51 protein-coding genes, 1 pseudogene and 2 riboswitches (1 of these 54 only partly in view) are annotated in these 57,671 nt (G+C 37.1%); of the genes and pseudogenes, 34 read left to right on the plus strand and 18 right to left on the minus strand.

Features of this window, described 5'->3' with window-relative positions:
• Positions 1-69: 69 nt before the first annotated feature.
• The 6 genes from BM012_RS19365 to BM012_RS19390 all read left to right on the plus strand — a co-directional run bounded on the left by BM012_RS19365 (position 70) and on the right by BM012_RS19390 (position 8,708).
• Positions 70-1,338, plus strand: coding sequence for a GntP family permease (locus BM012_RS19365; protein WP_061804881.1), 1,269 nt, complete (start codon positions 70-72; stop codon positions 1,336-1,338).
• Positions 1,339-1,380: 42 nt separating this feature from the next.
• A complete protein-coding gene (locus BM012_RS19370; RefSeq protein ID WP_061804880.1) occupies positions 1,381-2,538 on the plus strand; it encodes a glycerate kinase in 1,158 nt (385 codons plus the stop codon).
• Between the two features lie 287 nt (positions 2,539-2,825).
• Positions 2,826-4,037, plus strand: coding sequence for a sensor histidine kinase (locus tag BM012_RS19375; RefSeq protein WP_061804879.1), 1,212 nt, complete (start codon positions 2,826-2,828; stop codon positions 4,035-4,037).
• Positions 4,034-4,669 (plus strand): response regulator transcription factor, encoded by a 636-nt coding sequence (locus tag BM012_RS19380; protein ID WP_061804878.1) that lies wholly within the window; start codon positions 4,034-4,036, stop codon positions 4,667-4,669. The genes BM012_RS19375 and BM012_RS19380 overlap by 4 nt, the downstream gene beginning before the upstream one ends.
• Before the next feature lie 139 nt (positions 4,670-4,808).
• Complete coding sequence (locus tag BM012_RS19385) at positions 4,809-7,001, plus strand: MMPL family transporter (protein WP_061804877.1); 2,193 nt, start codon at positions 4,809-4,811, stop codon at positions 6,999-7,001.
• 450 nt (positions 7,002-7,451) lie between these two features.
• On the plus strand, positions 7,452-8,708 hold the full coding sequence (locus tag BM012_RS19390; protein ID WP_061804876.1) for a DUF445 domain-containing protein: 1,257 nt from the start codon (positions 7,452-7,454) through the stop codon (positions 8,706-8,708).
• Positions 8,709-8,752: 44 nt separating this feature from the next.
• On the opposite strand, the gene BM012_RS19395 is transcribed toward BM012_RS19390, so the two are convergent.
• Both BM012_RS19395 and BM012_RS26930 read right to left on the minus strand, forming a co-directional pair.
• Complete coding sequence (locus tag BM012_RS19395) at positions 8,753-9,847, minus strand: TDT family transporter (protein WP_061804875.1); 1,095 nt, start codon at positions 9,845-9,847, stop codon at positions 8,753-8,755.
• Between the two features lie 75 nt (positions 9,848-9,922).
• Positions 9,923-10,024 (minus strand): annotated as a pseudogene (locus BM012_RS26930) (NAD(P)H-dependent oxidoreductase); the annotation flags it as partial.
• A 162-nt stretch (positions 10,025-10,186) separates the two neighbouring features.
• On the opposite strand from BM012_RS26930, the gene BM012_RS19400 reads away from it, so the two are divergent.
• The 4 genes from BM012_RS19400 to BM012_RS19415 all read left to right on the plus strand — a co-directional run bounded on the left by BM012_RS19400 (position 10,187) and on the right by BM012_RS19415 (position 13,999).
• The gene (locus tag BM012_RS19400; RefSeq protein WP_061804874.1) at positions 10,187-10,564 is read left to right on the plus strand and encodes a winged helix-turn-helix transcriptional regulator; all 378 of its coding nucleotides are present in this window, start codon (positions 10,187-10,189) and stop codon (positions 10,562-10,564) included.
• A 440-nt stretch (positions 10,565-11,004) separates the two neighbouring features.
• On the plus strand, positions 11,005-12,036 hold the full coding sequence (locus BM012_RS19405) for a FecCD family ABC transporter permease (protein ID WP_061804873.1): 1,032 nt from the start codon (positions 11,005-11,007) through the stop codon (positions 12,034-12,036).
• Entirely contained in the window at positions 12,037-13,056 is a 1,020-nt protein-coding gene (locus BM012_RS19410; protein ID WP_061804872.1) for a FecCD family ABC transporter permease, read from the plus strand.
• A gap of 25 nt (positions 13,057-13,081) precedes the next feature.
• Complete coding sequence (locus BM012_RS19415; protein WP_061804871.1) at positions 13,082-13,999, plus strand: ABC transporter substrate-binding protein; 918 nt, start codon at positions 13,082-13,084, stop codon at positions 13,997-13,999.
• A gap of 211 nt (positions 14,000-14,210) precedes the next feature.
• Here the strand turns inward: BM012_RS19415 and BM012_RS19420 are convergent, their stop codons facing one another.
• Positions 14,211-15,221 carry a YdcF family protein gene (locus BM012_RS19420; RefSeq protein ID WP_061804870.1) on the minus strand — a complete coding sequence of 337 codons (1,011 nt, stop codon included), beginning with the start codon at positions 15,219-15,221 and terminating at the stop codon, positions 14,211-14,213.
• A gap of 280 nt (positions 15,222-15,501) precedes the next feature.
• Complete coding sequence (locus tag BM012_RS19425) at positions 15,502-16,425, minus strand: iron-hydroxamate ABC transporter substrate-binding protein (protein WP_061804869.1); 924 nt, start codon at positions 16,423-16,425, stop codon at positions 15,502-15,504.
• Between the two features lie 411 nt (positions 16,426-16,836).
• On the opposite strand from BM012_RS19425, the gene BM012_RS19430 reads away from it, so the two are divergent.
• From BM012_RS19430 to mmuM, 3 genes are all read left to right on the plus strand, one after another.
• Positions 16,837-18,444, plus strand: a complete 1,608-nt coding sequence (locus tag BM012_RS19430) for a diguanylate cyclase (RefSeq protein ID WP_061804868.1) — start codon at positions 16,837-16,839, stop codon at positions 18,442-18,444.
• 145 nt (positions 18,445-18,589) lie between these two features.
• A riboswitch (SAM riboswitch) is annotated at positions 18,590-18,695 on the plus strand.
• Between the two features lie 88 nt (positions 18,696-18,783).
• A complete protein-coding gene (gene mmuP / locus BM012_RS19435; RefSeq protein ID WP_061804867.1) occupies positions 18,784-20,202 on the plus strand; it encodes an S-methylmethionine permease in 1,419 nt (472 codons plus the stop codon).
• The gene (gene mmuM, locus BM012_RS19440; RefSeq protein ID WP_061804866.1) at positions 20,174-21,121 is read left to right on the plus strand and encodes a homocysteine S-methyltransferase; all 948 of its coding nucleotides are present in this window, start codon (positions 20,174-20,176) and stop codon (positions 21,119-21,121) included. The genes mmuP and mmuM overlap by 29 nt, the downstream gene beginning before the upstream one ends.
• Positions 21,122-21,158: 37 nt before the next feature.
• Here mmuM and BM012_RS26535 read toward each other — a convergent pair whose 3' ends face one another.
• Positions 21,159-21,323 (minus strand): hypothetical protein, encoded by a 165-nt coding sequence (locus BM012_RS26535; protein WP_161939315.1) that lies wholly within the window; start codon positions 21,321-21,323, stop codon positions 21,159-21,161.
• A 136-nt stretch (positions 21,324-21,459) separates the two neighbouring features.
• Between BM012_RS26535 and BM012_RS19445 the strand changes: the two genes are divergently transcribed.
• Both BM012_RS19445 and BM012_RS19450 read left to right on the plus strand, forming a co-directional pair.
• On the plus strand, positions 21,460-21,879 hold the full coding sequence (locus tag BM012_RS19445) for a hypothetical protein (RefSeq protein ID WP_061804865.1): 420 nt from the start codon (positions 21,460-21,462) through the stop codon (positions 21,877-21,879).
• Between the two features lie 97 nt (positions 21,880-21,976).
• The gene (locus BM012_RS19450; RefSeq protein WP_061804864.1) at positions 21,977-22,594 is read left to right on the plus strand and encodes a YitT family protein; all 618 of its coding nucleotides are present in this window, start codon (positions 21,977-21,979) and stop codon (positions 22,592-22,594) included.
• Between the two features lie 38 nt (positions 22,595-22,632).
• Here BM012_RS19450 and BM012_RS19455 read toward each other — a convergent pair whose 3' ends face one another.
• Both BM012_RS19455 and BM012_RS19460 read right to left on the minus strand, forming a co-directional pair.
• A complete protein-coding gene (locus BM012_RS19455) occupies positions 22,633-23,805 on the minus strand; it encodes a M20 family metallopeptidase (RefSeq protein ID WP_061804863.1) in 1,173 nt (390 codons plus the stop codon).
• A 51-nt stretch (positions 23,806-23,856) separates the two neighbouring features.
• Positions 23,857-24,702: a MurR/RpiR family transcriptional regulator gene (locus tag BM012_RS19460; protein ID WP_061804862.1), complete on the minus strand. Its 846-nt coding sequence runs from the start codon at positions 24,700-24,702 to the stop codon at positions 23,857-23,859.
• Positions 24,703-24,848: 146 nt separating this feature from the next.
• Here BM012_RS19460 and gnd point away from each other — a divergent pair, with 146 nt between their 5' ends.
• The 6 genes from gnd (at position 24,849) to thiC (ending at position 34,073) form a co-directional block, all read left to right on the plus strand.
• Positions 24,849-25,745 carry a phosphogluconate dehydrogenase (NAD(+)-dependent, decarboxylating) gene (gene gnd, locus BM012_RS19465; RefSeq protein WP_061804861.1) on the plus strand — a complete coding sequence of 299 codons (897 nt, stop codon included), beginning with the start codon at positions 24,849-24,851 and terminating at the stop codon, positions 25,743-25,745.
• Between the two features lie 36 nt (positions 25,746-25,781).
• Positions 25,782-27,320: a gluconokinase gene (gene gntK, locus BM012_RS19470; protein ID WP_061804860.1), complete on the plus strand. Its 1,539-nt coding sequence runs from the start codon at positions 25,782-25,784 to the stop codon at positions 27,318-27,320.
• 145 nt (positions 27,321-27,465) lie between these two features.
• Complete coding sequence (locus BM012_RS19475; protein ID WP_061804859.1) at positions 27,466-28,659, plus strand: class I SAM-dependent rRNA methyltransferase; 1,194 nt, start codon at positions 27,466-27,468, stop codon at positions 28,657-28,659.
• An 848-nt stretch (positions 28,660-29,507) separates the two neighbouring features.
• Positions 29,508-31,052 carry a bifunctional ADP-dependent NAD(P)H-hydrate dehydratase/NAD(P)H-hydrate epimerase gene (locus tag BM012_RS19480; protein ID WP_061804858.1) on the plus strand — a complete coding sequence of 515 codons (1,545 nt, stop codon included), beginning with the start codon at positions 29,508-29,510 and terminating at the stop codon, positions 31,050-31,052.
• Between the two features lie 52 nt (positions 31,053-31,104).
• Positions 31,105-31,974 (plus strand): fructosamine kinase family protein, encoded by an 870-nt coding sequence (locus BM012_RS19485; RefSeq protein ID WP_061804857.1) that lies wholly within the window; start codon positions 31,105-31,107, stop codon positions 31,972-31,974.
• A 72-nt stretch (positions 31,975-32,046) separates the two neighbouring features.
• Positions 32,047-32,159: riboswitch (TPP riboswitch) on the plus strand.
• Positions 32,160-32,303: 144 nt separating this feature from the next.
• Positions 32,304-34,073, plus strand: coding sequence for a phosphomethylpyrimidine synthase ThiC (thiC, locus tag BM012_RS19490; RefSeq protein ID WP_061804856.1), 1,770 nt, complete (start codon positions 32,304-32,306; stop codon positions 34,071-34,073).
• 45 nt (positions 34,074-34,118) lie between these two features.
• Here the strand turns inward: thiC and BM012_RS19495 are convergent, their stop codons facing one another.
• Complete coding sequence (locus BM012_RS19495) at positions 34,119-35,327, minus strand: choline dehydrogenase (RefSeq protein ID WP_061804855.1); 1,209 nt, start codon at positions 35,325-35,327, stop codon at positions 34,119-34,121.
• Between the two features lie 30 nt (positions 35,328-35,357).
• A complete protein-coding gene (gene betB, locus BM012_RS19500; RefSeq protein ID WP_061804935.1) occupies positions 35,358-36,815 on the minus strand; it encodes a betaine-aldehyde dehydrogenase in 1,458 nt (485 codons plus the stop codon).
• Between the two features lie 399 nt (positions 36,816-37,214).
• Between betB and cudC the strand changes: the two genes are divergently transcribed.
• The 6 genes from cudC (at position 37,215) to qoxD (ending at position 42,752) form a co-directional block, all read left to right on the plus strand.
• Positions 37,215-37,778 (plus strand): choline uptake/conversion transcriptional regulator CudC, encoded by a 564-nt coding sequence (gene cudC / locus BM012_RS19505; protein ID WP_061804854.1) that lies wholly within the window; start codon positions 37,215-37,217, stop codon positions 37,776-37,778.
• A 36-nt stretch (positions 37,779-37,814) separates the two neighbouring features.
• Positions 37,815-38,489, plus strand: a complete 675-nt coding sequence (pgmB, locus tag BM012_RS19510; protein ID WP_061804853.1) for a beta-phosphoglucomutase — start codon at positions 37,815-37,817, stop codon at positions 38,487-38,489.
• Between the two features lie 338 nt (positions 38,490-38,827).
• The gene (gene qoxA / locus BM012_RS19515) at positions 38,828-39,763 is read left to right on the plus strand and encodes a cytochrome aa3 quinol oxidase subunit II (protein WP_061804852.1); all 936 of its coding nucleotides are present in this window, start codon (positions 38,828-38,830) and stop codon (positions 39,761-39,763) included.
• Between the two features lie 92 nt (positions 39,764-39,855).
• Positions 39,856-41,808, plus strand: coding sequence for a cytochrome aa3 quinol oxidase subunit I (qoxB, locus tag BM012_RS19520; RefSeq protein ID WP_040060393.1), 1,953 nt, complete (start codon positions 39,856-39,858; stop codon positions 41,806-41,808).
• A gap of 3 nt (positions 41,809-41,811) precedes the next feature.
• Positions 41,812-42,432, plus strand: coding sequence for a cytochrome aa3 quinol oxidase subunit III (gene qoxC / locus BM012_RS19525; RefSeq protein WP_061804851.1), 621 nt, complete (start codon positions 41,812-41,814; stop codon positions 42,430-42,432).
• 2 nt (positions 42,433-42,434) lie between these two features.
• Positions 42,435-42,752: a cytochrome aa3 quinol oxidase subunit IV gene (gene qoxD, locus BM012_RS19530; protein ID WP_019394734.1), complete on the plus strand. Its 318-nt coding sequence runs from the start codon at positions 42,435-42,437 to the stop codon at positions 42,750-42,752.
• Between the two features lie 78 nt (positions 42,753-42,830).
• On the opposite strand, the gene pdxK is transcribed toward qoxD, so the two are convergent.
• The 3 genes from pdxK to BM012_RS19545 form a co-directional block, all read right to left on the minus strand.
• Positions 42,831-43,646 carry a pyridoxine/pyridoxal/pyridoxamine kinase gene (gene pdxK / locus BM012_RS19535; RefSeq protein WP_407719646.1) on the minus strand — a complete coding sequence of 272 codons (816 nt, stop codon included), beginning with the start codon at positions 43,644-43,646 and terminating at the stop codon, positions 42,831-42,833.
• Positions 43,647-43,798: 152 nt separating this feature from the next.
• A complete protein-coding gene (gene ald / locus BM012_RS19540) occupies positions 43,799-44,932 on the minus strand; it encodes an alanine dehydrogenase (RefSeq protein WP_061804850.1) in 1,134 nt (377 codons plus the stop codon).
• A gap of 167 nt (positions 44,933-45,099) precedes the next feature.
• Positions 45,100-46,347 (minus strand): PucR family transcriptional regulator, encoded by a 1,248-nt coding sequence (locus BM012_RS19545; protein ID WP_061804849.1) that lies wholly within the window; start codon positions 46,345-46,347, stop codon positions 45,100-45,102.
• 378 nt (positions 46,348-46,725) lie between these two features.
• Here BM012_RS19545 and gndA point away from each other — a divergent pair, with 378 nt between their 5' ends.
• Positions 46,726-48,141, plus strand: coding sequence for an NADP-dependent phosphogluconate dehydrogenase (gene gndA, locus BM012_RS19550; RefSeq protein WP_019394738.1), 1,416 nt, complete (start codon positions 46,726-46,728; stop codon positions 48,139-48,141).
• Between the two features lie 34 nt (positions 48,142-48,175).
• On the opposite strand, the gene BM012_RS19555 is transcribed toward gndA, so the two are convergent.
• A complete protein-coding gene (locus BM012_RS19555) occupies positions 48,176-48,820 on the minus strand; it encodes a cyclase family protein (RefSeq protein WP_061804848.1) in 645 nt (214 codons plus the stop codon).
• Between the two features lie 32 nt (positions 48,821-48,852).
• Positions 48,853-50,349, minus strand: a complete 1,497-nt coding sequence (gene zwf, locus BM012_RS19560) for a glucose-6-phosphate dehydrogenase (RefSeq protein ID WP_061804847.1) — start codon at positions 50,347-50,349, stop codon at positions 48,853-48,855.
• A gap of 276 nt (positions 50,350-50,625) precedes the next feature.
• Between zwf and BM012_RS19565 the strand changes: the two genes are divergently transcribed.
• The 3 genes from BM012_RS19565 (at position 50,626) to BM012_RS19575 (ending at position 52,094) form a co-directional block, all read left to right on the plus strand.
• Complete coding sequence (locus BM012_RS19565) at positions 50,626-51,300, plus strand: uracil-DNA glycosylase (protein WP_061804846.1); 675 nt, start codon at positions 50,626-50,628, stop codon at positions 51,298-51,300.
• A 74-nt stretch (positions 51,301-51,374) separates the two neighbouring features.
• Positions 51,375-51,677 carry a YwdI family protein gene (locus BM012_RS19570; protein WP_061804845.1) on the plus strand — a complete coding sequence of 101 codons (303 nt, stop codon included), beginning with the start codon at positions 51,375-51,377 and terminating at the stop codon, positions 51,675-51,677.
• 45 nt (positions 51,678-51,722) lie between these two features.
• Positions 51,723-52,094 (plus strand): DUF423 domain-containing protein, encoded by a 372-nt coding sequence (locus tag BM012_RS19575; RefSeq protein WP_061804844.1) that lies wholly within the window; start codon positions 51,723-51,725, stop codon positions 52,092-52,094.
• A gap of 31 nt (positions 52,095-52,125) precedes the next feature.
• On the opposite strand, the gene gerQ is transcribed toward BM012_RS19575, so the two are convergent.
• Both gerQ and hemQ read right to left on the minus strand, forming a co-directional pair.
• The gene (gerQ, locus tag BM012_RS19580) at positions 52,126-52,704 is read right to left on the minus strand and encodes a spore coat protein GerQ (RefSeq protein ID WP_061804843.1); all 579 of its coding nucleotides are present in this window, start codon (positions 52,702-52,704) and stop codon (positions 52,126-52,128) included.
• Positions 52,705-52,931: 227 nt separating this feature from the next.
• The gene (gene hemQ, locus BM012_RS19585; RefSeq protein WP_061804842.1) at positions 52,932-53,678 is read right to left on the minus strand and encodes a hydrogen peroxide-dependent heme synthase; all 747 of its coding nucleotides are present in this window, start codon (positions 53,676-53,678) and stop codon (positions 52,932-52,934) included.
• Positions 53,679-54,008: 330 nt separating this feature from the next.
• Between hemQ and pta the strand changes: the two genes are divergently transcribed.
• Positions 54,009-54,980 carry a phosphate acetyltransferase gene (gene pta / locus BM012_RS19590; protein ID WP_061804841.1) on the plus strand — a complete coding sequence of 324 codons (972 nt, stop codon included), beginning with the start codon at positions 54,009-54,011 and terminating at the stop codon, positions 54,978-54,980.
• Positions 54,981-55,020: 40 nt separating this feature from the next.
• Here pta and BM012_RS19595 read toward each other — a convergent pair whose 3' ends face one another.
• Together BM012_RS19595 and BM012_RS19600 are read right to left on the minus strand one after the other, a co-directional pair.
• Complete coding sequence (locus BM012_RS19595) at positions 55,021-55,851, minus strand: octanoyl-[GcvH]:protein N-octanoyltransferase (RefSeq protein WP_061804840.1); 831 nt, start codon at positions 55,849-55,851, stop codon at positions 55,021-55,023.
• A gap of 138 nt (positions 55,852-55,989) precedes the next feature.
• On the minus strand, positions 55,990-56,730 hold the full coding sequence (locus BM012_RS19600; RefSeq protein ID WP_061804839.1) for an RsfA family transcriptional regulator: 741 nt from the start codon (positions 56,728-56,730) through the stop codon (positions 55,990-55,992).
• A gap of 243 nt (positions 56,731-56,973) precedes the next feature.
• On the opposite strand from BM012_RS19600, the gene BM012_RS19605 reads away from it, so the two are divergent.
• A complete protein-coding gene (locus BM012_RS19605; protein ID WP_019394749.1) occupies positions 56,974-57,198 on the plus strand; it encodes a YuzB family protein in 225 nt (74 codons plus the stop codon).
• Positions 57,199-57,361: 163 nt separating this feature from the next.
• A protein-coding gene (locus BM012_RS19610; RefSeq protein ID WP_061804838.1) for an HD domain-containing protein crosses the window boundary here: on the plus strand, positions 57,362-57,671 show its beginning. 1,007 nt of this gene lie beyond the right edge of the window; 310 of the gene's 1,317 nt are visible here — the first part of the coding sequence; its start codon is at positions 57,362-57,364; the stop codon falls past the right edge of the window.

Here is a 57,671-nt window from a genome sequence, read left to right on the forward strand (position 1 = left end):
ATGATACTCATTTAGTAAACGCTTACAATGTAAATAACATCCGTTAGAAAGAAGGGGAAGGGAGTTTTAATGGATATGACAGTAAGCGTATGGGGAGCAATTAGTGCCTTAATTATTGCAATTGTTTTAATCTTAAAGAGAGTACCTCCAGCATATGGAATGGTAGCTGGTGCATTAATTGGCGGACTAATTGGTGGAGTAAATATTACAAATACAGTTACATTGATGATGGAAGGAGCACAAGATATTATCTCAGCAGTGCTGAGGATTATGGCAGCAGGGGTTTTAGCAGGAGTGTTAATTGAATCAGGTGCTGCATCTTCGATTGCTAAAACCATTGTTAAAAAGCTAGGTGAAAAACGGGCACTGCTTGCTTTAGCATTAGCAACAACCATTTTGACAGCTGTTGGGGTTTTTGTTGATGTAGCAGTTATTACCGTTTCTCCCATTGCTCTAGCCATTGCAAAAAGAGCAAATTTATCGAAAACAGCAATCTTGCTCGCAATGATTGGAGGCGGGAAGGCAGGAAACATTATGTCACCAAACCCAAACGCGATTGCAGCTGCAGATGCCTTCAAGGTGCCTCTTACATCTGTTATGGTAGCAGGCGTTATTCCAGCTGTTTTTGGTCTAGTTATAACTTACATTTTAGCTAAAAAGTTGGCAAATAAAGGATCATTTGTTGAAAGTAAAGAAATTGAAATGAAAGACAACGCAAAAGCTCCGATCTTTATCACAGCTTTAGTTGCACCAATTGTTACGATTATTTTGTTAGCACTTCGCCCACTTTTTGGGATTAATATTGATCCAATGATTGCTTTACCAATTGGAGGGATTGTGGGCGCAATTGCGATGAGAAAATCTAAATATATTAATGCATATGCTATCTCTGGCTTAAATAAAATGTCAGGCGTAGCTATCATGCTATTAGGAACAGGAACATTAGCAGGTATTATTGCAAATTCAGAGTTGAAAGATGTTGTAACACAAGCTTTAAGTGCTTCAGGACTGCCTCCTTATTTACTAGCACCAGCCTCTGGGATTTTCATGTCAGCAGCAACTGCTTCCACAACAGCAGGAACAGCTGTAGCAAGTACTGTTTTTAGTAGCACAATTCTTGGATTGGGTGTATCGGCACTAGCAGGAGCAGCTATGGTGCATGCAGGAGCGACTGTTCTTGACCACTTGCCACATGGAAGTTTCTTTCACTCTACAGCGGGAAGTGTCAATATGAATATGAAAGAAAGGCTAAAGCTAATGCCTTATGAATCTCTAATTGGTCTCACGCTTGCCATTGTTTCTACCCTTATCTTTGGCGTGTTTAAATTGTTTGGATAGTTACGTATTGCGAAAAATAGATATGAAAAGGAGATGAATAAAATGAAAATTATCATTGCTCCTGACTCTTTTAAGGAAAGTTTATCTGCATTAGAGGCTGCTAATGCAATTGAAAAAGGATTTAGGGAAATATTTCCACAAGCTTCTTATGTAAAGCTTCCAATGGCTGACGGTGGGGAAGGAACAGTGCAATCGTTAGTTGATGCAACAGGGGGAACAATTGAGAAAAGAACGGTGACAGGTCCTTTAGGAGAGGAAGTAGAAGCTTTCTTTGGTTTAACAGGAGATAGAGAGACAGCCATCATTGAAATGGCGGCTGCATCTGGTCTACATCTTGTTCCAAATGAAAGACGAAACCCACTTATTACTTCAACAAGAGGAACAGGAGAATTAATAGAAGCTGCCTTTGATTTAGGTGTCAAACACATTATTATTGGCATTGGTGGAAGTGCAACAAATGACGGTGGAGCAGGTATGCTGCAAGCCTTAGGTGCTAAGCTATTAGATCAAGAAGGAAAAGAAATTGGTCTTGGCGGTGGGGCACTTTCAAAGCTTTCGACAATAGATCTAAAACACTTAGATGCACGAATTAAAGATGTTCAGATTGAAGTAGCGTGTGATGTAGATAGTCCTTTAACAGGAAAGAGAGGAGCATCGGCTGTCTTTGGTCCTCAAAAAGGTGCTACTCCTGAAATGATTGATATTCTGGACAATAACCTTGCGCATTTTGCCGATATTGCCGAAGAAATGTTGGGAATACCATTTCGAGAAGTTAAAGGAAGTGGGGCAGCAGGAGGAATTGGGGGGAGTTTGTTTGCTTTCCTGAACGCACAATTAAAAAGAGGGATTGATATTGTTTTAGATGCCGTAGACTTTGAAGAGCATGCAAAGAATGCAGACCTTATTATTACAGGAGAAGGAAGAATTGATAGTCAAACGATTTATGGCAAAACGCCGATTGGAGTAGCAAAAGCTGCTAAAAAATATGGGGTTCCTGTCATCGGATTCGCGGGTTCGCTCTCTGAAGATAGTGAGGTTGTGCATGAACATGGGATCGGTGCATTATTTACAATTGTTCCATGTGTAACATCCCTTTCTGATGCCATTGAAAATGCAGAAGGATATATGAAGAGAGCAGCGAGAAATGTTGCCGCTTCAATTAATATTATGAACTCTTTAACAATAAAAACCGTTGATTAAAGCCAAACAATGAACTTGTTTGGCTTCTTTATATAAGTTTACCTTTTTGTAGGGTGAGATGAACTAATCAGTTACAAACAGATATAGCCTCCATTCCTTTTTATGACTCTTAAAAAGGATTTTGAGGAATCTTAAGCAGAAGTACAATACTTTAACGTATTCTAAGTTTTTTAGTGAAGGATAGAACTTTAAGTGCTAGTTTGTGTACAGTATGATTAAGAAAAGGTTCATTTAAAATAAAGTAAGCAAATGGTAAGAATTATAGAGGAAAGAAAAAGGTGTAAATATTGAAAAAGGGAAATCAAGAATCAAAAATCCCCTATGAGTGGGATCAATTACCAGAGGCTAGAACCCCTGTTTTTATTTGGATCATATTAACTCACATAGCGACAATTACTCTTCAGACTGTAAGTGAACCATTACTATTAAATAGCTTAATATTTACAGTTTTAATTATCATTCATTTCTTGTTATATTCTTTTATTGGAAAAGTGAAATGGATGAAACCATGGATATATATTGTTATTCAAGGGGGAATCATTTTACTTTGCGGTTTTACAATGCCTCATGGATTTCCAGCTACCTTTGTTGGTTTGTATACTCTTTTGATAGGACAGAGTGTAGGGCTTTATTATCGAGCAAGCAAAGTATTCATGGTTTCGATATTTTCTATTTTATCCATGTCTTTCATGACCGTCTTGTTGGAACAGAGCCATGCCTTATTTACATATTTAATTATTATGATTCCTATGACTGTTAGTGTTGTTGGATATTCTGTTATGCTTTTTAGACAAGTTTATGCAAAAAGAGAACTTGAAGCATCTCTAAGAGAATTAGAAATGGCTCACGAAGAAGTGGAACAGCTTACAATTGCAAATGAACGTCAGCGCATGGCCCGGGATCTTCATGACACATTAGCGCAAGGATTAGCAGGACTTATTATGCAGCTCGAGGCAATCAATGCTCACCTTAATAGCGGTAATATTAAGCGAGGTCAAGAAGTTGTTCACCAAGCAATGGGACGAGTAAGAGAGGCTTTGGCAGATGCAAGAAGTGCAATTGATGACCTTCGTTCACATGGTAGTGAAAAAAGAAATTTAACAGAAAGCATCTGTGATGAAGTCAATCGCTTTAGAGAAGCAACAGGCGTTCCTTGTGAGCTTCAAATACCATCTATTCTTTCTCTTCCAACTCTTTTGACAGAGCACTGTCATCATATAGTTAGTGAGTCATTGATAAATATTGCTCGTCACGCGAGAGCAGAGTGTGTTTCAGTGAAAGTGGAAAAAGGAGCAGACAATATTCTATACTTAGAAATAAGAGATGATGGTACAGGATTTATGCAAGAGGAAATCAATAACAAAACAGGTCACTATGGTTTACTTGGTATGAGAGAGAGAGTTCGCATATTGAAAGGGGAGCTTATCATTCAAAGTCAACCACAAAAAGGAACTGTTATTAAAATAGAGATACCGATAGGAACAGGAGAATTACGGTGAAACATAAAATATTAATTGTTGATGATCACTTTGTTGTAAGAGAAGGATTGAAACTCATCCTTGAAACAAATGAAGAGTATGAAGTGATTGGTGAAGCTGAAGACGGAAGCAAAGCTCTTGAACTTGTGGATGAAGTGAATCCAGATGTAATCTTGATGGATTTAAACATGCCAAAGGTGAGTGGACTAGAAGCTATTCGAGAGCTAAATAAGCGACAATCAACAGTCCCTATTATCATTTTAACTACCTATAATGAAGATGAGTTAATGATGCAAGGATTATCATTAGGTGCGAAGGGTTACTTGCTTAAGGATACAACGCGTGAAAATCTGTTTCGAACAATTGAGTCTGCTTTAGGAGGAGAGACGCTACTACAACCAGAGATTACAACAAGAATATTCTCTTCTAACCATACTCCGTCTTTTTCTGAGCAGTCTATCTTAACACAAAGAGAGCTAGACGTTCTCAAACGTGTAGCTGATGGTAAAACAAGTAAAGCAATTGCTTTATATCTTAATATTTCAGAACGAACAGTAAAGTCCTATCTTACAAATATCTATACAAAACTCGATGTTACTTCAAGGTCACAAGCTGTAGCTGTTGCGATTGAGAAAGGTCTTCTTCATCGTTAAATAAGAAATTTGCCCAAACGTACATAGGGGGATGCCCTTATGTACGTTTTTTGTTTTCTCATTCTACATTAGGATAAGAAAGTATGAGGAAAAAGGTTGTAAAAAGAGATTAGTTTCTAAAGGATGAAAGGAGATTTACATGGCAAATTATCTTTATAAGCTTGGTGATTGGACTTACCGAAAGCGTAAGAGAGTTGTTGTAGGATGGCTCGCTATTTTAATAGTGATTGCCCTAGCAGTAGTGAGTTTAGGAATGAAGTTTAATGACGATATGTCTATTCCAGGTACACCTTCTGAAGAAGCGATGAATGTTTTAAATAAAGAGTTCTCTCAAAGTGGAGAAAAAGGTGGTCAGGTAAGACTCATTTTTAAAGCAAAAGATGGTGAAACATTAGCTTCACCCTCAACAAAAAGAATTATTGAATCTACTCTTAAACAGGCTACGAAGGACTCAGCCGTAAAAGAGATAGCAAGACCTTATCAAACTGGTACAATTAGTGAAAATGAAAAAATTGGCTATGCTGATATTACGTATAAAGTAGAAGCTAATAAAGTAACAGAGAATTCGAAAGAGAAGGTTAAAGAAATTGCAGAAACAGCTCGTGACAAAGGTCTTCAAACAGAATTAGCTGGTTCTGTTGCTTTTTCAGAGATTGAAGTAGGAGGAGCTTCTGAAGGTATTGGAATTATGATTGCATATGGTGTTTTAGCCTTCACGTTTGCTTCATTTCTTGCAGCAGGCTTACCGATCATTACCTCTATAGTTGGGCTTGGTGCTGGAATTTTAACAGTCCTCTTTACAACAAATTTTATGAATGTACAGTCAGTTAGCTTATCTTTAGCTGTTATGATTGGATTGGCTGTTGGAATTGATTATGCCTTATTCATTATGTCAAGGCACCGACAGTATTTAGCGGAAGGATTTAGTATTAGAGAATCCATTGCTCGTGCTACAGCTACAGCAGGAAGTGCAGTCGTTTTTGCAGGAGTGACCGTTATTATTGCTCTGTGTGGCTTATCGATTGTAGGAGTGCCGTTTTTAACAACGATGGGAATAGCAGCGGCTATCACTGTATTTGCTGTTTTGCTTATTGCTATTACACTTGTTCCAGCAGTAATTAGTATAGCAGGAAACCGGATTAGTCCCGCTCGGAGAAATCGACTATTCTCGAAATGGAACAATGGGGATAAACAGAATAAAGAAGCGAATAGATGGGGGAGATTTATTGCTAGATTCCCTATCCAGATTGCTCTAGTATGTGTTGTTCTTACAGGGATTATAAGTTACCCTGCTCTTCATATGGAACTTGGTCTCCCTGATAATGGAATGAAATCTGAAGATACAACAGAGCGACGCGGCTATGATTTAATGGCAGAAGGTTTTGGCGCAGGCGTGAACGGTCCGCTTGTCGTAATTATGGATGCTTCTAAAAGTAATCAGGCCAACCAAGCTTTTAGTGAAGGTATAAAAGAACTTGGGGAGTTAAAAAATATTGCAACCATTACTCCGCCAATGCCAAATAAATCTGGTGACTATGCATTACTTAATATAACACCGAAAACAGGACCAAATGACACTAAAACAAAAGATTTAGTACATGCTTTACGTGATAAATCAGATGAGCTGAAAAAGCAGCATAACCTAGAATTGATGGTAACTGGAAGTACAGCGGTAAACATTGATATTTCTGAGAAATTAACAGAAGCACTGCCACAGTTCGCAGGTGTCATCGTTGCCTTTGCACTTCTCTTACTTGTTCTAGTATTCCGTTCTATTATTGTTCCATTGAAAGCTGTTTTAGGGTTTATTATGACTCTTACCGCAACACTAGGGTTTGCTGTGTTTGTTTTACAAGATGGCCATTTTGCTGGATTATTTGGTGTTCCTGAAGCAGGTCCATTATTGAACTTTATGCCTGTTTTAGTAACAGGAATTCTATTTGGCTTGGCTATGGATTATGAAGTTTTTCTGGTGAGCCGTATAAGAGAAGAGTTTATGCATACAGGAAATGCTAGAAAATCTGTTCTTTCAGGATTAAAACATAGTGGACCAGTTGTTACAGCAGCAGGTCTAATTATGATTGCTGTCTTCGCAAGCTTCATCTTCTCAGGGGAAACGACTATTAAATCAATGGGACTTGCAATGGCTTTTGGTGTCTTGTTTGACGCTTTTGTTATAAGAATGACACTTATCCCAGCCCTTATGATTCTCTTGAAAAAAGCTTCTTGGTATTTCCCTAAGTGGCTTGATCGTATTATTCCGAATGTAGACGTTGAAGGTGAATCATTGAACACAACAAAAGTGAAGAGTAGAGAAAGATTTTCAAAATAAGACCTCTCAATTAATCTTTTATCAGTGATATGTTATAATTTGGTATATGCAATATCACTTCTTTTAAAGGATGTGAGATAGGTGAACTTTTTAGCAACTAAAGATCCAATTGGACGTTACTCGAAAGCAGATCTATATTTTTACAAAGTACTAGACGTGCTGAGTTTCCGAAAATCTATCTATACAAAATTAAAAATAAAGTCTATTGAAACGTATTTGGAAGCTAGATACAATAGCTATTAGTAGAGGACCTTTTGAGTTTAAGGGTCCTCTTTTTTTATTCTTAAGTATGGTAAGAAGTGGCTAATGGTAACGTTCTTTGATAAAATAAACGAGCAAGCTGTCACTTTTCTACATTTTAAAGTGTGGCTTTTTCATAGTATATTGGTTCTTATATTGAGAATAATCATGATAGAAAGCGATAAAAAACTATATTTGAGGGAAGTTATAATGGCAAAAAAACAACAAAAATCCAGATACTTTGCAGGTATTTCACTAGGAATTATGGGTGTAGGGTTTCTGGCAACCCTTCCTTTTCAAGATTCTATTATTGGCAAACTTCTACAAGGAGGATTTGAAGCGGGTCTTGTTGGGGGACTTGCGGACTGGTTTGCTGTCACAGCTCTTTTCCGTCATCCGCTTGGTATTCCTATCCCGCATACTGCACTTCTTCCTAAAAACCGTGATAAGATGGTGCGTGGAGCCATTGCAATGGTTGAGAACAATTGGCTGACGAAAGAGAGTATTAAAGGGAAGATTGGACAGATCACGTTTACAGACAAGCTTTTTCCACTCCTAGAGCGAGAATTGGCATCAGAAGGTGTTTATAAAGCAACTCAATCAGGACTTAAACATGCTATTGATAAAGTGGATCTAGACCAAGTTTCTATTTTCATTGAAAAAGAGTTAAAAAAATACATCTCATCTGTAGATGTTACTGTTTTTGTAAAATCTCTAACAGATCAAGTTGTAAAAAGAAATCTAGATGAAAAAGCAATAGACTATATTTTAGCTGAAGTAGAAAAATGGATTTCTAAAGAAGATACAAGACATAAAATTGGCGTTATGGCCAAACAATTTCTTGATAACACAGAATCAGACGGATTCTTAAAAATGGCAATGAGCTCTTTTAGTAGTTTTATCAATGAGGATAAGCTCGGAAAAATCCTTCAGCCTTTTCTTCTTGAAAAAATCGTTCTCCTCCAAGATAAGGATAATCCTTACCGTGGACTTATTTTAAATCGTATTCGCCAGGAAATTAACGGTGTTTCAGATCGGGAAGAGCTTATGGTTGAAATTAATCAATGGAAAGATAAAACAGTTCAAAATATTGAAGCTTCGGATAAAATAAAAGCTGTTCTAGAGCGATATAAGGATAAACTTCATAAAATGCTAGAGGATCGAGCGTTTGTTGAAAAACATGTGCTCTCAGCTGTAAGAGAACTTATTGAGAAAACGAAGAATGATGAAGAAAAAGTAAACGCAATTGAAAAATGGATTCACGGACAGGCTGCCTCTTTTATTGAAAATAATCATTCTAAAATTGGTAGCCTTGTGAAAGAAAATCTTGAGAAATTAGACAATGAGACGCTCATCCATATGGTAGAAACAAATGTTGGTAAAGATCTACAGTGGATTCGCGTAAATGGAGCTCTCTGTGGGTTTTTAATTGGTCTTGTTTTATCCATATTTAAGCTTGTTATATAAACAAAAATCCTGCGGTTTTTTATGGACCGCAGGATTTTTGTTTTTTATAAAGGTTGGTCACTACGTTGTATCTGTCTTGTTTTGGGATGTGCAATAGAGCTAAAAAAGAGCATGAAAAGTTCAGCAAGACATAAGGACAGAATAACCCAAATGCCCGTTAATAATGTAGTATGATGAACAATTGCTTGAAGTTTTGACGAAGGCTCAATATAAGAAGTGAAAGTATAAAACATAGCAAACGTAAACAATCGGCTCCATTGTGATACATCGTACGTTAGAATACCTTCTCGAATTCCATATAATTTAATGCGCTCATACATGCGATAAATTTCAATTCCTTCAACAAGAAAAAACATGAGACAAGCAAGTGCCCAAATGAATAAAATCATTTCGTGATTGATGGCTTGAGATGTTATACAGGCAAGCCCTGTAATAGATAAAGCTCCGTGCAGAATACAATTAGTATTATTCCAGTGTGTAGCAACTCTTCCAGTAGAGGATCGGCTGACATAGCGTTTAGCTATAAAAAAGAGGCTAATACAGTAAAGTAGAATTCCTGTTGTGACTAAGCAAACATTGAGTATTTGCGGTAGATCATTCCAGACGGTATTTAATAATAATACAATTGATTGGGTACTCACTGTTGTAAGAAGTAAAATTCCGTGAGCTTTTTTCAGGAGTTGAGCGCTTTGGACGATTATGAGTGTTTTTATGCAAATGAGAATATACATAGTCCACAAACCAACATTGAAAAGGGAAAGTATCTTCGCAATGAAAAGCAAATCAGTAAAATGTTTTGCAAGCAAAATTCCAGAAATTGAAGTGCCAGCAATCCACGTTCCCATTCCAAATCGATTTAAAGGATCATTATAATGGTTTTCAATAAATTTATGATGAAAAAGCGAAGTTAAAATAGAAATGAAAAAAGAAATCCAAAGAGAGAAAATAATGATACTAAGAACTTTTCCATAGCCTAATGTAAAAAATTTAGAACCAAAATAGTTTGATAGGGCTCCTTCTGTAATAATTCCTAATGCCATAACAATTGCCATTGTTGATGTTTTAATATAAACTTCTTTCATCATTATAAAAGAAGTCATAAGAGCAGAAAGAATGATTAGTAAAATAAAATATAGCATAGATCCTCACCATCATTTGAAATATGTGTAAGCTTTACTGTTTTTATTGTAACATGGTATGAATGAAAATGAAGGAGTAGGAGAAAATCGCCCTGTTTCTAGAATAAAATTAAAGTCATTTTCTGAAATTTTTTTTGTTTTATCAAACTCTTTACTCGCATGCCTATATTGATAAGCATTTTAAGATTTCTTCTTTATTAAAGGTTGGTTTTTTAACCATAATGATCCTTTCCTTTTTTGTTTTGTAGGTAGAGTATAGTACACATAAACAATAAATATAAGTACGCGCATTTTTGTGATATAGTATCAAAAAAGGTCCTGTAGAAAGAAGGGATTTGTATGAATGAAAAGGAATCAAACTTAGCCTTTCTTGGAAGATATTCATGTCCTGTTGAAGCAACAGTTGATGTTATTGGTGGGAAATGGAAGAGTGTCATCGTTTATCACTTACTTGATGGAACGAAACGATTTAATGAATTAAAAAGACTCAACAAAGGAATTACACAACGAATGCTTACACTTCAACTTCGGGAACTAGAAGCTTCAGGGATTGTCCACAGAGAGATTTATCGCCAAATTCCTCCTAAAGTGGAATATTCCTTAACCGAGTTTGGAAGATCTCTAGAACCGCTTATTTTATTTATGAGAAATTGGGGATTAGAGAATATGGAAAAAGTATTAGAAAACAGAGAGAAACATGAAACAAACCAATCTTAAAGGAGGTAAAACTTGTTTCAAAAATGGCAGCTGCAGAGGGTATTCATTTGGAAAACAAGTTTATTTACACGTGGAACGTTTCAACAATTTCTCCTCTTTTTACAAAGAGATATCAAGAGAAGGTGCTCTTATATATTTTTCTCCTCTTTCTGATTACTTTTATTAATGTCTAATTGAGGGGATTATCATAAAAAGGATAGGAAATGAACCTCAGATGTATATTAGGATTTTTCTCTTGTGAAGCTTGCCGCTCAACATTAGTGTTCTTGTTCTGTTTTATCTACTCTAAGCCTAATCAATATTGATTAGGCTTTTTGTTTGCTATTAAGAAAGGATTGTCATTCATATTTTCACTCGCTATAATAGGGATATTATGAAAATGATTATCAATTGAGAAAAGGGGTTCTTATAAGAAAGGGTTCTACTAGAGGAGTGAGCGTATGGGAAATAGTCTTTCAAATAAATTTATTAGGAAGAGAACAAGTTCTGTCATCTTCCTCTCTTTTTTACTAGCTCTTATCATTCTCTGCCTTTGTGTATTTGTAGGGATTACTTTTGGAGCGAAGAATCTAGATTTTCAAACTGTATGGAAGGCAACTTTTCATTATAATAATCAAATTACTGCTCAGCAAATCATTCATGAGCTACGCCTTCCAAGGGTTATTGGAGCTGCTGTTGTTGGAGCTGCTTTTGCTGTAGCAGGGGCACTTATTCAAGGCATTACACGCAATCCTTTAGGTGATACGGGAGTATTGGGGATTAATGGAGGATCTATGCTTATTGTTGCTCTATGTTTTGCTTTTTTACCAAATCTCTCTTACCCTACTCTCATGGTGTTTTCCTTTATTGGAGCTATATTGAGTACACTTTTAATCTTTGCTATTAGTGTAGCCTCTCGGGGTGGGTTTACCCCAATGAAGCTTACAGTAGCAGGCGCAGTTATAGCAGCTCTGCTACATTCTTTAACAACTGGAGTTGCTATCTATTATGATTTGAGTCAAGATCTAGCATTTTGGTATGCAGGTGGAGTATCAGGAGTAAAATGGCCTCATTTATCCATATTAGTTCCTATTATCCTCGTCGTTATTGGAATTAGTACTTGCTTAGGTAAATCTCTTTCTCTTATTGCAATGGGGGATGATATGGCTGCTAACCTTGGGGTTAAAACATTAAGAGTTAAGGTTATAGGAATCATTCTCGCGGTTATCTTAGCAGGAGTTTCAGTATCAGTTGCTGGTTCAATTGGGTTTATTGGCCTCGTAATTCCCCACATTGCAAGGAAAATTGTTGGAACAAATTATTATGCTATTATTCCAATGTCAGCTTTATTAGGAGCTATCCTATTAGTTATCGCTGATTTGGGGGCCCGCACTGTTGACCCTCCACGAGAACTTGCTATTGGTATTATGGTAGCCTTTGTTGGTGTTCCATTTTTCCTTTATATTGCCCGTAAAATAGGGAGGGAATTATAGGTGAGAACTTTATGGAACAACAAGGGTATAAGAAGAACGTATACTGTAACAATTCTTTTCATCATTTTAAGCTTAGTCTCGATTCTTATTAGTCTAGATACAGGTACAATTCCACTATCTCCTTTAGAGGTGATTAATACATTTTTAGGGAAAGGTGATTTTTACAGTGAGACGGTGCTTTTTGATTATCGCTTACCTCGTATACTAATCACAATTTTAGCTGGGATTGGATTAGGAATCTCAGGAGCTATTCTACAAGGATTATCTCGTAACCCTTTAGCAGACCCCGGAATTATTGGACTTAATACAGGTTCAGCTTTTGGATTGATGATTTTCATTACATATTTTCACTCATTAAATGAACATGCCTCTCTTTATATCCCCCTTTTCACTTTTATTGGGGGGGTATTAGCAGCCCTTGTCATTATTCTATTAACATACAATAAGCGGCAAGGCATTATCCCAATTAGACTGATTCTAGTTGGAATAGCTGTTTCAGCAGGGTTTAGCGCTGCTACTCTTTTCTTATCCTTACGTCTAGATGAAGAAACATATACGTTTGCTTCTAGATGGTTAGTTGGAAATGTGTGGGCTAGAGATTGGGTTCATGTAATTACTCTTTTGCCTTGGATTCTTGTATTAGTTCCGCTCTCATGGTTTCAATCAAGAACTTTAGATGCTCTTTCTTTAGGAGACCAAGTTGCTTCAAGTCTAGGAGCGTCCGTTCAAAAGAATCGTTTATTGCTATTAGCTATAGCTGTTGGTTTATCAAGCGCTAGCGTAGCTATGGCAGGTGGAATTGGTTTCATTGGTCTAGTAGCACCTCATCTTGCTAGGAGACTTGTAGGGCCATTATATCGTCATTTCTTACCTCTTTCAGCTCTTATTGGTCTACTGATTTTAGTTGTAGCTGATACGATTGGGAGAAATATATTTGAGCCTAATTCTATTCCAGCAGGAGTTGTTGTTGCTGCTGTTGGAGCCCCTTATTTTCTTTACTTATTAATGAAAACAAAATAAATATATAACAAAAAAGGAGTACAAGATGAAAAAATATTTAATCACTATGCTAAGCATTGTTATGATGATAAGTATTCTTACTGGATGTGGTCAAAACAATTCAAGTGAAAATCATAAAAAATCAGAAGATACAAAGAGTGGTGATGAAGAGAAAATTGCCTCACTTTCTATTCATTTAACAAATGACCTTCTTGCTCTAGGCATAACACCAGCTGGATCAGTTGTTGGTGGAGCATTAAAAGATTTTCTGCCGCATGTTAAAGAAGACTTGAAAAATACAGAAAAGTTAGGTTCTGTCAAAGATCCAAATATGGAAGCTTTACTTGCTCTAAAACCAGATGCTATTTATCTTGACAAGGAATACTCAGGAAGTGATGTAAATCAGTTCGAAAAAATTGCAGAAACTCATGTATTTGATTTGGATAAAGGAACGTGGAGAGATCATTTAAAAGAAATTGCTAAGATCGTGGATCGTGAAAAAGAAGCAAACCAGTTCATTAAGGATTATGAAGAAGAAGCGAAAGAAGTTAAGAGTTTAATCCAAAAAGAGCTTGGTGAACATAACAGCACAATGGCTATAAGGGTGACAGCAAAAGAACTTCGCGTTTTCACAACAAAACGTCCAATGGGCCCTATCTTATTTGAAGATTTAGGATTAACTCCTGCTTCAAAAGTAAAAGAGCTTGATCAAACACAACCATATGAAGTGATCTCCCAAGAAGTACTACCAGACTTTGACGCTGATGCTATTTTTGTTGTTGTAAACGAAGATGATCAATCACAAACAGCGTTCAAAGAACTTGAAAAGTCACCGATTTGGAAAGGATTAAAAGCTGTGAAAAATGAACATGTTTACGTTGTACCAGAACAGCCTTGGCTTGACTATTCTGCACTAGGTAATAAGCTTGCTTTAGATGATGCGAAGGAACTTTTTAATAAGTAAAACTGTAGGTTTAAACTTACAGCTTTAAGAAGCTACACTGATGAACAGAAGAGTAGCAATAGAAAAGCTAGATGAGCATCCTTTCATCTAGCTTTTTTCTATATTTAGTCGGCATTACGTCAATTTTCTTGATTAATTGATCTTTGTATTCGAAATGGAAGTCAATGGTCTGTTAATCTCCATTGAAAACATTCTTCTCTTCTCTTCTCGTTTATTGATAGAGTAAGAAAGCCGCTGCTAATAATGCTAGGGGAATAAACAAAAGGAGATGTACCCTCTTATACATAAATAAAATAGCAATAAACTCTCGGATAAAAGCATTTGGAACAAAGTAAGAAGCAGTTTTTGAACCAATTCCATCTATAGAAAGCCCAGCCCGTTTAGCATAGAGTCCAGCTCGAAATAGATGAAAGCGATTTGTAACAAAGATGGCTTTATAATCCTGTTTTTCTTTCTCCATTATTTCTTTTGAAAATCTCATATTTTGATCTGTATCAACTGCTTTGTCTTCAATTAGAATGTCACCAGAAGGTATTCCCGCATTTCTTAGATAACGAGCCATTGCCTCTCCTTCAGGAATCGATTCATTTGGTCCTTGTCCACCTGTTACAACAAATTTAGCGCGTTTTTCTTTCCTTTTCATCTGTTTATAGTAGAAAGAAATCCCTTTATCAAGTCGGCTTGCAAGTAACGGGGGGACTTTTTCACCGATAATTCCACTTCCTAGTACGATAATAAAGTCTTTATTCAGATGTGGTTGATGTAGGAAATAAAGATAAGTAGAGACCAAATAGCAGAAAAACCAAAACCCATAAAATATAGCGATAACTAAAATTATAGAAATAATTGAAGGAAAAAGATATTGCGAGAAAATTGGGTAAGAGACAATAAATAAAATAATAGCCAATCCTAATGCAAGGGAAAAAAGGTTTGTGGGCTTTCTTCCTTCTTTTCTAATAAGTTCACGACCGTTACGGATTAGATAAATAGCAATAAATACAATGATAAAAGGGAGAAGAAAGATAAACAAAATAGCAAATAAAACTAAAACCCATTTAAGTGGTTCAAGGTACTCCACTTTTAAAACAACCACTGTAATACTCATCATAAGAAGCAGCATGCTTATCGTGAGTAGAAATCCGTTTAAGATTCGTCTCTTATCCGTTAGGTAACTAACTAAGAATAAAAGAAAGCTAACAGTGGTTAAAGACGCTAATGTCAAGGGCAGTACCTCCTCTGATGTTATATATAAAATATTATCTTTTGATCATGTAAAAGCCTATATATAATGCTCTAATTTGAGGGGAAAGACATATACCTTTATTCTTGCTAAACATTTCAGCATAACTCATAATTACGCTAAAAATAAAAAAATTAAGATACGAAAAGGAAGAATTAATGGCATCCATACCTCTCTGATAGTTATTAACTAAAAGTCATTTACCATAAATAAAAATCCCCTGTCTCTTTATTTAGAAAGAGACAGGGGGTTAATTTTATGTTTATTTTCCTAAGAAAGACTTTTTGAAGAAATCTAGCTGATAATCCAATGTAATTGGATCACTAAAATATGCTTCTTTTGCATCCATTTCAAATACATGCCCATTCTTTACTGCTGGAATGTTTTTGTATGTTTCCGTTTGTTGGAATGAGTTATCGGCTTCTGAACTCTTACTAAAGATAATATAGTCACCCGCATATTGTGGAAGAACTTCAGCTGAAACTGAACGGTACCCTTCCTTCAATGCATCTTGTTTCACTTTTTCAGGCATCTTTAGCCCCATTCCTTGATAAAGGACCTCTGTACCACGTGCCCAATTATCACCAAAAACATAAAGCTCTTTATTTGCTGATTCAATTACAGAAACGGTTGCATCTTCACCGATTTTTGCTTTCACATCTTTACCTGCTTGCTGTGCTCTGTTCTTGAAGTCATCCACCCATTTTTGGGCTTCGTCTTCTTTTCCAACAAGTTTTCCAATCTCAATCTGTTGTTCCAAGTAATCAAGTTTACCCCATGTATATGTAACAGTAGGAGCAATATCTTTTAGTTTATCGATATTTTTTGTAGTAGATAAACCAACAATAAGATCAGGGTTAAGTTCAATAATTTTTTCTAAATCATCTTCAGAAACGACCTCTGCATCTTTTAAATACTTATTATAGCGAGGATTATCTTTAGCCCAGCTATCCACTCCAACAATGTTAACATCAAGGCTAGCTAGGTTACCTGCAAAACTAGAAAGAACCACAACGCGTTTCGGGTTTTTCGGTACTTTTACAGATCCGCTTTCTGACTGGTATGTAACCATTTCTTCTTTATTATCGCTTGAAGTTGAATTCTTATCTTTATCAGTGTTTCCGCTGCTGCATGCACTTATTAGTAACACAAAAACAAGGGAAAGTGGAACTAACCATTTTTTCATATTAATTTCTCCTTTAAAAGAATATAGAGGTTAGTTTATGAACGATTATCGTAATTATCCGCCTATGTACACAAAAACAATTAAACGATAATGATTATCATTACTAACTATATTTTTAATATAATGTCGATTTATGTAGTTGTCAATCTATATTTAAATCGTTTACAGCATACGCTTTGACTGTTTTTGAAATTAACACTAAAACAGGAGAAACAAAGAGTGTATTCATACGATTACAAGAGGAAATATGAAGCTACTTTCAATTTTTTTAATTTCAGTAAAAGGAAGGTTATTTGGGGAAAATACTATACTAATGGAAAATATTTTATAATAACAGCAAGAAATCTCTTTATGTAAAGATAGAGAGTTTTCTTCTTTCTATATCAATTTCTTTCAACAAGGAGATCAGAAATGGAAAAATATAAGCAGCACTTTTTGAAAAATATACGGAAACAGCTAAAAGATTGGGAAGTTGTTTCTTTCATTTCTCATGAAGAGCTTTACAGATTTCTTCATTCTATGGCAGAAACAGCTGCAACAATAGGTGGGGAGGAAATCGGAACAAAGGCAACAGAGCTAATGAATGGGCTAGAAGATATAGATAAAGAAGAGTGGAGACTGGAGAGTGTAGAGCGCTATATATTTGATGTAATCCAGCTTTGCTACGTATATGATCATCAAGAAGTACTCGGCTTTCCGAAAAGGATTAATGAACAACAAAAAGAGAGTGCTGTCATCTTATTAATTGATGATGACACATCTTTTTTAATGTATATGAAAGAAAAATTAGAAGAGGAAGCTGATTGGTATGTCATTGTAGTAGCAAATCCTCAAAAAGCTGCCTCTGCTCTTTACGATATGAAACCAGATTGCGTGATTATTGATATTCATATGAAGGAGAAAAATGGACTTGAGTTGCTTGAGTTTCTAAATGGAAAGCTTAAACAACAATTCATTCCAACTGTGATAGTAAGTGTTGATGGGGGAAAAGAAACACGCATTAATAGTTACCAAAAAGGTGCAGATGACTTTATTCAGAAACCGTTTGATATAACAGAGTTTATTGTTCGTATTCAAAGGCAATTAGACAGAAAAAAGCAAATTCATGATCTGTTACTTCTTGATGAGTTGACACATGTATATAATCGCAAATATTTAAATCAAGCTTATGAACATCTGCAAAATGAAAGGAATCGTTCTAGAGAACCATACTGTTTAGCTGTTTTAGATATTGATCATTTCAAGAAAATTAATGATACACATGGTCATCTTGTCGGAGATGAAATCTTAAAAGCGTTTGCTCGCTTTTTAAAAGAGGAAACACGTATGAATGACATTGTGGTTCGGTTTGGGGGAGAAGAATTCATCATTCTTTTTCCGAAAACAAATATTCAGGAAGGGTATGAGGTGATTGATCGCTTACGGGGGAAATTTAAAGAGTTATCATTTGAAGGAAAAAGGACATTTTTCTGCACATTTTCCTCAGGGATTGTAGAGGTAAACAATGTAAATACACTCGAATACTGGTTACAACTAGCAGATAATGCTCTTTATGAGGTAAAGAAAAAAGGTCGTAATCGGGTACAGAAGGCAGAGTCCTTATATAGTTTTTGGCCTCAAAAAACATTGAAAGTAGCAGTAGTTGATGATGATCCAATTATTAGAACTATTATCAAAGGTATTTTAACAAAGCTTCCTCACCAGCAGACGGTTCTTGAAGTTAAAACATTTAAAGATGGAAAAGACTTTATGAATTCTAAATGGCATATAACAGAGGAGGATCCGTGTCTTGTAATTTTAGATGGAATTATGCCAAACGTAGATGGATTAGAAGTGCTAAAATGGCTGTATAGTCAAGAACAGCAAGGCCTTTATAAAGTAATTATGCTTACTTCACGAAACAGTAAGGAAGATGTGGCAAGAGCACTTCAACTTGGGGCAGATGATTATATGACAAAACCGTTCAACTTATTAGAGTTGGAAACAAGAGTAGGAAAATTAATGAGCAGAATGTTTTAGTGCTAGTAATGAAGAAAATAATGGGAGTTGATTGAAAAGAGCAGGTGTGGCTGTTCTTTTTTTAATGCTTTATATTTGATTATTCTGAACTATTAGAATGGTATTGACAATTAATAAAGAGAACGATATAGTTATGAAAATTGAATTCTTATCCAGAGAGGTGGAGGGACTGGCCCTTTGAAGCCTCAGCAACAGGTCAATTATAGACACTGTGCTAATTCCAGCGGGTGATTTAGCCTGATAGATAGGACCGTACGTTTTTATTTGTCAGTAACGCATCCAAAAAATTGGGTGCGTTTTTTTATTGGATTTTTAATTGAAATATGAAGGAGAATCAGCATGGGAGCTCAACCAAAACAGGAATTTCAAAGGAAAATGAAAGAAAGACATCTTGTAATGCTTTCACTTGGCGGAGTTATTGGAACAGGTCTTTTCCTAAGCTCTGGTTATACAATTCAACAGGCAGGCCCTTTTGGTACTATTCTTTCTTATCTCGTTGGTGCCGTTGTTGTCTATCTTGTAATGCTATGTTTAGGAGAACTTTCTGTCCACATGCCTGAAACAGGAGCATTCCATGCATATGCAGCCAAATACATCGGTCCAGGAACAGGATATGCTGTTGCATGGCTTTATTGGTTAACGTGGACGGTTGCACTCGGATCAGAGTTTACAGCAGCAGGGCTGCTTATGCAGCGTTGGTTTCCGTCTATTAATGTGTGGATATGGAGTGCATTATTTGCTATCTTAATTTTTGTTCTTAATGCTTTAACAGTCAAATTTTTTGCAGAATCAGAGTTTTGGTTTTCATCTATCAAAGTTTTAGCCATTGTATTTTTTATTATCCTAGGAGCGGGAGCGATGTTTGGTATCATTCCGCTTGAGCATTCAGAAGCTGCTCCATTTTTCTCTAATATAACGAGTGAAGGTCTTTTTCCAAATGGAGCATTAGCTATTGTAATGACAATGCTTGCAGTTAACTTTGCCTTTTCAGGAACAGAGCTTATTGGGGTTGCAGCTGGGGAAACAGTTGATCCAGAGAAAAGTATCCCAAAGGCTATTCGTACAACATTGTTCCGACTTATTATTTTCTTTGTTGGAACAATTGTTATTTTGGCAGCTCTCTTGCCAAGTTCAGAAGCAGGAGTTGTAGAAAGTCCATTTGTTGCCATTCTTGCGAAAATAGGTATCCCATACGCAGCAGATATTATGAACTTCGTTATTCTAACAGCTATTCTATCAGCAGCAAACTCAGGGCTATATGCTTCATCTAGAATGCTCTGGTCACTTGCTAATCAAAAAACAATTTCACCCATCTTTGCAAAGTTAACAAAGAGAGGTGTTCCAATCTATGCTGTAATTTTGAGTATGGTTGGAGGGGTACTTGCTTTATTTTCAAGCATTATTGCTCCTGATACAGTATATATTGTTCTCGTCTCTATCTCAGGACTTGCCGTTGTTGTGGTTTGGATGAGCATTAGTCTTTCACAGCTTTTCTTCCGCCGTCGTTATATTCGAGAAGGAAACTCTGTTGAAGATTTAGCCTACAAAACACCACTTTATCCATTTGTCCCTATCGCATCATTTTTACTTTGTTTAGCATCATGTATTGGGATTGCTTTTGATCCAACACAGCGTATAGCCTTGTATTGCGGACTTCCATTTATTATTTTATGTTACATCGTATATTACACAACTCAACATTTTAAGATGAAAAAGGAGCCTATTGAATATGCTAGTGGAGAGAAAAGATCCAGTTAAAAATATTCTAGAAGAATATCAAACTTTAATTGTAGACGGAGCACTTGCAACAGAACTAGAAGGATATGGTTGTGACCTTAATGATCCTCTCTGGTCTGCACGTGTTCTTATCGAAAATCCGGAACTTATATATAAAGTTCATAAGGAATACTTTCTTGCTGGAGCAGATTGTGCCATTACAGCAAGCTATCAAGCAACAATTGATGGCTTTAAACAGCGAGGAATTCAAGAAGAAGAGGGAATTAAGCTTATTAAAAAAACGGTAGAGCTTGCTAAGCAGGCACGTGATGATTTCTGGGATGAACACAAGAGCGATGGGAGACCAAAACCTATTGTCGCAGCATCTGTTGGACCATATGGAGCATACCTTGCAGATGGTTCTGAATACGTTGGAAACTATGGGGTTGATGAAGAGACCCTTCGAGCTTTTCATGAACCAAGAATTAAAGCGCTGATTGAAGCAGGAGCAGATGTTCTTGCATTTGAAACCATTCCTTCTTTGCAGGAAGCAAAAGTCCTGTCTAGTCTTTTAGAAAAGTTTCAATCTGCTTATGCTTGGCTCTCTTTCTCCCTGAAAAATGAAAAGGAGATTAGTGATGGAAGTGCGCTTAAGGGATGTGCAGAAGCCTTTAAGAAACATCCTCAGATTGCTGCAGTTGGCGTGAACTGTGCCGCTACAAATCTTGTTACAGAGGCTATTCGCACTCTTCATCACTACAGTGGTAAGCCTGTTATTGTTTATCCAAACTCAGGAGAGACGTATGATGCTGAGACAAAAACGTGGCATGGCTCTTCAACAGGAAAAGGATTTCATGAAGAAGCTAAAGACTGGTATGAAGCAGGAGCTCGTTTGATTGGAGGATGCTGTCGTACTTCTCCACAGCATATTAAAGAGCTTGCTCATACATTTAGAACTTGAAAAAGAGCGTTTCTAAGCTAGCTTAGAAACGCTTTTTCTATAAATTGATCTGCCTTTGACTGTAGAGATTCATAAGAGGATGAGTTCCTTTTGTAATTACATCTCGTAGGACCTTTGCAAGTGCTCCATTATAGACAAGACCATTGTCTCCATATGCATAAAGAAAGAGGCAGTTTGGAAAATCATCATACTGTCCAATCATCGGTAATCCATCGTTTATCCCTCAGTAGAAAGTACCAACATAATAGTCAGGTTTAACGTCAATAGATGGGAAAAGCTTATTAAATAGGAGCGTAAAAGAGTGAAAGAACTGCCATAAGAAAAAAGGAGGATAAAATATGAAATGGAGAGCTTTTATAGGTGGGATTGTTTCAGGTACCATAATGAGTGTTTTCTTAAAAGTAGTGGAAGAATTAACTCACCTTCGTGTTTATACATTGTTACTAAATGTAGATTATATTCCATTGTTAAAACGAGTAACATCAAATGAGCCCTTGGAGCTTATTCCTCACCTTATAGTAGCTATTATTGTTTCTGTTGGTTGGTTTGTTATGCTTCAAAAGATCAATCTAACAAAGCAAAAGGGCAGAATAGCGACAATTATGATGGCAATGTGTATTGGTCTTCTTTTATATCCTTCTACAATTATGTCAGAAAGAACCCCCTCCCTTTCTTCTTTCTCTTCTCTAGGGTTTTGGCTTCTCGGCCATTTAGTATTTGGAATATTATTAAGTCTTTTTTATAAGCAAGATGAATAGTTTTACGCGCCTCCTCTAGAAAATCGTCATGTTCTTTTGGTTGAAGAATATATTGAATTATGGACAAGTACGGAAGAGGTTTAGATAGGGGGCGTATATGTACGTTGAACGATTAAAATATGTAATTCAAAGCAGTGTTCGAAAAACATCTTTATATCGGAGGATTTTTTTTGTTCTTTGTGGAGCGATGCTTGTTGCCGTTTCTTTAGAGCTTTTCCTCGTGAGAAACAGCGTCATTGATGGGGGAATTGTTGGAGTAAGTCTTATTCTCTCTCATCTTTCATCTTTTGAAACAGGCCCTCTTCTCCTTTTATTAAACAGTCCTTTTCTTCTTGTGGGGTATCAATATATGGGAAGGCGATTTGTATTTCTGAGTATGCTTGCCATTTTTGCGTTATGGAGCGGAATGTTTTTGTTGAAACCATACCCAGTTCTTACAACAAACCCTTTTATTGTAATTGGCGTAGGAGGGACAATTTTAGGACTTGGAATAGGGTTGATTATTCGCTATGGAGGAGCTTTAGATGGGACGGAGATTTTAGCTATTTTATTAAGTAAGAGAACAAGATTCTCTATCGGTCAATATGTGATGATCTTTAACTTTATTATCTTTGGAAGTTCTGTTTTTGTATTTGGAATGAGAGAAGCCTTTTACTCTCTTGTTACGTACCTTATTGCCTATAATATTATTGACTTGTCCGTCCAAGATCAATAGCTTAGAGCCATATCAATCTCTTGATATGGCTCCTTTGATTAAGGCTGTAAATAAGAAAGAGTAAGGGAAGTCAGCATTTTTGCCGCAATAAGCATTGATTTCTCATCAATATCAAATTTAGGATGATGGTGAGGGTAATTTGCTTTTTTCTTCTCATTGCCTGCACCAGTAAAAAAGTATGCACCTGGTACCTTTTGAAGATAATAAGCGAAATCTTCTCCACCCATATTTGGTAAAACCTCTTTAGTGTTGGAAGGCCCAACGATAAGTGAGGCATGTTCTGCAACTAAATTTGCTTCATAAGAATGATTGATTACAGCAGGATACCCTTTTTGATATGTAAAATCGTAGGAAGCTCCACCTTGTTGGCAAATACCTTCTGTGATTTTTTCCATCTCTTGTTGAATAAAACGTTGTACTTCTCCATCAAAGGTTCGAACCGTTCCTCTGATGGTGGCTTTTTGCGGAATAACATTAAAAGCATCACCAGCTTGGAAAGAGGATACAGTTAAGACAGCGGGCTTTAAAGGATCAACGCGTCTGCTTACAATGTGCTGGAGGGCTTGAACGAGCGAAGTTCCGATTGCAATTGGATCAACTGTATCATGAGGTGAAGCCCCATGGCCCCCCCTCCCATTAATTGTAATATCAAATCGGTCCGCAGCTGCCATAAATTCTCCACTACGGTATCCAATCTCCCCAATTGGGATAGGCGTCCAAAGGTGTGTGCCAAAAATAACATCTACACCATCAAGACATCCATCTTCAATCATTGGCTTTGCTCCACCAGGCGTTATTTCCTCCGCGAATTGATGGATAAATACGACGTTTCCACAGAGCTTATCCCTCATTTCGGAGAGAACCTTAGCAACGCCAAGGAGTGTTGCGGTATGAGCATCATGTCCACATGCATGCATAACTCCTGGATTTTTAGATTTATATGGCACATCTTTTTCATCTTGGATCGGAAGAGCATCAAAATCAGCACGTAAAGCAACTGTTTTTCCTTGAGTACAGCCTTTTAGAAGGCCAACAACTCCATTTCCTCCAACCCCTGTTTTCACATCTAACCCTAATGACTTTAAATAATCTGCGATTTTAGCAGGAGTTTGTATTTCCTGAAATGAGAGTTCAGGATATTGATGAAAATAGCGGCGCAATTCTACTATTTCAGGGTAAATATCTTCTAAACGGGCTAACTGTTCTTTCATAACCTTTATCCCTCCGATATCGTTTCTTTATCCTTATTTTCTTATCAGACTTTACATTCTTGTATTTGAAATAGCATCCCTTACTTTCTCTAAGGACACCTCCGCTTTCTGTTTATTTAGCATCATAATATTCGCATAAAGAGCATCAATAAGGCTCAATTGACCAATCCTAGAAGCAAGTGCTTCAGAACGATATTCTGTTTCTTCAGAACTTGTATAAAGCGCTACATTTACGCCTTGACTTAAAGGAGATTTTGGAAAGCTTGTAATACCAATGGTTTTAACTCCATTCTTTTTAGCAACATCTAAAATTTCCATGATCTCTTTATTAGAGCCTGAGTGGGAGATGAAGACAGCCGCATCTTTTTCAGTGAGCTGTGAAGCAGACATGCGTTGAAAGTGTGAATCAATAAAAGCAAATGAATCGATACCTGAACGGATGAATTTGTGATAAGCATCCATTGCAATGACGCTGGATCCTCCTATTCCAAAGAAATGAATGCGGCGTGCTTGAAGCAGAAATTGTACCGCTTTTTGAATAGATGATTGCTCTAATATTTCAAGTGTATTTTCAAGTGTTCGGATGTTTGAATGAAAAATTTTTTGAGAGACTGTTTTTTCATTATCGTCCTCTAAAATTTTTTCATTAATTTGTTGAACAGGACTCATTGTTTCAGAAGCAAGTGAAATTTTCATTGCTTGATAGCCTTTGAAACCAATTCGTTTGCAAAACCGAAATACTGTTGCATCTGCTACACGCAAATCTTCTGCAACCTCATTAATCGTCCCATGAATAATTTTCTCAGGATGATTTAAGATATAATTAGCAATTTTCTTTTCTTTTTCACTAAATCGAGCAAAATGGGAGCGTATTTTACCTAAACAGTTTTGTACCATATCATAAATCACTTCCTCTACGTTCACTAGCGTTTAATATTTATTTTACAACGAGAAAACAAAACTTGTAAACGATTGCAACAAGAAATTTTTTTTCGTATAATAGATAAGGACATAAAAATTTTTTTCAAAAGAGAGGTTTTACAATGGAAATCGGCATCGTTGGACTAGGGAAAATGGGCTTTAATTTAGCTCTAAATTTATTAGATCATAAACATGAAGTGGTAGCTTTTGATGTTGCAAAAGAGTCTGTTCAAAACATTGAGAAAGAAGGAGCTAAAGGAGCTTACTCAATAGAAGAACTTGTTTCAAAACTTCCTGAACGCAAAGTTGTATGGGTAATGGTTCCAGCAGGAGAAATTACGGAAGGTGTAATTACCGAGCTTGAGAGCCTGCTAGGGAAAGATGACATTATTATTGACGGTGGAAATGCAAACTATAAAGAATCATTAGCGCGTTCAGCTCGTCTTGCTGAGAAAGGCATCCATTTCTTAGATGTTGGTACAAGTGGAGGAACAGATGGAGCTCGTAACGGTGCTTGTACAATGGTTGGTGGAAATAAAGAGGCATTTAGTTATGTAGAAGAGATTTTCAAAGATATTTGTGTTGAAAAAGGATACTTATACACAGGTGAAAGCGGAAGTGGTCACTTCTTGAAAATGGTTCATAACGGAATTGAATATGGTATGATGCAGGCAATGGCAGAAGGATTCGATGTATTAGAAAAAAGTCCATATGACTACGATTATAAAGAGGTTGCTCGCGTTTGGAATAACGGCTCTGTTATTCGCTCATGGCTTATGGAACTTATCGAAAATGCATTTTCGAAAGATCCAAAGTTAGAAGGCTTAAAAGGAATTATGCACTCTTCAGGAGAAGGAAAATGGACTGTAGAAACAGCTCTTGATTATCAAGTAGCGACACCTGTTATTGCTCTTTCTCTTATGATGCGCTACCGTTCATTAGAAGACGACACATTCTCTGGTAAAGTCGTAGCTGCACTTCGTAATGAATTTGGTGGGCACAGTGTTGTTAATAAATAAACAAGCGTAGAGGAGAAACATAAAGGAGGAAGAAACATGGGAGAAAAATATGTACTAGGGGTCGATATTGGTACAACAAGTACGAAAGCTGTTTTGTTTTCACCGGTAGGCAAAGTCATTGAAAAGCATGGGGTTGAGTATCCACTGTTTTCTCCAACTCCAGCAACAGCAGAGCAAGATCCAGAAGTGATTTTTGCAGCTGTTATTGAAAGCATTAAAGAAACAGTAGCGAAAAGCAACGTTAATGCTGAAGATATTGTATGCGTGTCATTTAGTTCCGCTATGCACAGTATTGTAGCTGTGGATAAAAAGGGAGAACCCCTTACTAAATGTATCACATGGGCAGATAACAGAAGTGCACATTGGGCTCAAAAAATCATGGATGAATATAATGGCCACGAAATTTATTTGCGCACAGGGACACCTGTTCATCCAATGGCTCCACTGTCAAAATTGCTGTGGCTAAAAGAAGAGCATAACGAGCTATTTTCTGCTGTGCATAAGTTTGTATCAATTAAAGAATATGTTTTCTACAAGCTTTTCCATGAATATGTTGTGGACTATTCTATTGCTTCTGCAACGGGAATGTTTAACTTGCGAAATCTTGATTGGGATGAGGAGGCTCTTGAAGTTGCAGGAGTGACAAAAGATCATCTTTCCAAACCTGTTTCAACCACGCATTCTTTAACAGGTTTGGATGAAAAGTTTGCACAGGAAACAGGTCTTCTTGCTTCAACTCCATTTGTTGTTGGTGCAAGTGACGGCGTTTTATCAAACTTAGGGGTAGATGCAATCGACCCAGGTGTTGTAGCTGTTACAATTGGGACAAGCGGAGCCATTCGTGCTGTAACAAATAAGCCTGTAACAGATCCGAAAGGCCGTATTTTTTGCTATGCGCTAACAGATGATCACTGGGTAATCGGGGGACCTGTGAATAACGGAGGAATGATTTTCAGATGGGTTCGCGACCAGCTTGGAGAGCAAGAAATTCAAAAGGCAAAAGATCTTGGTAAGAATTCATATGATCTATTAACTGAAATGGCTTCTAACGTTAAAGCAGGAGCTGAAGGGTTAATTTTTCATCCATATCTAGCAGGAGAACGTGCTCCATTATGGGATGCTAATGCACGAGGTTCATTCTTTGGATTAGGACTTCATCATAAGCGCGAACATATGGTGCGAGCTGTTTTAGAAGGCATTTTATTCAACCTTTATACTGTACTTCTTGCTTTAAGTGAGTTAATTGGGGAACCAAAGAAGATTAAAGCTACAGGTGGATTCGCTCGATCAGAGGTTTGGCGTCAAATGATGGCCGATATCTTTGGACAGGAAGTAACTGTTCCGGAAAGCTTCGAAAGCTCATGCTTAGGGGCAGCTCTGCTTGGCCTTTACAGCATTGGAGAGATTGACTCCTTAAATGCTGTATCTTCAATGGTTGGAGAAACTTATCAACATACACCGAATGAAGAGAATGCTCAAACATACCAAGAGATTTCCTCTATTTACATTCGCCTTGCGCGCCTTTTTAAAGAAGAGTATGCAAACATTGCTGCTTTTCAAGAAAAACAGTCTTAAAAAAGAGAGAAAAAGCCGATACTTTCAAAGTATCGGCTTTTTTAGCTGTTTCACATGAAACATATGTGTTGTTTCGCTTTAAAAGAAAAAGTGCTACGATAATGAACAAGTGTAATTTTAATGATAGAAGAAATGAGATGAAAAAATGAGTGAAATGATTTCCCTGCAAATTAAACGTAAAGATGCAGGAAAAATTAAAAATGGTTTTCCTCTATTAAGGAAAGAGGCCATTGTGAATCCACATGTGCTTAAAAAAGAAGGCCAGCTACTTCGGTTAGTAACAGAAAGTGGCGAATTCTTAGGGACAGGATACTATGGAAAACAAAATAAAGGGTATGGTTGGGTTCTTACAACAAACGAGCGCGAGAAGATTGATGAATCTTTTTTTATCAACAAGCTTTCTCAAGCTCTTGCTTATCGTTCTTCCTTCTTTCAAAACTTATCCACAACTGCTTTTCGAGTATTCAATGGTGAAGGAGACGGTATTGGCGGTTTAACGATTGAATATTTTGAAGGATACTATGTTATTAATTGGTACAGTGAAGGAATTTATGCTTTCAAGGATTTAATCCTAAGTGCTTTAAAAAAGGTTGTTCAATATAAAGGCTTATATGAGAAGAAGCGTTTTGATCAGCAAGGTCAATATATTGAAGATGATGATTTTGTAGATGGAGAGCGTGCTCAATTCCCGTTAATTATCAAAGAAAATGATGTAAATTTTGCCACATACCTCAATGACGGAGCTATGGTCGGGATTTTCTTAGATCAGCGCAACGTTCGAGAATGTATTAAAGAACATTATGCTAAAAATAAAACGGTCCTTAACTTGTTTTCATATACAGGTGCCTTTTCTGTTAGTGCCGCAGTTGGTGGTGCTTCTAAAACAACAAGCGTGGATGTTGCTAATCGAAGTTTAAGTAAAACGATTGAGCAGTTTAACATCAATCAACTTGATCATGAAGCCCATGATATCATCGTAGAAGACGTTTTTCACTACTTTAAATACGCAAAACGAAAAGAGTTCACATATGACTTAGTTATATTAGATCCTCCAAGCTTTGCCCGCTCTAAAAAGTTTAGATTTAGTGTTGCAAAAGACTATCAAAAGCTCTTAGAAGACACAATTGATCTAACAAACGACAATGGAGTAATTGTTGCTTCTACAAACTATAGTGGTTTTGATATGAAAAAATTTAAAACCTTTATCGATGGAGCTTTCAAAGCTAAAGGAGAACGCTATAAAATTCTCGAAGAATATAAGTTACCAAAAGATTTTAAAACGAATCCTCATTTTAAAGAAGGAAACTACTTAAAAGTTGTCTTCATTCAAAAAGCCTAAACACTCTGTTTTAGGCTTTTTTTGTTTTATTTCTCCAAACTGTGGATAACTCAGAGGGAAAAGATTATCCACAGTTTTAAACACTTAAAAGCTTCTTTTTTTCTATATTCTTCTTCCACAAAATTAATCGCTTCCTCATTCTCCTATCTACGACCTTTTCTAACTTCTTTTTACAGCAAAAAAAGCTGTTCTTCTACAATATTCGCCTTTTCTCTCCCTAATGACATGTCTTCATCCTCTTTTTTTACTCTCCCATTCTTAGTTTAGTGCTGCATATCATTACTATGATTCCCCTTCATACGTATCTTTTGTTTCTTTTCTGGCTAAAACAAGTAGAAAACAGTATTTATAGGAGCAAATTATCTTAGGCTAATTTCGTACTTTTTGAAAATTCTCTCCTATAATCATTCTCTTCAATCTCTTATCCACCAGTTTCTTGATCTGCTAGCTTCTTCATATCTCTTATCAACTTTTTCCGTCGTCTCTTATTATTTTCAACCTATTCTTGATCTTCTTTCTTGGTAGAAAAAAATTATTTTCGGAAAATATAGATTTGGCCTTCTGTTATTCCTGTACTAATTTAGCTGTCATTCTGTATTTATATAGAAATTATTATAAAAAAATACCAAAAAACACTATTGTTTTTCTAAAATAATATAAAAAATAGATAATTTGTCGAAATGTCGAATTATTTCCCATAACTTCAAAATTTTAAATTTAACGATGTTAGGTAATAGTGCCTATAAAAATCCGTGGAACGTTTGATATAAAGCCATTCTTATTTTTAGGTATTGATTTTCTTAGAACGGGAAAATAAAAAGAAAGAAGAAGGTAAGGAGGAATATAGGGTGAGAATTTTTTCAAAAGATGAAATGTATAACATTGATCAAGAAACAATAGAGAAGATTGGATTAAATAACGGTATGTTAATGGAGAATGCAGGACAAGCAGTAGCTCGAGAGATTGAAAGTCGAATCAAAAAAAATGATAAGATTATCGTCATTACTGGAAAGGGTAATAATGGTGGGGATGGAGTTGTGATTGCACGTGTTTTAAAGGAGAGAGGTTTTTCTATTGAGCTTTGGATGAGTCATAAAGGAGGAAGTGTTGCAGAAGATGCCCAACGAGCGTTAGAGATTTATGAGAACTGCGGGCATTCGTATAAAATCTATGAAGAAAATGAAGGAGCGTTTCAAACTTCTCTAAGGAAAAGTACGATTATTGTAGATGCTCTCTTAGGAATTGGCACAAAAGGAAAGGTGAGAGATCCGTATCGAAGCATCATTGAAGAGGTTAATGAGGTAAACAAAATCATATATGCCGTGGATATTCCAAGTGGACTCAATGCGGATGAAGGAGAAGTAGATGTAGCGATTAAAGCTCATACTACATTTGTTATTCAAGGTGCTAAGCAAGGGGCTTTTTTGTTTCCTAGTGCGAGCTTTTATGGGGAGATTAAAACTGTTGATATCGGCATTCCTTCTTCTGTTATAGAACAGAATTCGTATGTGAAAAGAAGGTGGAGTAAAGATGAAGTGCTTTCATCTCTTCCACATCGGGACATCTCTTCACATAAAGGAACATATGGTCGAGCTCTTATGATAGCAGGATCTGAAAATATGCCTGGGGCTGCTGTTCTTTCTTCGAAGGCTGCCTCCCGAAGTGGGGTAGGACTTCTCACAATTGGCATTATCGAGAACATTAAATCAATTATTGGCTCTCATCTTCCTGAAGCAATGTACAATCTTCATCAAAGCCACCAAGGCATGCTTTCTGAAGTGAAAGATTACAGCTCTTTGCAACTGAATGCTATTGGCATTGGTCCAGGGATTGGAAGGAACAAGGAGACGGAGAAGATGGTTGAGGAAATATTGAAACAGCAGGTTACACTTGTGCTTGATGCAGATGCATTGTTCCATGTGAAACCTCATTTACAGAAAGTGAAGGAAAGACGTTTTCCAACAATTTTAACTCCTCATCCAGGTGAAATGGCCTCACTTCTTAGTTTGTCTATTAAAGAAGTGGAGAGTGACCGATTTGGAAAGTCGCGCGAGTTTGCTCAAACGTATGGCATATATCTTGTTTTAAAAGGACCTTTTACCATCGTGACGACTCCCTCTGGAGAGCAATTTGTAAATTCCTCGGGAAATCCTGCTCTTGCAAAAGGAGGTAGTGGAGATGTATTAACAGGAATGATTTTAGGATCTGTTCTTCAGTATGAAAATGTACAAAAAGCGCTGAGCAATGCTGTATTTATTCATGGTGCCATAGCAGATCAACTAGTAGCATCTACACATTCCCCATTAGATGTACTAGCTACAGACATTATTGAAGGAATTTCTCCACTGCTTCATGAATTATATAGAGAAAAGGAGTATTCTACTGGATACTGAAATGTGCACCATTTTCTTTTAAGGTTTTAAGAGGGAAGGGGAGTTAGAAGGATTGGAAAAGCTCATTAAGCAAGCTATTTATAATAGAGGTGACACTTCAACAGTTCAATTAATCCGGCCTGTTTCTGGTGGTGATATCAATCAGGCTTCTTATGTGAAAACAGAGAAAGAAGAATATTTTATTAAGTATAACAATTCTACACCTCCTGGTTTTTTTCAACAAGAAGCTCAAGGTCTAAAGAAAATCAAAGAAACGGGTGTTATTCAGGTTCCAAATGTGTATGACTTTCATGAATCAACAGAAAGCGGAGAAGGATGGCTTATTTTAGAATGGATCCAAGGAGAGAAAAATGAAAAAACAGAAGAGCTTCTCGGCAGACAGCTCGCACTTATGCATAGTGTAAGTAAAGATAAGTTTGGTTTTCATCATCCTTCGTACATTGGCATGATTGAACAGCCAAATCAATACTATGATAAATGGGCAGAATATTATACGAAAAATCGTCTTCTCCCTCAAGTAGAACTTGCAAAGAAAAAGGGGTACCTTTATCAGGAACGAGAAGCAGGGCTTTATGAACTTCTTGAGAGAATGGAGAAATGGCTTCCTCATTCTTGTGAGGCTTCTTTACTTCATGGGGATCTTTGGGGAGGAAATTGGATTGTTGGTAAAACAGGAGATCCTTATTTGATTGATCCCTCAGTATTTTATGGTCATTCTGAATTTGAACTTTCTTTTACTGAACTTTTTGGTGGATTTTCTTCAGAATTTTATCAAGCTTATCAAGAAGTTCGACCACTTTCTCCAGAGTATGAGGAAAGAAAACCACTCTATCAACTTTTTTATTTACTTGTTCATCTAAATCTTTTTGGAGAAGCTTACGGAAGGTCTGTAGACCGAGTTTGGCGCTATTATGTAGGGTGAAAAAGAAAAAAGAGTAGTTTACATCATTTACTAGATATGCTATAGTTCGAAATGTAAACTGAATATTCAATATTTTACTACTAGGGGAGCCCTAATTTTGTGGGCTGAGAGGAAAGACAAAATCTTTCTGACTCTTCGAACCTGATCTGGGTTATACCAGCGGAGGGAAGTAGGAGAGATAACGTAAGAAAGTGAATTGCGTTTTTTTCTACATATCCAATTGGGTTCTCTATATTAGAGAACCCAATTTTTATTTTAAGAAAAAACTTCTGCTATTTCATCTCCTCCAAAGGTGTAACCAAACAACAATACTAAGGAGGAAGATTTATATGTCGAAAAAAGTAAACATTCCATTGCAATCAACATTTCCAAACAGTAAGAAAGTTTATGTAGAAGGTGAACATCATAGTATTCAAGTACCAATGAGAGAGATTAAACAAAGTGATACAAAAACAGATAGCAAACATGAAAAAAATGAACCAATTCGTGTTTATGATACAAGCGGGATTTATAGTGATGAAGATTTTGAAGTGGATATTACGAAAGGGTTACCTCGTGTTCGAGAGGCATGGATTATGGACAGAGGAGATGTAGAAAAATATGAAAAACGAGAGATCAAACCAGAAGATAACGGATACCGAAGTGAAAATCAAAAACAAAATATTGCCTGTTACCCAAATGTAATCAAGCACCCGTTCAGAGCGTGTAAAGAAAAGAATGTTACACAAATGCACTATGCCAAAAAAGGGATTATTACCCGGGAAATGGAGTTTATTGCAATTCGAGAGGGAGTAGAGGCAGAATTTGTACGGAAAGAAGTTGCGGAAGGACGAGCAATTATCCCATCGAATATTAATCATCCTGAAAGTGAACCAATGATTATTGGGCGGAACTTTTATACGAAGATTAATGCGAACATCGGCAACTCTGCTGTTAGTTCTTCTATAGAAGAAGAGGTAGAGAAGATGACGTGGGCAACAAAATGGGGCGCAGATACGATCATGGATCTTTCTACAGGGAAAGACATTCATACAACGCGGGAGTGGATTATAAGAAATTCACCAGTTCCAGTTGGCACTGTTCCAATTTATCAAGCACTTGAGAAAGTACAAGGAATTGCAGAAAATTTAACGTGGGAAATCTATCGCGATACACTTATCGAACAAGCAGAACAGGGCGTTGACTACTTTACAATTCATGCTGGTGTTCTACTACGTTACATCCCACTTACGGTTAAACGAACAACAGGGATTGTATCAAGAGGGGGATCTATTTTAGCTCAGTGGTGTCTTGCTTATCATGAAGAGAATTTTCTCTATACGCATTTCGAAGAGATTTGTGAAATTTTAAAACGTTATGATATTGCTGTTTCACTTGGTGATGGCCTTCGTCCAGGCTCCATTAAGGATGCGAATGATGAAGCACAGTTTGCTGAATTAGAGACGCTAGGGGAGCTTACAAAGATTGCATGGAAGCATGATGTTCAAGTAATGATTGAAGGGCCTGGACATGTACCAATGCATAAAATAAAAGAGAATGTTGATAAACAAATGGATATCTGTCATGAAGCTCCTTTTTATACATTAGGACCATTAACAACTGATATTGCACCAGGTTATGACCATATTACATCTGCTATTGGAGCAGCAATGATTGGTTGGTTTGGCACTGCTATGCTTTGTTATGTTACCCCAAAGGAACACCTTGGATTGCCAAACAAAGATGATGTAAGAGAAGGAGTTATCTCTTACAAAATTGCAGCACATGCGGCAGATCTTGCTAAAGGTCATAAAGGAGCTCAAGACAGAGATGATGCTCTTTCTAAAGCGCGCTTTGAATTTCGATGGGATGATCAATTTAACCTTTCACTTGATCCTGAACGTGCAAGGGAATTTCATGATGAAACTCTACCAGCAGAAGGTGCAAAAACAGCACACTTTTGTTCAATGTGTGGCCCGAAGTTTTGCTCCATGAGAATTTCTCACGATATTCGCTCAATGGCAGAATTAAAAGACAAGAGTATAGAAGAAATTAGAGAAGAAGGTATGAAAGAGAAATCTGAAACATTTAAAAAGGAAGGCTCACACCTTTATTCATAAAAAAGGACCGGTCTCACCATAAGTGGGACCGGCTTTTTATGATTTTTAAACTGTTTTTGGCGTTAGGTTAAAGCAGCGGTTATAGATCCATTCATATTTCTCTTGAGTAAGATCATGAGGGTTTCCTACTGTTTGAGGGTCTTTCATTGCTTCTTTTGAAAGACGTTCAATCATATCTTTTGGAACCCCTTGATCTTCAAGAGAAGGAATACCTAGATCTTCAACAAGTTCATACATCCAGTTTACAGAAGCTTTTGCTGCCTCTTCTGTTGTCATGTTACTTGTATCAATTCCAAATGCTTTAGCAATACGAGCAAATTTAGCAGGGTTTCCTTTCCAGTTAAACTCCATCACAGGGCCCATCATAGCTGCTACGCATTCTCCATGAGCAACTGGAATAATGCCGCCTAATGTTTGACTCATAGCATGAGCTGCTCCTGCTGATTCACTGCCGTATGAAAGACCAGCAAGCATAGCTGCTTGGGCCATTCCGTATCTTGCTTCAAGGTCTTCCCCATCTGCATAAGCACGACGGATATAATGTGCAGCATACTCCATTGCCATTAATGCAACAGCATCTGTAATCGGTTGAGCAAATTTCATTGTATAACATTCAATAGCATGTGCTAGTGCATCAACGCCTGTCATTGCTGTAACACGTGGAGGCATTGAGACATGAAGTTTTGGATCAATAATTGTAAGGTGAGCAGCAATAAGCGGCCCACCAGTATTAAATTTAAACTCACGCTCTTCATCTGTAATAACAGCCCACTGTGTTACTTCAGACCCTGTTCCAGCTGTTGTTGGAATTGTTGTTAATGGTGGGATACGATTTTCGAGTGGTTTTTTACCTTCAGCAGCTTCGTAATCTAATACAGAGCCTTGATGTGTTGCCTCTACTCCAATTGCTTTTGCAGTATCCATAGAGCTTCCACCACCAACTGCTACAAGGCCGTTGCATCCTTCTTTTTCATAAAGAGAAGAACCTTCTGCAACAAGTCGAACGGGTGGATTTGGTTCTACTTTGTTAAATAAAACAACTTCAATTCCTTCTTCTTTTAAGTTCTTGATTACAGGATCAACAACACCTGCATTGTAGATGCCAGGGTCTGTTACTAAAAGAGCCTTTGATACGCCTAATTTTTTTACTTCTTCACCTAGGTGGTTAATTGCTCCGATACCGTGTTTGATTGCTGTAGGGATCTCAAACTGATGAAATTTTGTCATATGTTCAATTTTCATATTTAGTGCCATACTAAAAAACCTCCTTAGAATAGTAAAAAATTATTTAAACCAGCCAACAGGCTCTGGTTTTGTATTTCGATAAATATGCTTAAGTTCTGTATATTCTTCTAATCCGGTATGACCGAGCTCACGACCGATTCCGGATTGTTTGTAGCCACCCCAAGGAGCTTGAGCAAAGTATGGGTGGAAGTCATTAATCCAAACCGTACCCATGCGAAGGCGGTTTGCTACATACTCAGCTTTTGTAATGTCATTAGACCAAACAGCACCTGCAAGGCCGTAGATTGTATCATTTGCTAATTTTACTGCCTCTTCTTTTGAACTGAATTTCTCTACAGTAAGAACAGGACCAAAGACTTCCTCTTGCACAATGCGCATGTTCGATGTGCAGTCTATAAAAATAGTAGGAGAGTAGAAGAAACCATTTTGTAGCTCTTCAGCTTTTGGACGTTCTCCTCCTAGCGCTAATGTAGCTCCTTCTTCTTTACCGATCTCTACATAGCTTTCAACTTTTTCACGATGCTCAGCTGAGATAAGAGGACCACTTTGCGTTCCTTCATCAAATCCATTTCCAAGCTTAATGCGTTTAGCTTTTTCAACTAGTGCTTCAATAAATTTGTCATGGAGGCTTTCTTCAACAAGCAGGCGGGCACCTGCTGAGCATACTTGCCCTCCATGGAAGAAGACTGCATTTAAAGCTTGATCAACGGCTGTATCAAAATCTGCATCAGCAAAAACGATATTTGGATTTTTTCCGCCAAGCTCTAGAGCAATGTTCTTTACGTTAGAGCTTGCCGCTCGCATAATTTCTTTCCCCGTTTCAATTCCACCTGTAAAAGAAAGAAGATCTACTTCTGTACTTGAAGAAAGTTCAGCCCCAACTGTATTTCCTTTTCCGAGCACAAGATTTACTACACCTTTAGGTACTCCTGCTTCTTCCATAAGTTCAAATACTTTAATTGTGGTGAGTGGAGTGATTTCACTAGGTTTCATAATAAGTGTGTTTCCTGCCGCAAGAGCAGGAGCAAGTTTCCAAGATGCTTGGAGTAAAGGATAGTTCCACGGTGTAATTTGGCCACAAACTCCAACAGGTTCACGAACTACTCTACTTTGTGAATGTGGAAGAGGGGAGGAGATGACTTCACCGCCATTTTTGTCCGTAAGTCCTCCATAGTAAAAAAAGACATTTGCAATGTCTTCCATATCTGCTCGACTTTCCTCGAGTGTTTTTCCTGTATCTAATGTTTCAAGTTTTGCTAGTTCTTCATGATCACGACGAATAAGGGATGCAATCTTCTGAATAATCAAACCGCGCTCATTGGCAGGTGTAAAAGCCCATTCACTTTCGTCAAAAGCAGTTCTTGCTGCTTTTATCGCCTCTTTTGTATCTTCTTCATTGCCTTCTGAAACCTTAGCAATAATTTCTTGATTGAACGGATTAATAATGTCTCTTATTTCTCCATTTTTGGCCTCAACCCATTGACCATTGATAAACATTTTCTTTGTTTCCAATCTCTTCACTCCTCCTAATGAATCGTAAAGTTTGTTAAGAATATTTTTAACAATGTTTATATTTAACAACTTAACATGGCAATGATTTCTTGTCAAAGAAGAACTGTTTAACCTATTATCCTTTATAAATAAAACTTTAAGTTGAAATGGAAATCTGTTTTGGAGAAAATAATAATATAAATTTGTTAAGAAAAAATTTAACGAAGTTAATGTTATTTTTCACTTTTTATAAATGAACTTATAATGATAAAGAGTTTTCTTTTTTAACAGAGGGAAGTAAACTAATTGATAAATGTCTATAACCATAGAAGTGCACCTAATATAGGGCTGACTTGAAAATTCTAAATATAAATTCTAAATCGATCATATAGAGGAGGAGACACAATGGAACAAGGTGATGCAGGAAAGATAACTGAAAAAGCAAGAGCTTCCATTGAACATGCGAAGGGTCTTGTAACAGAGTCAATTGCTGAAACAATGGACTTGTATGGGGTAACTGGAAGTGTTGGAAATTTGTTTGGAACAATGTATTTTGAGAATGATATGACGCTTGATGAGATGAGAGAAAAGCTTGGGATGAGCAAGCCGAGTATGAGTACAGGAGTGAGAAGACTACAAGAGCTTGATATTGTGAAGAAAACATTTATAAAAGGAAGTAGAAAGCATACGTATGTTGCTGAAAAAGATTTCTTTCACTTTTTTGCTAACTTCTTTACTCATAAATGGGAGAGGGAAGTAAAACTAAATTTAGAAGCCATTGAACAAGCTCAAGAGGAAATTAAAAATGTCTTAATTATGAAGGAGCTTGGAGAAGATCTTCAGGCAGAAGCAAGGGATTTATATCATCAACTTGAAGATTCAAAACCTTACTATGCTTGGCTGCATAAGCTTGTGGAGAGCATCAGGAGCGGTAAAATCTATGAGTTTATTCCAAAAGAAGAAAAATAATATATTTAAAAATGAAGAAGAGGGGAGGGGAGAGTGATGAAGAAAATACAGGCTGTTATTTTTGACTTTGATGGCGTTATTGTGGATACTGTACCACTTTATTATAAAGCAACAAAAGTAATCGCGGATATGTTAGGTGTTACTTTTACGTCAGAAATGAATCAGCAGCTTCAAGGAGTAAATCGGAAGCAAACCATTATGACGCTCATAAAAGACAGTACTAGAACCTATAGTGAACAAGAAGTCTATGAGCTAGGGGAACAGAAAAATGAAGAATATAAAAAGCTCATTCAAAACCTTGATGAAAAAGTTGTGCTTCCTGGAATTCAATCATTCCTAGGAGAGTTGAAAAAGAGGGGAATTCCAACAGCAGTTGCGTCCTCAAGCTCCAATGCCCCATATTTAATAGAGAAGATTGGGCTTTCATCATATTTTGATCACATTGTAGATGTGACAAAGATTAAGAAAGGAAAGCCAAATCCTGAGATTTTTTTGACTGCTGCACGTCAATTACAAATTCCTCCACAAGATTGTATAGCAATAGAAGATGGACGAGCAGGACTTGAAGGAATTCAAAAAGCAAATATGTTTTCAGTTGGGGTAGGGGAGGACGAAATGATGAAAAATGCCGACCTTTATGTCGAAAAAACAGAGGATTTAACTTTTGAAAAGTTAGCAAAGAGCTATGATGAGTTCTTTCAAACAAAATAGTTGAAAAACTGCTCAGGAAATGAGCAGTTTTTTCTTGCCAAAACAAGAAAAAAAGGCGACAATAACAGACATGATATTACATTATTTGGACAAAAAAGGATAAATGATGAACATTTTGTGACTTATTTGTGACAAATTAATTATCATTTTTTGACGACTAGTCAAAAGAAAGTTAATGTCGTAAAATATGTGGTATTGTGGATAGGTAAATAAAACGTTGTGTTTTTTTTGTCTTCTACTATATTTCTCTACTCGACTTCCATAAATAGTAAGTGGGGTAGTTGAGGTTTAAAATTTTATAATATCCTTTTTTAAAACAAAGGAAAGGAGGAACATCCATGAAAAAGCTTCAAAAAGTGAGTCGCAAGTGGATCTCATTGTCTGCTCTAGCTATTCTCTTTTTATTGAGCGGCTGTGATCTAAAGATGGGTGTGTTAAACCCACAAGGACCAGTGGCTCAAACTCAATATGACCTAATTATGTGGTCGATTGGTTTTATGCTTATTATCATTGTGGTTGTTTTCGTTTTATTTGCTGTAGTTCTTATTAAGTATCGTGAAAGACCAGATAATATGAATTACGAGCCACCAGAGGTACACGGAAATACATTCCTTGAAATCGTCTGGACTGGTATTCCTATTATCATTGTTATTGCACTATCTATCCCAACAGTCAAAGCTATCTTTGACTTAGAGAAACCACCACAAGCTGCAAATGCAGAAGAACAACAAGAACCGCTTGTTATCTATGCAACATCAGCTGACTGGAAATGGATTTTTAGTTATCCTGAACAAGGAATTGAGACGGTTAACTATGTAAACATTCCAGAAGATAGACCAGTTGAATTTAAGTTAACATCAGCGGATTCAATGACGGCTCTATGGATTCCAGAGCTTGGTGGACAAAAATATGCAATGGCAGGTATGGAAACAACGCTTTATTTACAAGCAGATCACGAAGGCACTTACATGGGACGTAACGCTAACTTCAATGGTGAAGGTTTCGCACAAATGGAATTTGAAGTAGAATCTCAAAAACCAGAAGAATTCCAAGAGTGGGCTGATGAAGTAAAAGATACGGCTCCTAAGCTTACAGAAAAAGAGTACAACAAAGAGATCTTAAAACAGAGCGTTATTGGTCGTAAGTCTTTCTCAAACACACACTTAGACTTTGTTGACCATGCAAAGCAAGATACTTATAACAAATCTGAAGAAGATCATGAAGGTCATGAAGAGGGCATGGATATGGAAGGCATGGACCATAGCAGTCATTAATCTCTAAGCTTTTCAGCATGTTTTCATCATGTACAGTTTTATAACGCAACATATTAATTTTTGCTAATACAGCGGAAGGAGGAAGCTAAGAGATGAAGCTCGATGAATTTTTCGTCACAGGTGATCCGCTAATTTATGGCGCGGATGTTTCCATCGTATTAGCCACTTTAGGTATCATCTTTGTTTTAACTTACTTCAAGAAGTGGAAATGGCTTTGGACAGAATGGCTTACATCCGTAGATCATAAGAAAATTGGTATCATGTATATCATTGCTGCGGTGCTAATGCTTTTCCGCGGTGGAGTGGATGCCCTTTTAATGCGTGCTCAACTCACACTTCCAGAGACAGAGTTCTTAAGCTCTTCACATTACAATGAAATTTTTACAACACACGGGACAATTATGATCCTGTTTATGGCTATGCCATTTTTAATTGGTTTAATTAACGTTGCTGTACCACTACAAATTGGTGCACGTGACGTAGCATTCCCATTTTTAAACTCACTTAGTTTCTGGTCATTTTTTATGGGGGCAATGCTTTTCAATATCTCCTTCGTTATCGGGGGGTCACCAGATGCAGGGTGGACAGCTTACATGCCTCTAGCTGGCAATGAGTTAAGCCCAGGGCCTGGACAAAACTTTTACCTGTTAGGACTTCAAATTGCCGGTATCGGTACACTTGCAACAGGTATTAACTTCTTAGTTACAATCCTAAAAATGCGCGCACCAGGTATGACATTAATGAAAATGCCAATGTTCACTTGGTCAACACTTATTACAGCTATCATTATTATCTTTGCTTTCCCTGTTTTAACAGTGGCATTAGCACTTATGACATTTGATAGACTATTTGATGCCAACTTCTTTAACTTGGGAGATGGCGGTATGCCTATGCTTTGGGCTAACTTGTTCTGGGTTTGGGGACATCCTGAAGTATATATTGTTATTTTACCTGCATTCGGTATTTTCTCGGAAATCGTTTGTACGTTTGCACGTAAAACATTATTTGGTTACAAAGCAATGGTATTCTCAATGATTGCTATTGCAGGTTTAAGTTTCCTTGTATGGGTCCATCACTTCTTTACGATGGGAGCAGGCGGAGCAGTTAACTCATTCTTCTCTGTTTCAACGATGGCAATTGCAATCCCAACAGGGGTTAAGATATTTAACTGGTTATTTACGCTCTACAAAGGGCGCATTAAGATGACCGTTGCGATGATGTGGTCACTAGCATTTATCCCGAACTTTGTTATCGGTGGGGTAACAGGGGTTATGCTTGCAATGGCTGCAGCTGACTATCAGTATCACAATACGTATTTCCTTATTGCCCACTTCCACTACGTATTAATCGCTGGTACAGTTTTCGCTTGTTTCGCAGGTCTATATTATTGGTATCCAAAAATGTTCGGTCATATGCTTAACGAACGTTTAGGAAAAATTAGTTTCTGGTTATTTATGATTGGATTTAACGTATGTTTCTTCCCAATGTACTTCTTAGGTCTAATGGGAATGGCACGTCGTATGTACACTTACTCAGCAGGTCTTGGATGGACACCATTAAACGTTATTGCATCTATTGGTGCTGTTGGAATGGGTCTAGGATTCATTGTACTTGTATATAGCATTTACTACAGTGCTCGTCATGGTGAACGCGATCTTACTGGTGACCCATGGGATGGTCGTACGCTTGAGTGGATGGTTTCTTCACCACCACCATTCTACAACTTTGCTACAACACCAAAAATGACTCGTTTAGATGAGTATTGGTATCAGAAGAAAGAAAAAGGCTTTGAAGCTGCTCGTGAAGTAAAAGAGGAAGACTTAAAACCAATCCATATGCCAAGCAACTCTGGCTTAGGTGTTATCATGTCAGTCCTCTTGTTCATTGCTGGTTTCGGTCTTGTATTTGAATGGTACTGGATGGCTATTCCAGGTCTAGCAGGTATGCTAATCTGTATGGTTATTCGTTCCTTCGATTATGACGATGGCTACTATGTCAGCGTTGAAGAAATTAAACGAACACAACGAATCGGAAAGGGGGCGTAACGCATGGCAGCAGAATCTACACACGCACATGATGCTAATACGCCGCTTGAATATTCCAAAGGCGAGGACAGAATGACCATTCTTGGCTTCTGGATCTTCCTTGGAGCCGAGATCGCCCTGTTCTCAACACTATTCGCAACATATATGGTTTTACATTCTCGTCCAGCAAATGGACCAACTTCAGCTGACTTGTTTAAACCAGAGATCGTTTTAATTATGACGTTCTTACTTTTAACAAGTAGTTTTACAGGAAGTATGGCTATCCATTATTTAAGAGCTCAAAAGATGAAAGCAATGGTAACGTGGCTTTTAATTACAATGGCTCTTGGTCTTGGATTCCTAGGCTGTGAGATTTTTGAGTTCTATGAGTATATTGGACACGAAGGTGTTTCAATCAAAACAAGTGCTTTCTTATCAGCATTCTTTGTTCTTGTTGGAACTCACGGACTTCACGTAACAATCGGTGTCGGTTGGTTAACGTGTATCTTGATTCAATTAAAACAGCGTGGATTTACACCAAAAACTGCTCGTAAAGTATTCATTATCGGTCTTTACTGGCACTTCTTAGATATCGTTTGGTTGTTTATCTTTACGTTAGTCTATTTATCAGGGATGGTGTTATAATCATGGCTGGAAAAGGATATGCACAAGAGCATCATGATGGTTTTCCTTGGAAGCTTGTTATCGGCTTTATCCTGTCGATCGTTATTACACTGATCACCGTATGGGTAGCCTTTAGTTCAGGTTTCTCAAACACTGCTATTCTTACTGTTATGCTTATTCTTGCTTTCTTACAGGCTGGCATGCAGCTCGTGCTGTTCATGCACTTAAGAGAAGGAGAAGGTGCTGTACAGGTTGGGAATATGGTGTATGCATTCTTTATCGCTATTGTAATTGTTGCAGGTTCTGTTTGGGTTATGTCATTCGGAATGCACAATCATTAATACAAAAAACCTCAGCTCAATTGAGCTGAGGTTTTTTTGTATATAAGAAAAGGATGAGGGGAATTTCCCTCATCCTTTTTAAACGTGCTGATTTTCTTTGCTGCGATATGCACTGTGCTTTGTAGGTCCAATATATTCATTCAATTTGAAAGACTCACGAATTGCTTCTGTAATAAACTCTTTCGCTGTTAAAATAGCTTCTTTCACGTCTTTACCTTTAGCAAGTTCAGCTGTGATAGCAGCTGAGTACGTACAGCCTGCTCCATGTGTATACGGTGTGTCAATACGCTCACCTTCAAGCACATCGAACGTTTTGCCATCATATAAAACGTCAACTGCTTTACCATGCTGTAGCTTTCCGCCACCTTTAATTAATACATACTGTGGACCAAGAGCATGAATTTTTTCAGCTGCAGCTTTCATTTCTTCCACTGTTGTAGGAGTTCCAAGACCGCTAATTTGACCTGCTTCAAATAAATTTGGCGTCACAACTGTTGCGCGTGGAGTAAGCGTGTCCCGAAGACTTTCTGCTGTTTCAGGGTGCAGGACTTCATCTTCTCCTTTACAAACCATTACAGGATCGATAACAATGTTTTTTAAATTATATTTATCGATTGTTTCTGCCACAAGGTTGATAATTTCAACAGAACCAAGCATGCCTGTTTTCATTGCATCAATTCCAATGCCTTCAACAGTTGTAGAAAGCTGGGCTTTTAGCGTATTAATATCTATAGGAAATACGTTATGAGACCATTTGTTTTTTGGATCCATCGTAACGATAGTTGTTAGAGCTGTCATGCCGTATACTTCACGCTCTTGGAAGGTTTTTAAATCGGCTTGTATACCTGCGCCTCCACTCGTGTCAGAACCAGCAATTGTTAATACTTTTTTCATAATGATAAAAAGCCTCCTTGCATCCAAGCAAAAGTTATCTTTATAGTGTGCTTCTGTATTCTATTATATCAATAAATAGGTGATTTTTCATAGAACAGGATTAATCTTCCGAGAAACAAAAAAGCATGAGAGAAGTTTCTCTCATGCTGAAATTATACAGAAGCAAATCCGTTTAAAAGAGCGGTTTCAACAGGTACATATGTGTAACCAAGATCATGAGCAACAGCTTTAAATGTAATTTCACCGTTTGCTACATTGACACCAAGTTTTAATGCTTCATTTTCCGCAACTGCTTTTTGAACTCCTTTGTCAGCAATTTGCAACGCATATGGTACAGTTACATTTGTTAAGGCAATTGTTGAAGTTCGTGCAACAGCACCAGGCATGTTTGCTACAGCATAGTGAACAACGCCGTGTTTTTCATATGTTGGATTATCGTGTGTTGTAATATGGTCAACTGTTTCTACAATCCCGCCTTGGTCAATGGCAACGTCTACAATCACAGATCCTTTTGACATTGATTTTACCATGTCTTCTGTCACAAGAGTCGGAGCTTTAGCACCTGGGATTAGAACAGCACAAATAAGTAGATCAGCCTGTGCAACAGCGCTAGCAATATTGACAGGGTTTGAAATTAATGTTTGAATGCTACTTCCAAAAAGGTCATCAAGCTCGCGTAAACGTTCAGGATTAAGATCGATAATTGTAACATCTGCTCCTAGACCAACTGCAATTTTAGCTGCGTTTGTTCCAACAACACCACCGCCAATAACGGTTACTTTTCCACGATTTACGCCAGGAACGCCTGATAGTAGGATTCCTTTTCCGCCTTTAGGCTTTTCTAAAAATTGAGCACCAATCTGAGCAGCCATTCGTCCTGCAACTTCACTCATAGGTGTTAAAAGAGGAAGCTTTCCATTACTTGCAACAGTCTCATATGCAATAGCCGTAACGCCTTTATTCTTCAATGCCTCAGCAAGGCTTGGTTCAGCTGCTAGATGAAGGTAAGTAAATAGAATAAGTCCTTTTTTAAAGTATTCGTATTCACTTGGAAGAGGTTCTTTCACTTTCATAATCATATCAGAAGTAGCCCAGACATCTTTTGCTTTTGCAATAATCTCAGCACCTGCTTGTAGGTAATCCTCATTTACAAATCCACTGCCAACGCCAGCATTTTCTTCAACTAAGACACGATGTCCATGTGCTACAAGTTGAACAACTCCAGAAGGTGTAAGTGCTACGCGGTTTTCATTGTTTTTAATTTCTGTTGGTACTCCGATAATCATAATTATTATACCCCTTTCAATGTAAGCGTTTTCTATATTCATATTAGAGAAACAAGCGTTCCTCTGATAATGTAGTAAAATGAATTACTATATTTATAGTATAAGCAGAATTATCGGAATCATCTTTGTGGTATTTAGAGAAAGATTTTCTGTTCATTTGTGTAAAATCACAAATGAAGACTTTCAGCATAACGTGCAAGTTTGATATCAAGGTATAGGGTGATCTTTTGGTTAGGGTTTTTTAAATTGAGTTCTCCAATTTCTTGAATTCGTTTTAGACGATAATTAAGTGTATTAATATGAATGTTTAATGCTTTTGCTGCTTCATGAAGGTTTTGATCCCGGTCAAGAAAAATCTCAATCGTTTCAACTAAGTTGCTTTGGTGTTTTCGATCATAGGAGACAAGTTTTTCTACTGTCTGGTTTGTAAACCCATCTCTTTGTCTTTTTTCTAATAAGACATCCAAAAACTGATAGATTCCCAATGATTGATAAGTGTAAATGGACTGAGTTTCTTTCGGAAATCGTTTCTTTATAGAAAGAACAGTAAGCGCCTCTTTGTAACTTTTTGAAATACAGTCAAGAGATTCATATATGTTTCCACTGCTTGCATCAGCTAATGAAAGATTGAATCGTTCTACTGTTTGCTTTGTGAAATGTTCAATGAAGTTTTCACATTGCTGAAGAGGCTGTGAACGGTCTTTTAATGAGATAAGCAAAATTAATTTATTAAAATCTGTTGTATATAAAGAAACTTGAACTTGCTGTGTTGTTTGAAGAAGGTAAGAAAGCTTCCTTTCCATATCATCTGTGATTTCTTGATGAAAACGAAAAACAAGCACAGAAAATAAAGTTGGGGGTGTAAGTTGCACTTGCTGAAATTGCATGTGAACATCATCTGATTCTTTCACATGGTTTGTGAGTATCTTCCAAAAAAGCTCTTGAGATCTCTCTTCCTTCTTATTTTTGCGGATTTGTAGTTGCAACAGTTTGTTTTTTGCCGCTTTTGCAGCACTCTTTAACAGAATAAGTTCTGAGTCTTGGAGTTTATGGTAAACTTCAAGGGCCCAAATGAAACCAAGAACTTCGTCATTTTTCCAAATGGAGATTGCTACACGATTGCCGAGACCAATCTCGTTAATATTTTCTACTCGAATGGGCTCTCTTGATTGTAATAGGGCAGGAATAGCTCCTTGTTTCCAAAGGTTATTAATCACTTTTTCAGGAACGCGTCGACCGATGATTGTAGAAATACGAGCAGGATCAATCTCATCTTGATGTGTGCTGTAAGCTAAAAGTCGATGGTTCGCATCTTCAATTGTAATAGGACACTTTAATACATCACTAATATGGTCAGCAAATTCATCTAGTGAGTCAAAATTGGATTGGAATGGATCATGTTGTTTTATACTCATAAATTTCCCCTCATTTATCGAAGCTTTTACAAACAGTATACAAGAAAATAAAAGGTTCTGTGTAAAGAGAAATCAAAACTATGTTTTTAAGCTCTATTTGTGTTCAAAAAATAAAATAATCTTTCATATAGAGGAAGAAAAGAAGAAATTTTTCTGAAAAATGTGTACAATAGAGGTATCATGGCACATGTTATAATAGGCAATCTTTACAAGCTAGTTTGTCCTGCTTGAAAAGTGAACTTTTATTGTGGTATGTTCAACAAAACGAAAATGTTTTAAAAGCTTCAGGATGGGTGCTTTTAAAATAGCGTTTTGCATATGCAAAATGTGCTAGGGAAAATTCACTCTATATTTTAATTACAGAAGGGAAGAGAAAGTATGTCAAAACAACAAATCGGTGTTATTGGCTTGGCTGTTATGGGTAAAAACCTTGCTCTTAACATTGAAAGTCGCGGGTATTCAGTTTCTGTTTTTAACCGTTCTCCAGAGAAAACAGAAGAGTTTTTAAAAAATGAAGCAGAAGGTAAAAATTTCGTTGGTACATATAGCGTAGAAGAGTTTGTTAACTCTCTTGAAAAGCCACGTAAAATCTTGTTAATGGTTAAAGCAGGACCAGCAACAGATGCAACAATTGAATCATTAAAACCTTATTTAGATAAAGAAGATATTTTAATCGACGGCGGGAATACATTCTTTAAAGATACAATTCGTCGTAATGAAGAGCTTGAAAAAGAAGGCATCCACTTTATTGGAACAGGAGTTTCAGGTGGGGAAGAAGGAGCGCTTAAAGGACCATCTATCATGCCTGGTGGACAAAAAGAAGCGTACGAGCTTGTAGAGCCTATTCTAGAAGCTATTTCAGCAAAAGTTGATGGCGATTCTTGCTGCACATATATTGGACCAAATGGAGCAGGTCACTATGTGAAAATGGTTCACAATGGAATTGAGTATGGCGACATGCAGCTGATTTGTGAAGCATATTTCATTATGAAAAACCTTTTAGGTCTAGAAGCACAAGAGCTTCATGAAGTATTCTCTGAATGGAATAAAGGTGAGCTTGACAGCTACCTTATCGAAATTACTGCTGATATCTTCACAAAAGTTGATGAAGAAACAGGTAAACCACTTGTTGACGTGATTTTAGATACAGCAGGTCAAAAAGGAACAGGAAAATGGACAAGCCAAAGCTCTCTTGACTTAGGTGTACCACTTCCAATCATCACAGAATCTGTATTTTCACGTTTCCTTTCTGCAATGAAGGAAGAGCGTGTGAAAGCAAGTAAAGTACTAAGCGGACCAGAAGCTTCAGCATTTGAAGGCGATAAAGCTGAATTTGTAGAAGCTATCCGTAAGGCTCTTTATATGAGTAAGATTTGTTCATATGCTCAAGGATTCGCGCAAATGCGTTCAGCATCTGAAGAGTATGATTGGAACTTAAGCTACGGAGATATCGCTATGATCTTCCGTGGTGGTTGTATCATTCGTGCACAATTCCTACAAAAAATTAAAGATGCATATGATCGTGAATCAGCTCTAACAAACTTACTTCTTGATCCATATTTCAAAGAGATTGTTGAAGGCTACCAATCAGCGTTACGTGAAGTAATTTCTCTTGCTGTAAAACATGGAATTCCTGTACCAGGATTCTCTAGTGCACTAGCTTACTATGATAGCTACCGCACAGAAACATTACCAGCAAACTTACTTCAAGCACAGCGTGATTATTTCGGTGCACATACGTATCAACGTATTGATAAAGACGGTATTTTCCATACAGAATGGTTAGAAAAATAAACATAAAAAAGACGCTCAAGCTTGAGCGTCTTTTTTATGCAAATTGGACATCGATATCTTCCATTCCTTCAACAAGGAAAACACGGGCAGGAGCTGCTTCAATACCGGTTACTTTAATAGGCGCAGCAATCATCAAGTATTCTCCTTGTGGTACATCTTTTAAAGAGAAGCCTTCCATAATAACGATTTTCTCTTTAAAGAGAGAGCGGTGTGTGCCATGGTCTGGCTGGCTACGTTCAATGCCAAGGCCATCTGTAGCAACACCTTTAATACCTTTGTCAATCAGATACTTTGCACCATCTTCTTTTAAGTAGACAAATTCATGATCAAATTCATTTTTCTCATGAAAAGAATTAGTTGTTTTTAAAACAAGAAAGTCATTTTGTTCAATCTCAAAAGGCTTGAGATGGCGTGCCGTAATTCCATCTTCAACAGTTGTTAAATCAAGGACTTTGCATTTTGTGATAAAACGATCAAGAGGGATTGTTTCAAACGTGTCTCCCTCATTAATCATATGGAGAGGAGAGTCTATATGGGTACCTGTATGGGCATCCATTGTTATTTTCGTTTCTGTTACATGACCGTTCGTACTTGTATTAAAAACTGGCTTTTTTTCTGCTTTATCCTTATAAACCATCATACTTTCATGAATCGACATTGTCACATCATAAAACTTCATTGAGAAACTCCTCTCACTTTCTATGCTAGTAATTAAAAACCTTTGTGTGAGTTAATATCCCACCAGTGGAAACCATTCTCTGCTAAAAGAGCGTCTGCTTCTTTTGGTCCCATCGATCCTGATTCATAGTTTGGGAAGTTTGTTGCTTTTTCATTCGCCCACGCTGCTGAAATATTGTCAACAAATTTCCAAGAAAGGGCCACTTCTTCCCAATGCGTGAAGTTTGTTGCATCTCCATTCATGCAATCATATAAAAGACGCTCATAAGCTTCAGGCGTATTGATTTTGTCTCCGCAGTTATTGCAGTAATCAAGCTCAATTGGTGTAGAAGTTGAAGGATCAGCGCCACTTTCTTTACGTGCATTTAAATGAAGCGTAATACCTTCATCTGGTTGAATATGAATAACAAGTAAGTTTGGATGAATGCTTTTGCCTTTATTCTTATAAAGATTCATTGGTAGATCTTTAAATTGAACAACAATTTTTGTTGATTTTTCTCTCATGCGTTTACCTGTACGAATATAGAATGGCACTCCAGCCCAGCGGAAGTTATCAATCATGAGCTTAGCTGCGACAAATGTTTCTGTATTTGATTGTTCATCAACTGCATTTTCTTCTCGATAGCCTTTTACGTTATCCTCTTCAATAACACCAGCGCCATATTGTCCGCGTACAACATAGTCATTTAAATTCTCCGCAGAAATTTGGCGAAGTCCGCGCAGTACTTTGACTTTTTCACTACGAATTTCTTCTGTTGTTAAATTAATTGGTGGTTCCATCGCAAGTAATGCCACCATTTGCAGCATATGGTTCTGAACCATGTCACGAAGGGCACCAGAAGTTTCGTAATAGCGTCCACGATCTTCAACACCAAGTGTCTCACTCGATGTAATTTGAATATTTGAAATATATTGGTTATTCCACATCGGTTCAAATAAAGCATTAGCAAAACGAATAACCTCAATATTTTGAACCATATCTTTTCCAAGGTAGTGATCAATACGATAGATTTGATCTTCGCTAAAAGCATGACGAATTTGATTATTTAATACTTCAGCTGACTGATAATCATGACCAAAAGGTTTTTCAATAACAAGTCTTGACCATCCATTTGTATTTGTAACACCTTCAGATTTTAAATTTTCTGCAATTGGGCCGAAAAACTCCGGTGCCATTGCTAAATAGAAAATTCGGTTGCCTTCAGTATGATATTGCTCATCAAGGTCTGTTAATAAGCTATTTAACTTCTGATAGGATTCTAGGTCTGTTACATCAAATGGTTGATAATAAAAGTGAGAAGAAAACTCCTCAATGTCTTTGCCATTTAACCCTTTAACAGATTCTTTTACATTGTCACGAAATGTATCATTTGACCATGGTCTTCTTGCCACGCCTACAACAGCAAAGTCTTCAGATATTTTCCCGTTGCGATATAAGCGGTAAATAGAAGGGAATAGCTTGCGTTTTGCTAAATCACCAGTAGCTCCAAAGATTACAATAATTGATTTCGGATTTGAACTCGTTGTCATCGCATCTCTAACCTCACTTTATTTTGAATTACGTATGAAATATGTAATAATTTTAAAAAGAATAGAGTTATAAAAACAGTATTCTTTCATTAATGGCTTGTACCTATTATTCCATGTTTTCTTTTACTTTAAAAGTATTTTGTACTTAATCTTGATAAGACAAAGTAAAGTTTACGTGTAAAAAGATAGAGATATGGTAGCGAAGAGAGCTTAAAGTCAAGATCAATAAGTTATCAGTTGTCTTTATTTTTAAAAAATTTATTAAGAGGTGTTAAAATGACCATTTTAAAAAATGATTGGCAAGAGATATTAGCAGAGGAATTTGAAAAAACTTATTATAAGGAGCTTCGAGAGTTTCTAGTTGAGGAATACAAAACACAAACGATATATCCAGATATGTATGATATCTACAATGCTCTTCACTATACAGCTTATAAAGATACGAAGGTTGTGATATTAGGTCAAGATCCTTATCACGGGCCTGGCCAAGCTCATGGATTAAGCTTCTCTGTTCAACCTGGAGTGAAAACACCACCATCCCTTGTGAATATTTACAAAGAACTAAAGCAGGATGTTGGCTGCTATATTCCAAACAACGGTTACTTAGTAAAATGGGCTGAACAAGGAGTCCTTATGCTAAACACGGTCTTAACGGTAAGAGAAGGAAAGCCAAACTCTCACAAAGGAAAAGGATGGGAGACCTTCACAAACAAGATTATCGAAAAGCTCTCTGAGCGTGAGAAACCAATGGTTTTCTTATTATGGGGAAACAATGCAAGACAGAAAAAAAACCTTATAAAAGATCATCATCTAATTCTAGAAGGACCTCACCCAAGCCCACTTTCTGCAAACAGAGGGTTCTTTGGGAGCCATCATTTCTCAAAAACAAATGAGTTCTTAAAGGAAACAAACCAAGAACCGATTGATTGGCAAATTGAGAATAGAGAATAAGGAAGAGTATAGAGGAGAAAAGAATGTTTTGATACAATAGAGAAGGATAAGCAAACTAAAAATGAGGTGTAACAATGGCCGATATTTCCATACAGCATGTGTTAAATAAATTACAGACAGAAGTAACGGAAGCAAAAGAGAAAAACTCGGCAGGAGAGGGTGGCAAAGTTCGAGATCATTTAATTGCGATAAAAACGCTTTGTGAACTTGCTATAGGTGAACAGTCTTCTTCTCCGTCTATCTCTAAGAAAGTAGAGGCTTCTCCTGTTTCAAGTATCCAAACATTTTCTAATTATCAACAAGGTTCTCCAACAAATCCACCAAACAAAGTGGAAGAGAATGATGGATCTAATGGAGACAGTCTTTTTGACTTTTAAGAACTGCAACAATCAAATACTTTTTACTACATAGGGGCGAGAAAAATGAAGGTATTTTTAATATTGGGAGCTATTAATGCGATGCTTGCTGTTGGATTAGGTGCGTTTGGAGCGCATGGGTTGGAAGGCCGCGTTTCAGAAAAATATCTAGAAGTGTGGAAAACAGGGGTACAGTACCATATGTTCCATGCTTTTGGTCTTTTCGTTGTAGCTTTTCTAGCAAACTTATTTCCACAGTCCAGCTTAATTTCTTCCTCAGGTTGGGTAATGTTAGTTGGGATTATTTTCTTCTCAGGAAGCTTATACATCTTAACATTAAGCGGTATCGGTATCCTTGGAGCCATTACACCAATTGGAGGAGTGGCGTTCATTGTTGCGTGGCTTCTAATCGTAATTGCAGCTGCTAAACTTTTATAAAAAAAACCCTGCTTAAGAAGCAGGGTTTTTTTTAGCGTGAAGAATAATTGCTAAGTGAAGTGGAATTTCCATATGGATATTGGTATTCAATCTCTTCATCAAATGTAACGTAATCAAGATAAACCATAAGAAGAATATAGCGCATCCCTGTACGAGGATCGCTTAGAATAATGTGGTCACGTCCTGCAGCTTCAACTACACCTTTAAATACTTTATCTCTATTATTTTCGAAAGTCATATAAACAGTAGCTACTTTTCCTCTGTTAAGGCGTAATATATTTTCAATATAAGATTCTTGAAGAGGTAGCATACCTGGAACGTTTTGACCTGGTGCACCTTGCATTCCTTGCCCCATTTGGCCTTGTGGCATCATCGGTATCCCCATTCCTTGCCCCATTTGGCCTTGCCCTTGTTGTCCTTGTTGACTTTGTTGCCCCTGTTGACTTTGCCCTCCATTGCTAGACATTTGCCCAGAAGCCTGCCTTATAGAAGGTGGAGCAAAGCCATACTGGTCATAGGGAAATCCATAGTAAGGAGCATAGTATGGTGGATATGCACCATATCCTTGCCCTCCTTGCTCAGGTTGATTCGAAGATTTTGATTTAGCCATTATCCAATTCCTCCTTAAAGAAAATGTATAAGCTTTTAGGTTTCAAGCCTTTCAGAAGGCTTACAAGCCCGAATATATGCTGGTTTTACAGAGCTAAATATCATTCTCTTTAGCCGCTATTTCATTATTATGTAGGCGAGCGGGGGGATATGATGAATTTTAAAGAATGGCAACGAGAAAAAGCTGAAGAAAGGAAGGCCCCTTCTTCAGCTTTTTATGCATATATTTTATACGTGGAAAAATGGAGAAACTCCTTCTTCTGTTAGACGATGCCCAACAAAGAAGCTACCGAACTCTCCGTAACGAGAACTTACTTCATCAAAACGCATTTCATAAATTAACTTTTTAAATTGTAAAACATCATCAGCGAATAGAGTAACTCCCCATTCGTAATCATCAAATCCAACAGAACCTGTGATAATCTGTTTTACTTTTCCAGCATATTGACGGCCAATCATACCGTGGCTATACATTAATTTGCTACGCTCATCCATTTCAAGACGATACCAATTGTCATCACCTTGACGGCGCTTGTCCATTGGATAGAAGCAAATATAATCTGTTTGAGGAAGGATAGGATATAGACGAGAACGAATATGTGGGTTCTCATAAGGATCTTCTCCTTCTTTAGCCATATATGAACCAAGTTCAACAACTGAAACGTAAGAATATGTTGGAATTAGAAACTCAGCTAATTTCGTTTTATTAAACTCTGTTTCAATATCATTTAGTTCAGCCATTGTAGGGCGAAGGAACATAAACATAATGTCTGCTTTTTGCCCGATTACTTTGTATACAACGTGGCTTCCTTGCTCTGCTTTTTGTACGTTGTTCCATTTTTCCATGAGGCCCTGAAATTCATGAAGAGCTGCTTGACGTTCGTCGCTCGTTAGCATCTTCCAAGCTGCCCAGTCCATTGCGCGTAAGTCATGAAGACTATACCAACCATCTAGTGTTTGAGCTGGTTCTACCATAATGTTCTCACTCCTATATATGGGTTTTTAGCATCTATTCCAACTATAGCACAGTCTAACCGATATTTCTGAATTGAACACCTATAAATTCGGTGAATATTTTGTGAAATGAGGGTTAAAAAAAGGAAACAGGGGGAAACATACAAGCATTCAGATTGGTCTATGATAATAAGGAGAAACGTTAATTTTGAATATTCAAAATTTAAACAACTTTACTAATTCGACATTGTTTTGTCAGATTCCTTTGCATTTAACTTTAAAAGAGCTATCCTAGTAAAAGAGGGAATGTTACATAAATAAAAATGATTTCTATTAAAGGAGGACGTTAGTGTGAGTGATTTATTCTCATCATTAAAAGACAAAGTAAAAGGTCAAAATATTCGTATCGTATTTCCAGAAGGGCTAGATGAGCGTGTACTAGGAGCGGTAAGCCGTCTTGCTGCAGATGGTCTTGTAACTCCAATTGTGATTGGAAGCCAAGAAGAGGTTGCAAAGAAAGCAGGCGAGATCAACGCATCTTTAGAAGGAGTAACAGTCTATGATCCTCAAAACTATGAAGGATTTGAAGAAATGGTTGCTTCATTCGTAGAGCGTCGTAATGGAAAAGCAACAGAAGAAGATGCACGTAAAATTCTTCTAGATGAAAACTACTTTGGGACAATGCTTGTTCATATGGACAAAGCAGATGGTCTTGTAAGCGGTGCTGCGCACTCAACAGCAGATACAGTTCGTCCAGCGCTTCAAATCATCAAAACAAAACAAGGTGTGAAAAAGACATCTGGCGTATTTATCATGGTTCGTGGTGAAGAGCGCTACGTATTTGCTGACTGCGCAATCAACATTGCTCCAGACAGCCAAGATTTAGCTGAGATTGCAATCGAAAGTGCAAACACTGCAGACATGTTTGGTATTGCACCACAAGTAGCAATGTTAAGCTTCTCAACGAAAGGATCAGCAAAATCTCCTGAAACAGAGAAAGTAGCAGATGCTGTAACAATTGCGAAAGAAAAAAATCCAACACTTGTGCTAGATGGAGAATTCCAATTTGATGCTGCTTTCGTTCCAGAAGTAGCGGCGAAAAAAGCTCCAGATTCTGTTTTAAAAGGTGATGCAAATGTATTTGTATTCCCAAGTCTTGAAGCAGGAAACATCGGGTACAAAATTGCTCAACGTTTAGGTAACTTTGAAGCTGTTGGACCAATTCTTCAAGGGTTAAATAAACCAGTAAACGATCTTTCACGCGGATGCAGTGAAGAAGATGTATACAAATTAGCTATTATTACTTCAGCTCAAGCACTGTAGTAAAAGCAAAGAAGCTCCTTTTCATAAAGGAGCTTCTTTTTTATTGAAATGCTTTTTCGTTACGATCATAAATACGCTGTAGATTTTGTTGGAACAGAGACTGTTCTTCTTCTGAAAGTTCCCTTGTTGTTAGTGTGCCACCGAGAGATTTCAACGTACTTAGAACTTTATACATTACATCGTTCACTGTCATTTTTTCTCCCAATAATTCTGTAAGAGAAGCCATTGTTTCTGGTTTAATCGTTGGATACGTAAATTTGGTTTCTTCTTTTTTCAGCGCTCTGTCGTAAAACTGCTGAATAAGTTTGGCACGCTCTGAACCACTTCCATCAACGCAAAGATAGATTTGAACAGCAATTCCTTTTCGAATCCGACGCTGTGAAATTCCTGCAAACTTTTTTCCGTTAATGCTTAGATCATAGCTGCCAGGGCAGTATGAGCCAACAATTTCTTTTGCATCAATCTCAACGTTATAATCTTTAAAAATATATTTAATAAGTTCCCACATTGCATCATATCCACGATCAATATCAATTTTTGCTTCTGGGAAAAGGAGAGAGATGTTTAGTACTTCTTCATCTAACACGACCGCAAGGCCACCAGAATTACGGACAATGGTTTTGAACCCTTGGTCATGGAGATAAGAAAGTCCATCTTTCAAATGTGGCAGGCGTGTATCTTGAATACCAAGAACGATTGTTTGATGATGAACCCATGATCTCATTGTAGGTGGGGATGAGAATGAACCAACAACTGTGCAAAGCATGTCGTCCATCGCAAACGATTGGCGAGCATCAAAAGCAGGACCTAAACTTGTCTGATCAATAATACGCCATGTTGGCTGTGATAATAACTCTACGGCTTGATTCATAATATGTACTCCTTTAACTAGCTTTAACATCGTTATTATAGCACAGTTTTATTCGCTTCTTTCTCAAACCAAAAAGAGAATGAACGTCTTTGAAATAAGATACGTTCACTCTCCTTGGGAATATGATAAAGAGATTCATTATTCAGCCATTTTCTCAAGATTACCATTGCGATCCATTTTAAATTTTGTAGCTTGACGGTCATCATCTTCAAAAAGAACAAACTGACGAGCACGATTCATAATTTTCATTAATGTTTCGTAGTCTTCTTGAATAGTAGTTGTATCTTGTTCAAGCTTTGCAACTTTTGATTTTAGCATAAGATTTTCTTGTGTAAGCTGCTCGTTTTCACGTTTTAAGCGCTCATTTTCTGCTCGGTAAGCTTGTGAGTTGCTTTGGCGACCTTCTAGGTTTCTCAAAAATTGGATAACTTCATGAATCTCGCTACCTTCCTCACGAGGAGAACTGATAGGGTGCTGAACATTTTTAGTTTCCATTTCTCTTTCCACTTCATGCAGCTGATCTTCTTGTTCATATGGCATTAACTCATATTCTTGGTAAGTATCAGTAGATACTGTTTCACTAATATCTTCCAATGTTGGTACAGGCGGGTTATAAAGTAATCTCTTTTTACCCTGTTCTTGTCCAAGAACACGCTGGCGCTGTTTGCGCTGTTTTTTAGCTAGTGATAGAGCTTTCTCATAACGATGACGTACAACGGCATTCCAGCGGAAACCACACGCTGCTGATGTACGATTTAATTCATCTCCTACTTCTTCAAAAGCATTCAACTGTGTACTTCCTTCGCGAACATGACGAAGCACTGTTTCTGCTAGCAATAAATCATTTTCTTCTGTCCATGCATCTTGACGCTCTTTCATTGTAAAACCAACTCCCTTAGTTTCTTTCTTTTATTTGCTGTAAGAATTATGTTGTTAGTTATATGTTTGACAGAAAGAATGTACTTTATACCAAACTTGCAGAAAGATAATAGGATTTTTATAGGAGTAGAGAAGGGATTTTTCCGACATTTGTTAAGCATAAGTAGGACTTGCAATAGGCTATATTTAGCGGTAAAATACCCTTTAGGTTTAATGGTATGGGGAAGAAGGGAAGGTATAACAATGGCAAATGAATTTCGCATTTGTGATGATTGCCAAGCAACAGATATAAAAACGTTAGTACCAAAGCTTAAAAAAGTAGATCCTAATGCAGAGATTAAAATAGGGTGCCAGTCTTACTGCGGCCCAGGTCGAAAGAAATCTTTTGCATTTGTAAATAATCGTCCTGTTGCAGCTTTGAGTGAAGATGAGCTGATTCATAAAGTTGAAAAGAAGATGAAGAAATAAAAATCGCCTTTGTTTGTTTCACAAGGGTGATTTTTCACGTTTAGGTTCATTCTTTTTCCTCTCTCATCTTAAAATCGAAAGTTTTAGAGTCAATATAGGAATTAACAACCTTTTGTCGAATGGGATTAACATAACAGAAGCTTAAAAATAGAGAGGTAACTAGATGACGACATATCCAAGTGGAAAACTAAGTGAAGAAAAAGTATTTAAAGATCCAGTTCATCGTTATGTTCATGTTCGAGATAAACTGATCTGGGATTTAATTGGTACGGCAGAGTTTCAGCGACTTCGGCGGATTCGCCAGCTTGGAACTACTTATATGACGTTTCACGGAGCCGAGCACAGCCGTTTTAATCACTCTCTAGGAGTATATGAAATTATTCGCCGAATTGTAGATGATGTTTTTCAAGACAGGGAAGAGTGGGATAACAATGAACGCCTAGTAAGTCTTTGTGCTGCTCTTTTGCACGATT

The organism is Priestia endophytica DSM 13796 (assembly GCF_900115845.1).
Classification (GTDB): Bacteria; Bacillota; Bacilli; order Bacillales; family Bacillaceae_H; genus Bacillus_I; species Bacillus_I endophytica.

Coding starts and splice junctions, on each gene's coding strand:
- BM012_RS19365 (WP_061804881.1), top strand. CDS start 70: ATGGATATGACAGTAAGCGTATGGGGAGCAATTAGTGCCTTAATTATT.
- BM012_RS19370 (WP_061804880.1), top strand. CDS start 1,381: ATGAAAATTATCATTGCTCCTGACTCTTTTAAGGAAAGTTTATCTGCA.
- BM012_RS19385 (WP_061804877.1), top strand. CDS start 4,809: ATGGCAAATTATCTTTATAAGCTTGGTGATTGGACTTACCGAAAGCGT.
- BM012_RS19390 (WP_061804876.1), top strand. CDS start 7,452: ATGGCAAAAAAACAACAAAAATCCAGATACTTTGCAGGTATTTCACTA.
- BM012_RS19395 (WP_061804875.1), bottom strand. CDS start 9,847: ATGCTATATTTTATTTTACTAATCATTCTTTCTGCTCTTATGACTTCT.
- BM012_RS19400 (WP_061804874.1), top strand. CDS start 10,187: ATGAATGAAAAGGAATCAAACTTAGCCTTTCTTGGAAGATATTCATGT.
- BM012_RS19405 (WP_061804873.1), top strand. CDS start 11,005: ATGGGAAATAGTCTTTCAAATAAATTTATTAGGAAGAGAACAAGTTCT.
- BM012_RS19415 (WP_061804871.1), top strand. CDS start 13,082: ATGAAAAAATATTTAATCACTATGCTAAGCATTGTTATGATGATAAGT.
- BM012_RS19425 (WP_061804869.1), bottom strand. CDS start 16,425: ATGAAAAAATGGTTAGTTCCACTTTCCCTTGTTTTTGTGTTACTAATA.
- BM012_RS19430 (WP_061804868.1), top strand. CDS start 16,837: ATGGAAAAATATAAGCAGCACTTTTTGAAAAATATACGGAAACAGCTA.
- mmuP (WP_061804867.1), top strand. CDS start 18,784: ATGGGAGCTCAACCAAAACAGGAATTTCAAAGGAAAATGAAAGAAAGA.
- mmuM (WP_061804866.1), top strand. CDS start 20,174: ATGCTAGTGGAGAGAAAAGATCCAGTTAAAAATATTCTAGAAGAATAT.
- BM012_RS26535 (WP_161939315.1), bottom strand. CDS start 21,323: ATGATTGGACAGTATGATGATTTTCCAAACTGCCTCTTTCTTTATGCA.
- BM012_RS19445 (WP_061804865.1), top strand. CDS start 21,460: ATGAAATGGAGAGCTTTTATAGGTGGGATTGTTTCAGGTACCATAATG.
- BM012_RS19450 (WP_061804864.1), top strand. CDS start 21,977: ATGTACGTTGAACGATTAAAATATGTAATTCAAAGCAGTGTTCGAAAA.
- BM012_RS19455 (WP_061804863.1), bottom strand. CDS start 23,805: ATGAAAGAACAGTTAGCCCGTTTAGAAGATATTTACCCTGAAATAGTA.
- BM012_RS19460 (WP_061804862.1), bottom strand. CDS start 24,702: ATGGTACAAAACTGTTTAGGTAAAATACGCTCCCATTTTGCTCGATTT.
- gnd (WP_061804861.1), top strand. CDS start 24,849: ATGGAAATCGGCATCGTTGGACTAGGGAAAATGGGCTTTAATTTAGCT.
- gntK (WP_061804860.1), top strand. CDS start 25,782: ATGGGAGAAAAATATGTACTAGGGGTCGATATTGGTACAACAAGTACG.
- BM012_RS19475 (WP_061804859.1), top strand. CDS start 27,466: ATGAGTGAAATGATTTCCCTGCAAATTAAACGTAAAGATGCAGGAAAA.
- thiC (WP_061804856.1), top strand. CDS start 32,304: ATGTCGAAAAAAGTAAACATTCCATTGCAATCAACATTTCCAAACAGT.
- BM012_RS19495 (WP_061804855.1), bottom strand. CDS start 35,327: ATGGCACTAAATATGAAAATTGAACATATGACAAAATTTCATCAGTTT.
- betB (WP_061804935.1), bottom strand. CDS start 36,815: ATGTTTATCAATGGTCAATGGGTTGAGGCCAAAAATGGAGAAATAAGA.
- cudC (WP_061804854.1), top strand. CDS start 37,215: ATGGAACAAGGTGATGCAGGAAAGATAACTGAAAAAGCAAGAGCTTCC.
- pgmB (WP_061804853.1), top strand. CDS start 37,815: ATGAAGAAAATACAGGCTGTTATTTTTGACTTTGATGGCGTTATTGTG.
- qoxA (WP_061804852.1), top strand. CDS start 38,828: ATGAAAAAGCTTCAAAAAGTGAGTCGCAAGTGGATCTCATTGTCTGCT.
- qoxB (WP_040060393.1), top strand. CDS start 39,856: ATGAAGCTCGATGAATTTTTCGTCACAGGTGATCCGCTAATTTATGGC.
- qoxC (WP_061804851.1), top strand. CDS start 41,812: ATGGCAGCAGAATCTACACACGCACATGATGCTAATACGCCGCTTGAA.
- qoxD (WP_019394734.1), top strand. CDS start 42,435: ATGGCTGGAAAAGGATATGCACAAGAGCATCATGATGGTTTTCCTTGG.
- pdxK (WP_407719646.1), bottom strand. CDS start 43,646: ATGAAAAAAGTATTAACAATTGCTGGTTCTGACACGAGTGGAGGCGCA.
- ald (WP_061804850.1), bottom strand. CDS start 44,932: ATGATTATCGGAGTACCAACAGAAATTAAAAACAATGAAAACCGCGTA.
- BM012_RS19545 (WP_061804849.1), bottom strand. CDS start 46,347: ATGAGTATAAAACAACATGATCCATTCCAATCCAATTTTGACTCACTA.
- gndA (WP_019394738.1), top strand. CDS start 46,726: ATGTCAAAACAACAAATCGGTGTTATTGGCTTGGCTGTTATGGGTAAA.
- BM012_RS19555 (WP_061804848.1), bottom strand. CDS start 48,820: ATGAAGTTTTATGATGTGACAATGTCGATTCATGAAAGTATGATGGTT.
- zwf (WP_061804847.1), bottom strand. CDS start 50,349: ATGACAACGAGTTCAAATCCGAAATCAATTATTGTAATCTTTGGAGCT.
- BM012_RS19565 (WP_061804846.1), top strand. CDS start 50,626: ATGACCATTTTAAAAAATGATTGGCAAGAGATATTAGCAGAGGAATTT.
- BM012_RS19570 (WP_061804845.1), top strand. CDS start 51,375: ATGGCCGATATTTCCATACAGCATGTGTTAAATAAATTACAGACAGAA.
- BM012_RS19575 (WP_061804844.1), top strand. CDS start 51,723: ATGAAGGTATTTTTAATATTGGGAGCTATTAATGCGATGCTTGCTGTT.
- gerQ (WP_061804843.1), bottom strand. CDS start 52,704: ATGGCTAAATCAAAATCTTCGAATCAACCTGAGCAAGGAGGGCAAGGA.
- hemQ (WP_061804842.1), bottom strand. CDS start 53,678: ATGGTAGAACCAGCTCAAACACTAGATGGTTGGTATAGTCTTCATGAC.
- BM012_RS19595 (WP_061804840.1), bottom strand. CDS start 55,851: ATGAATCAAGCCGTAGAGTTATTATCACAGCCAACATGGCGTATTATT.
- BM012_RS19600 (WP_061804839.1), bottom strand. CDS start 56,730: ATGAAAGAGCGTCAAGATGCATGGACAGAAGAAAATGATTTATTGCTA.
- BM012_RS19605 (WP_019394749.1), top strand. CDS start 56,974: ATGGCAAATGAATTTCGCATTTGTGATGATTGCCAAGCAACAGATATA.